The sequence below is a fragment of the Acinetobacter sp. YH12041 genome, assembly GCF_013419975.1.
GTDB lineage: Bacteria > Pseudomonadota > Gammaproteobacteria > Pseudomonadales > Moraxellaceae > Acinetobacter.
The window spans coordinates 1-57,671 of record NZ_VOZC01000003.1 but is presented as its reverse complement, the minus strand read 5'-3'; the positions used below and the strand labels follow the sequence as shown (position 1 = coordinate 57,671).

Here is a 57,671-nt window from a genome sequence, read left to right as displayed (position 1 = left end):
TTGCTCAACCGTATTTGGGGATGCGGTCTGTCGTGGTTGCCGCCGTTTTAATCATGAAGTGATTCACTGGAATAGTTATAACGCAGATCAACATACTGCAGTCTGGCAGCGGCTGGATGCACAGCTAGATCAGATTTTGGTCCCGATGCTGCCGATGGCGAATCTGGCCAAAGTGGAAACATTTGTCCTGTCTAAACGGGTGCGTCTACGTGAAGATGCGACTAAAGGTCGTAAGCTTTACCATGCCTTAAAACTCTGTGAAAAGAATCGTCATTTTACTGATGAAAGCGGTTTAGGCATTCATTACAAACAGGTGCGCCCGCTTTGGGATGAATTCGAACGTCGGGTACTGGCACTCGCCAAAGCCAGTTATGACCTGGCTTTTTTACGGGCAGATGGGATCAGCCAGCATCTGATTCATATGCAGGAAGAGGACTAAGTCCTCTTTTTTATTTAGTAAAATCATGATAGCTGAGGAAATGGCATGAATATCAGTGAATATATTCTCTATTGTCTGGCCGTCGTTATCATGATTGCCACACCTGGGCCTGTGATGTTGCTGGTCGCTAGTGCTGGACTGAAAGGTGGCTATAAGCATGCTTTGCAGACCATTTTCGGGACGAATTTTGCTTCTCTGGTATTGATCACCTTATCTATTTTTAGCTTAAAAGGCTTATTGGTCATTAATGAAAACTGGCTGAATGGCATCAAGCTGCTTGGCTGTTTATATATTGCCTGGCTGGGAATCCAGATTTTCCGGGAAGTCTGGCAAGGGCAGGGTTCAACCAGTTCACAAGGCTTGCAGCCAGTACAGGGAGGATTTCGAACCGGTTTTCTGGTGGGGATCTCCAACCCCAAAGATATTATTTTCTTTGCTGCATTTTTCCCGCAGTTTATCGGCATTACTCCAAACTTAGATTCCAGCTTAGTGATTCTGACGATCAGCTGGATTGTGCTGGATTTTTTGACCCTGTCATTAGTTTATTTAGGCTTTCAACGCTTTGCTAAATCCAGGCTGTATCCTTATTTGCTTGGTTTGTGCGGTTTGATTTTATTGGTAGTCGCAGTCTATGGAATATTATCTGTACTCATCTAAAAATATTTATATAAGATAAAAAATCCCGGTCTTAAGCCGGGATTTTTTATCTTTAAATCTTATACTTATACATTGTGCTGCTGGCGGTAACGCACCAGTTCATCAATGGTAATCACGGTCAGCTGATGCGTCTGTGCATAAGACAATACCTGAATGCCAGAAGCCATAGTGCCATCTGGGTTGGTCAGTTCACACAGAACACCGGCAGGTTTCAAGCCAGCTAGACGCGCAAGATCAATTGTACCTTCGGTATGACCACGACGGGTCAGCACACCGCCTTCACGGGCACGTAAAGGGAAGACATGCCCTGGGCGATTCAGGTCACTGGCGACAGCGCCGTCTTTAATGGCTGCTTTAATCGTGGTGGTACGGTCTTTGGCAGATACACCAGTGGTCACACCTTCCGCAGCTTCAATGGTGACAGTAAATGCAGTTTTAAACTGACTAGAGTTATCCTGCACCATAGGTGGCAGTTCTAAATGATTGGCCAGTTCATCAGTCAGACATAGGCACACAATACCGGAACCATCACGAATCATACGAGCCATGGTTTCTACAGTCAAAGTCTCTGCTGCAATGATGAGGTCGGCTTCATTCTCGCGGTCAAAGTCATCCATCACCAGAACAGGTCTGCCTTGGCGGATGTCTTCGAGTGCTTGTTGGATGCGCTGTTCAGCGGGAGCTAAAGCGGAAAAGAAAATTTCGGGTTGAATCAAACTTGACATTGAAACGCTCACGTAAAGTAAAAGTACGATTGAACATTTCAGGACATAGTGAAAATAGGCTTATAGCAAAACAGTTTCATGCCAGGCATAAAACAGGGTGTACTGCTTTCGTCTTCTTTCATCCGGACTATACCGTCGGCTCTGGATTTGCACCAGATCTGCAGATCAATCGAAATTGACCGCTCGTGGGCTGATTTAGGAATAGAGATTTACTACCCTGAAATTACCACCGGTGGGGAATCTCACCCCGCCCTGAAGCGATGTAGGGCCATTATAGTCCTGATTTTTAAAAGATGGGATAGTTTGGCCAGTCACGAATTTGCAGAATTTCAGATAAGCAAAACAGATTATCTGAATTACGACAGCCTTTAGCAAAAAACTGGAAACATGTTATGTTGCTATTAAGAATAGAAATTGATCAATCATTCTGACAATGAAGAAAACCGAGCTGATCCATAATAATCCATTTTCTCCCTTGCTGTTTTGTGATGCAAAGGTTTTGCGTTATCTCAATATTTTGGGCGTTGCGCTGATTGCAGTCAGTTTGCTGTATTTAATGGCTGCGAACTGGTGGATGCTACCGAATCAGGTACAGTTAGCAATTCCAATGCTGGTTTTACTCTGTAGTGCAATAGCCAGCATTTACTTTAATCAGCGGGAATGGATCAGACAGAGTCTGGATACTGTATCTGGCCTGATGCTGGGCTTAAGTCTGGTGGTGATTGGGCAGATCTATCAGACTGGTGCGGATAGTTATCAGTTATTTCTGCTCTGGGCCGTATTGCTGTTGCCGTGGCTATATCGACCAAATATCGGGGTTTTTGCCATGCTTTGTGTGGTCAGTCAGCTTGCATTGTATTTTTACTTTAAGCAAAGTTTCTGGATGATACGGGCAGAAGGGTTGTATTTATTGACTTTGAACCTACTGACAGCCATCAGCTTTGCCTTTGCCATACGTTATTATTCGTTACTGCGATATCTGTTTATTGCATTCATTATCATGATTTCGATCAGCAGTATGATGCAGTTTACCCATCATTTTCAGCTGATCTATCTGGCTTCTTCAGTTGTTCTACCAGCAGGGGCTGCATTTTATTTTTATCGTAAGCATCAGGCACTAGAAACCATTTTACTGATTGCAGGCTTGGCTGCCAGTTTGAGCCTATGGCTGTTTGAACTGGTGGACGATCAGCTTACCAATTCAGCAGCGGGCTTATTTATCTTGGCAATGCTGATCTTTGGCTGGTTTGCGATGATCAGTTTTGCACTAAAGAAAATTTTTCCACAAACCAAATTCTCCGTCATTCCTTTGGCACTTGGTGCCTGGATAGCTGGGATTATTCTGGCAGTCTTGTTGCTGACCTATTGGAAAGCGGTTTCAATTGTTTTAGGTCTCATTTTTATTGGCATCGCTTGGAAATTATTAAGTCAAAAGAATTCCATATTTCTACGTCAGTTTGCCTATTGTCTTTGGGTTTGCGGGCAAGCTGCAGTATTAATTCATACGGAACTGCTCACCGATAGTCTGTTTATAGTGTGGCTGTTGCAATTAATGATGCTGGCTCTGACTGTGATCAAACGGATGCACTGGTTTATTCTGACCTTACAGCTGCTGATTACACATGCTTTAGCAATAGTCGTTCTCGCCTTAGAAAATTCCTTTAAACATGATGATATCGTAATCACGCTTGCCCTAAGCTTGAACTATGTCATTTTTATCGGGCTAATTCTAACCGCTAGATATTGGCAGTCCTCAATTTATCAGAAAAGTATTCTGCTCTGGATCATTGCTATGCTGACAGGTTCAGCCGTGGTTCAATCTGTGACTGGATTAGAGCACTGGCAGGGCATCGGGCAGATCAGCCTTGATCACGTTCTGCTGTTTTATGTTCTTCCGAGCTTATTGTTGCTTGGTTTCATCTGGCAAAACTGGCAGCAATTTTCTGAAAAATTGCTCTGGCTGATTCCTGTATTTGGCATCTTACTCATTCTGTTGGGCTATTTTGAGATTTTTATTATTATGCTGCTTATGGCGTGGGCAGTGGTCTATCAGCAACGACTTATACAGGCACTTACTATTTTATTGCTGATCTTCTGGCTATGGATGCTGTATTACAATCTGGGCTTAAGCTTCCTATTAAAAAGCATCAGTATCTTTGCTTCAGGGATACTGGTCTTGTTGCTGGCCTATATTTTAAAGGGGTCAAAACTACAACATGAGCAAGGAGAGGCAAGATGAAAAAGCTTCTTCCTTTGCATCTGGCTATTTTCAGTATTGCCTTATTTTGTGGATTGATTGCGCAACATGAATGGCATCTTCGAGATAGCCAAAGTATTTATGTGGAGCTGGCACCAGTAGATCCGCGATCAATTCTGCAAGGCGATTATATGGCGCTGAATTATGATCTGCATTTTAGTGCACTAGCAGCGGAGAATAGATCAGAACAATCAGAACCTAAAATCAGTATTCAAGATTTTGAAAACCAGTCCCGTGTACTAAGCTATGTACAGCTTGATGAGCAAAGAAGAGTTGTCAAAACCAGTTTTAATCGAAGTGCGCTGGATCAGCCACGCTCAGCGCGACTAATCCTGAAAAATCCACGGAATACCTTTGAAGGCTTATATCCGGCTGCCAACAGTTTTATGTTCGCTGAGGGACTTGAGCCTTGTTATCGTAATGCTAAATTCGCCGAATTAAAGCTAAAAGAAAATGGAGAAACTTTGTTGGCTGACCTGGTAGATCAAAATCTTAAGTCCTTAAACTGTGAGAACCGAAAAAGCTGGTGGCAGGGGCGTTAGTTTTATTTTAATCAGCCCATAAAAAAGCCCGCGAGAAGCGAGCTTTTGAGAATCTTGTTGAACCAGCTTAGGCAACCTGTACCGGAATGCAATTTGCAGTGTGATTCACAGTGTTATCCGGGTTGGCATAAACCAGACGTGGTTTATGAGCATTGGCTTCGGCTTCAGTGAAATCACCAAATGTTGCGATAATCACAATATCACCAACATCAGCCTGGTGCGCAGCACCACCATTCACAGAAATAATCCCTGAATTATCTTCACCACGAATGGCATAAGTAGTAAAACGCTTACCATTGGTCACGTTCCAAACATGAATTTCTTCGTATTCACGAATGCCAGCTAGATCCATCAAAACGCCATCAATTGCACATGAACCTTCATAGTGTAATTCTGCATGTGTAACAAAAGCGCGATGAATTTTGCATTTTAATAAACGAGATAGCATGGCTAGCGTCCCCTTAGTTGACCTAAGACTTTGATCTTATGGTTGAATCAATTTCTACGACACTGGATAAGTGGGTAGGCTTGCGCATTTTGCGCCTAAATGGCCAGCAAGGCAAGCGGAATTGTCCAGCAATTTATGAATGTTTAGTTCGGTTTATAAGCATTGATTTGATTCATTGCCTGTTGTACTTCACCGTTCACCAGCATTTTGGCGCGAGCAAGTGCATGGGCAATTGCATCGTCCATTAACTCTTGTTCACTGCTTGGTGCTTTACTCAGGACATGACCAGAAACACGGTCTTTAGAACCTGGGTGACCAATACCAATGCGTAGACGATGAAAGTTCGGACCGATATGCGGCACGATATCGCGTAAACCGTTATGTCCACCATGACCACCGCCAGTTTTCAGGCGAATAATGCCTGGATTCATATCCAGTTCATCATGGGCAATCAGGATTGATTCGGGTGCGATATTGTAGAATTTGGCGAAAGGAACAACACTTTTACCGGAAAGGTTCATGAATGTTGTAGGTAGAAGGAGACGGACGTCTTGACCTTCGATATTGCCACGACCGCTGAATCCATTGAATTTAGGGTCTTTTTTAAGGTTAATGCCATATTGATCTGCAAGGCGTTCTACAAACCAGAAGCCTGCATTATGGCGGGTTTGAGCATACTCAGAACCTGGGTTGCCCAAACCAACAATCAGTGAAATATTTGACACTAATCTACACCATTAACACTTATGCGCGTTTAAAGTCAGCGTGCATTGGAGTGTTTTTAGCTGGGTGACGTTGTAACGCTTGGATTTTAACGCTTTCAACTTTACCGTTTACATCAATTTCGATCACTTCTTCGAAGAATGAGTTGCTTTCTAAGAATTTAACAAGCTGACGAAGTTCAAGAGAAACAGCTACAGGAGCAGCTTCGCCACCATAGATGATCGCTGGAACTTTAGCAGCATGACGAAGGCGGCGGCTCGAACCTTTCCCTTGTTGTGCTACTTCACGTGCTTCTGCGTTTAATACGAAGTTTGCCATGATAGACATCCTATTTAAGTTTTAAATGAACCGGACCTGCGACCGATCCGGTGATAGAAAGCCCCGCCAAATGGCAGGGCTTTGGAAATTCAGCGCACTATTATAGATAAGAATCGAACATTGCGCTAATAGATTCTTCGTTGTTGATACGACGAATTGTTTCAGCAACCATGCTTGCAACTGAAACCTGGCGAATCTTGCCAAGAGCTAAAGCTTCTTCTGAAAGAGGGATGGTGTCAGTAACTACCAACTCATCGATCACAGAATTTTTCAGATTTTCAAGTGCCTTACCAGATAATACTGGGTGAGTCGCGTAAGCAACTACTTTGCGGGCACCGAAAGTTTTCAACGCATCAGCAGCTTTACAAAGCGTACCAGCAGTATCCACCATGTCATCAACGATCACACAGTCACGATCTTTCACATCACCAATCAAATGCATCACTTGTGATTCATTCGCTTTTTGACGACGTTTATCGATGATCGCCAGGTCGATATCACCCATCTGTTTCGCAACAGCACGAGCACGAACTACACCACCTACGTCAGGAGAAACAACCATCAGGTTATGATGCTGTTGTTGGCGTAAGTCAGCAAGCAGGGCTGGCGTACCGTAGATGTTGTCTACAGGAATATCGAAGAAACCTTGGATCTGGTCAGCGTGAAGGTCAATCATCACCACACGGTCAATACCTACAGTGGTCAGCATATCTGCAACAACTTTTGCAGTAATCGGCACACGGCTTGAACGGGGACGACGGTCTTGACGGGCATAACCGAAGTAAGGAATCACGGCAGTAATACGACCAGCACTTGCACGGCGTAACGCGTCAGCCATAACCAGGATTTCCATCAGGTTATCGTTGGTCGGTGCACAAGTAGGTTGTACGATGAATACGTCTTTACCACGAACATTTTCAGTGATCTCAACAGCGATTTCGCCATCAGAGAACTGGCCTACAGAGGCAGCGCCTAGAGGAATATGTAAGTGACTTACGACTTTTTGAGCGAATTGTGGATGCGCGGTTCCACTAAAAACGACAAGATTGGGCATGAAGCACCCTTGGCGGTTGGTATGTATGGAAGTAGATGGCAGGGGTAGCTGGATTCGAACCAACGAATGCCGGGATCAAAACCCGGTGCCTTACCACTTGGCGATACCCCTAATGCGGCAGAACTTTAATATTTTTGCGGTATTGTGTCAAGGTAAATTAACAGTCTTACAGCAAATGATGTTCTGTCTTTTTTCGAGAAAATGGCAGGGGCGGCTGGATTCGAACCAACGGATGCCGAGATCAAAACCCGGTGCCTTACCACTTGGCGACGCCCCTAGATTTGATGAACTGTAAGATGGCAGGGGTAGCTGGATTCGAACCAACGGATGCCGGGATCAAAACCCGGTGCCTTACCACTTGGCGATACCCCTAATACAGTACATCTACAGGTGAATAATGGCAGGGGTAGCTGGATTCGAACCAACGGATGCCGAGATCAAAACCCGGTGCCTTACCACTTGGCGATACCCCTATTGAACCTTGAAATGATGTAATGGCGATTCTTGTAGACTGTTCACCAAGTAAGATTTACATGGTGCATTCTCAAGAATGTCGGTCACATTCATATCATCAGTTACTTCGATAAAAACACAAGCACCTGTACCTGTAAGCTTTGCAACACCGAATTGATCGAGATATTGCATTGCCTCATCGACTTCTGGATATAGGCTTCTTGCCACTGGCTCAAAGTTATTTCCGAAATCAGATGGCTTTATCTGATAGGCGCAAAATTTAGAGGGCTTCGTGTCTCTTGTCAACGTTTTTTGTGAAAAAAGCTGTTGAGTGCTGATAAAACAGTCAGGTTTTAACACAATGAACTGTTTTTGATCTAAGTCTATGAATGTTAAGTGTTCACCAATACCTTCAGCCCAAGCATTGCGACCATGAACAAAAATAGGCACATCCGCGCCCAGCTTGACGCCGAGCTCTGCCAGTTGCTCAGAATTTAAGCCACAATGCCATAACTGATTCAGCACAATCAAGGTCGTTGCTGCATTGGATGAGCCACCACCAAGACCTGCACCCATGGGAATATTCTTCTCTAGTCGAATGATCAGACCAGAAGGCGTTTTGGCATAAGGCTGCAAAATCTGCGCTGCACGATAGATGAGATTCTGTTCCAAATCGACTGAGGCTAGACCTTCAATCTGAATCTGCTGATCATCTGTTTGCTCAAACTCTAGCCAGTCACACAAATCTATCAACTGAAAGATACTTTGCAGCTCGTGATAACCATCCGGACGGCGACCGGTGATATGGAGAAACAAATTCAGTTTTGCAGGTGCGGGAACACGAATCATCATAAGCTTGCGTCAGACCAGTTAACGGTTTTGAATCACCATTGTAATACGGTTTTCACCCCCATTCTCAAGTGACTGCTTTAAAATCAAGCGGTTTGGAACAGTTGCCTGCTGGTTATAACTCAGATCTACCGTCCAGCCTTGTTCAATAATCTGGCTGATACGCTGTGAGCTGTCTTTCTGGATCTGGGCAGATTGAGTCGCGGGACGTGCCTGTACCCAATCAACTAAATGACTAATCGGGGCTTGCCAGCCGGTTGCACGTTGCAATAGTTCTTCTGCCGTTGCTGCCTTGATCAGGCCGGTTTTGGCACTATTCAAAGTCACTTGGCCAGGAGTACCTGAAATCTGGGTTTTTCCGGCACCTAAGATACCAGTTAGTTCAATATCAAATTCTTCTTGCTGCTGAACCCAGGTAAAAAAGGCACTGCCGCTTTGCTGAGGTGTACGTACCCCGATTTTACCTTGCAGCTGGAACTGGTTTTCAGCCTGTACCGATGGCGTGACAGGCGCTTTTTGCTGCACCATCTGCTGACAACCACTCATGAATAGGGCAGTAGAAGCAAGGAAACAGCAGCCTAAAGTACTTATGTTGCGCATAAAAGAATGGACTCGTTCAGGATTGTGGTGCTAACAATAGCGAATTAAGTTGGTTTAATTCTGGGTCATTTGGATGGTTTTGTTGTAATTGTTGTAACACTTGATGGAATTGTTGTAGATCACCTTTCATATAAAGCGAACGTGCATAACGGACGCCAATTTTCGCACTTGGATTCAGTTCATAGGCTTTAAGCAAGACTTGGGCAGCCGTAGCAAAGTCATTCTGCAAATAACAGATATAGCCATAGGTATCCAGAATAGAAGCCTGTTCTGGTGCGTATTCCAGTGCCTGTTCAGCATAGCGCCGTGCTTCATCCAGACGGCGATTTTGACGGGCCAGCGTATAGGCATAAGCATTCAGATAGGTTGGACTATTCGGTTCGATTTTAAGCAGGGTTTTTAACAACTGATCCAGTTGATCACGATCTTCATGCGGATCTAACAACAAGACTTGAGCATAGACCAGTTCCGGATCATCCGGCAGGTTTTTGCTGGCTTCTTCCAGAATTCGGATCGCTGCGTTCTTATTATTCATGCGTTTCAAAATATCTGCTTGAGCCAGATACAGGAAACTGGCATGTTGCGGATAATTGACCCGTTCCTGAGTCAGAAAGCGCAGCGCATCATGCAATTTATCCTGCTCGGCAAAGATCGCAATGATATTGCGTCGTGAGACCGTATACAGGCTGCCATCCACCAGGCGGTAATACGCCTTGGCGGTTTCATAATGCTGTTTGCGTTCTGCATTGACCGCCAGATAGTAATAGGCTTCATTCTGGTACTGAGTCGAATAACGGAGCTCAACCAGGTATTTTTCAGCTCGTTCATATTGCTCCAGGTCAATACTGGTCAGACCGGCAATAAACAGTGCTTCTTCGTGTTGTGGTGATTTTTTCAGGATCGCTTCTAGTTTCTGTAAGGCCTTTTCAGCTTCATTTAGCTTGATCAGGTATTTAACCTCAGCCAGACGTATATCCATGTTATTGCGATGTTTGCGACTGGCTTTCTCGTACCATTTCAGCGTTTCCGCATCATCACCCAATGCCGCCAACAGATTGGCTTTCATCAGGATATAACCAGTCGACTTTGGACGTTTTTTTAAGGCGCGATTAATAGTGTTGAGAGCCTGCTCTAACTGACCTTTTTGTGCCTCCAGACCGGCGACCAAAACCAGAATCGAAGGATTGTCTTTGGCTTTGCTAGTACTTAGAGCCTGAATTAAATATTCACGGTCATCCGGCTCATCCGGGGCAATCCCGGCCAGAATTTCTTCCAGATCGGCGTTATCATCAATTTTCAGGATCTTTTCCAGCGTTTCTGCCGCCAGTTCGTACTCATGCGCTTTTAAGGCAATATGCGCCAGATAGAATAATGCCGGCACATCCTGTGGTTCTTGAACGACCCAGTGGGTAGAAATATCCAGCGCTGCATTCAGGTCTTCATGTTCGAGGGCGATATTGAGTGCGCGCTGTTTAACCGCGGTGGAATTGCTTTTAATGGCCAGCACAGTATAGTTGTGTAAAGCGTTTGGAATATCGCGATAGGCGAGTGCGAACTCGGCTATCATACTTTGTTTTATCGCATCATAATTTTGATTTGCATGGTAAACTGCTTCTGCTGCATAAAGATGAGCAGTTGAAGCCATGCTAACCACCAGCAAGAATGTGGTAGAATATTGCTTAATGGTAGGGCCGTTTATACGGCTAGTTGTTAGACGCAATTTTTCTTTATCCAAGTAATGCTTTTTATGACACCGATGTTGCACAATAGCATAAATTTAGTGAAATGATGACCTGATATGTCTTTCTTTGCATTGGGTGTCAACCATCAAACTGCCTCTGTAGAGCTGCGCGAAAAGATTGCTTTTAACCCTGAAAAGTTAAGCATTTTACTTGCCGAGCAAAGCCAGCACCCTGTACTGAATGATATGGTGGTGGTGTCTACATGTAACCGGACCGAAGTTTACGCGATGTCGGACAATGTCGACATGGTGCTAAACTGGCTCGCCCAGACCAATGGTATTGATCCCAAGCAATTACAGAATCATGTTTATCGCTATGAGAATGCGCAAGCCGTCACTCATCTGATGCGTGTCGCCAGTGGTCTCGATTCCCTGATGCTTGGTGAACCGCAGATTCTGGGACAGGTCAAAACTGCACTCTCTCTTGCCAAAGAATCTAAAACCGTTTCGCAAAACCTGAATCGTATCTTTGAATATGCCTTTTATGCGGCCAAGCGTGTGCGCTCGGAAACAGCAGTCGGCAGTCATGCAGTATCGATGGGCTATGCAGTTGCACAATTAGCATTGCAAGTATTTAGCCGGCCTGAGCAGTTAACTGTAATGGTCGTGGCAGCCGGGGAAATGAACAGTCTGGTGGCCAAACATCTGGCAGAAATGGGCGTCAGAAAAATCATTATCTGTAACCGGACTCGTGCTCGTGCAGAGAATCTGGCGCAGGAAATTGCCCACCGTGCAGAAGTCGAGATTATTGATTTTGATCAGTTGGCAGCAAACTTGCATCGTGCAGATGTGATTTCCAGTTGTACCGGTAGTTTGCATCAAGTCATTCACTATCCGGATGTCAAAGCTGCTTTAAAGAAGCGCCGTTACCAGCAAATGCTGTTGGTCGATCTGGCTGTACCGCGTGATATTGATCCAAAAGTTGAAAAGCTGGATGGAGTTTATCTCTATGGCGTGGACGATCTGCAAAGCGTGATTGATGAAAACCTGGCGCAGCGTCGTCAGGCAGCGGTCGAAGCGGAAGTGATGGTCAATCAACTGGCGACTGAGTTGATCACCCAGCAGAAGGTGAGTGAGGCGGGTAGTACGATTCATGCTTACCGGGATTATGGGGAAAGCTTACGTCAGGAAGAACTGGCAACTGCTATGCAACGTATTGCCAAAGGTGAAAGTGCTGAAACAGTATTGGCCGAATTTTCGCATCGTTTGACCCAAAAACTTCTGCATCCGACCTCAATCATGCTGCGTGAAGCTGCCAAAGCTGAAGATCCAAGCTATTTTGAAATGCTACAGAACAGTTTGCAGGACGTGGTTCAGCATCGCCGTAAGGTTAAACATTAAGATGATGTCGGGATAACTTTCCGATATTTAAAAGGCGTTTAAAATAAACGCCTTTTTTATTTTCATGATTTTTAATCTTCGAGTAAGGTCATGGAACGTTTTTTATCAATTTCATAAATCCGCATCTTGAGATTTTTCATCTCCGCGATGCTACTAAACTTTTTCGATTTTAATTTGTGTTGTAGACACTGATATTGCAGCTTGATCGAGAAGTCTGCCGCCAGTTTGTCTGCCTGCTCAGGAGAAGAGGTGTAATCACTGACATTGGCATGTTGCAGGATATGCTGTAACTCATGATGATGTGCAGCACAGGCACCGAGTACATAATAGGTCGACAATTCCGGATCATCCGGCAATTCATCAAAAATCACATTAAATATATTCAGGATCTTGAATAGCAATTGATCTTCACTGACCAGTGCGCGTAATGGTTCAAAATGAATATACAGATATGGATGATTCAACAGAATCGCAATGACATACTCTTCGGCATCAATTTTGGTGCTAAAGCTTAGAGAGGCGTCATTATTGACTTTGGGTTGCCATTTGCGGCTAAAACCGAGTTTTTCCCGAAAGAACTGCTGTAGCAGATAACGGAATGAGCCAGCTTTGGGCAATAATTCGGTTAGCTGACGTAGCTCTCCCATCACCTGACTTTTACCTTCAGGCGTTGCAATGTCGTGATTCTGGGTGAGATGAGCAAAGACAAAGTCAGAGAGCAACGGTGCCTGATCCAGCAGACGGCGGAAATTTTCAATGCCTTCACGACGAATCAGGGAGTCTGGGTCATGGTCATTCGGCAGGACAAAGAATTTGAGCTCACGCCCATCGTTCAGTAAGGGTAGAGCAATTTCCAGAGTACGGCGTGCCGCTTTTTGTCCAGCCGCATCACCATCAAAGGCAATGGTAATCCGGTTATTCTGCTTGAACAGAATATTTAGGTGATCAGTATTACTGGCCGTTCCCAAAGTAGCTACTGCACCATGAATGCCATATTGCTGCAAGGCAATGACATCCATATAGCCTTCCACCATCAGCCAGTCTTGAGCTTTCTGCTTGCGACCTTCATACAGCCCATACAATAACTGGTTTTTATGGAAAACTTCTGAATCGGGCGAGTTGATGTATTTCGGTTTGATTTCGTCATTCAGTGCACGACCACCAAAACCGACCACACGGCCTTTACTATCACGAATCGGGAAAATGACACGGTCACGGAGCAGGTCAAAATCCCGACCACTATCGCTAGTACGAATCAGACCTAAAAGTTTGAGACCTTCAATATCCTGCGGGAAGGCTTTTTCCAGATGCTGCCAGTCTTCCGGTGCATAACCGAGTCGCCAGTAGGCAATCGTTTCTGCGGTCAGACCACGCTGTTTAAAATATTGCTGGGCACTTGGACTGTTGGGTAGTTGACGCTCATAAAACTGCGCGATATTTTCCAGCAAGTCGTATAAGTTGCCATCTGCTTGTGCTTCTGCTGCAGGCATCTGCTCAAAAGCAGCAAAAGGGTCATCTGTATAAAATTCAGCTTCAGGTGTCTGAATTTCAGCAAATGGATCAAAATAAGCAGACTGTTCAGGCGTCGGATTTGTAGATGTATCCGCAGTTTTTGCTGGTGATGCTGCAACCGGTTTTGGTTTAGCTTCGCGTTTGTATTTTAAGCGGTTGGAATCTTTATTGTCTTTAGGCAGTTCAATTCCGGTCTGGCTGGACAGATCTTTCATCACTTCAATGAAATTGCGGCTGCCAATATCCATTAAAAAGCGAATGGCATTACCATTAGCCTGACAGCCAAAGCAGTGGAAATACTGCTTGTCACGGTAGACGTGAAAAGAAGGCGATTTTTCCTGATGGAAAGGGCAACAGCCCGAATAAGTACGGCCAGTTTTTTTTAGTTTCACGTATTGACCAATCACATCGACAATATCGGTGCGATCGAGAATCTGATCAATCGTATGCTGAGGAATGGCCATGGTTTGCTAAGCTTCTCGTGCTGCGTTATTTAGGTGTTAAATCATTGAAAATTAAGAGTAGGATGATTCATCCAACGCTATAAATGAATTAATTGGTATAACCTGTTTGCACAATTTGTTCAAGCATTGCTCAGAAAATGCAAAAGGGCAAGTATGATAACTTGCCCTTGAGGAAATTGCACCTTCGAGAGTCGGCTTATTCAGCAATCGGTTCAGGTAGCTCAGTTTCATTAGTTTTAGGACGATCGAGTAAACCAAACGTCATGCGATTGGTCAGACTGCGTTTTTCTGACTGGTCTTCAGATGATTGGCTAGACGTATCGGTCACGGTTTTGGCTTCTTTACCGAAAATACCCAAAGTCGCACGGTTGAAGAAACTGCCTTCACTACGTGCTGCACGCAGGTTCACAGTACCATCAGCATTCACCAGACCTGGATAGTTCAGTTTCAGTACTTCGATATATTGCTGTGCTGTGGCTTTATCACCTAGTTTGTCATAGCCGTAAGCAACGGTTGCCAGCGCTTCTGGAATCTGTGGCGTTTGTGGATAGTGTTCAATTACCCATAAACCACGTTCAACAGCAGCCAGATATGCTTTACGCTTGATATTGAAACGGGCCGCATTCATTTCGCTTTCTGCCAGTTCCTGACCGATAAACTTCATACGTTGTGCAGCGTCTACTGCATAGGTGCTTGATGGATAGCGGCGAATGAAATCGACAAAATTCTGGTAAGCTACTTTCAGGTAGCTCACATCACGGTGTGACTGTTTTAGTGAGGTATAACGTAGCAGGCCATTATAGTTCTGCTCCATATTCGCTACGCCACGGACATAGTAAGCATAGTCGACATTTGGATGTTGCGGATTCAGACGGATAAAGCGTTCTGCCAGTGCAACAGCACCTTCATAATCTTTTTGCTGGAATTTGACATACAGCAGTTCCAGTTGCGCCTGCGGTGCATACTGGCTGGTTGGGTAATAGGTTTCCAGTGCTTCGAGCTGTTTTGCTGCATCAGTATATTGTTTGCGATCTAGCGCGTTCTGTGCTTTCTGGATATAAACCTGTTCGCTAGATTCTGGACCTTTGTCCACGACTTCTTTTTTTGGATTACTGCTACAGCCTACCATTGCCGATGCAATGCCTAACGTCATAGCAAGCATTGTCATTTTATAATGTGGTAGCGACATAAAAATTCCTCTGTTAATACGGGCAATGAGCTACAATTGCACTATTAAACCACTTTTGTCTGAATGAGCAAATGAGTCAAGCACAATCTTCCAATTCTAATATCCCTGATACTGATTTCAATTTACTTGAAGATTCTGAGGATGCAGATAACCATACTTCAGACGCAACTGCAACACGTTTATCGTTGCAATTTCAATTGGATGAAAGTTATATCGGGCAACGTATCGACCAGATTGCGGCCATGGTCTGGAGCGATTTTTCTCGAGAAAAGCTCAAACAATGGATCAAAGACGGCAATTTATTAGTGAATGGTCAACCAGTTAAGCCAAAATTTAAAAGTGACGGTTTTGAAACCCTGACTTTAAACGTTGAACTGGAGGCACAAACCCGTAGTCTGCCTGAAGATATTCCACTGGATATCGTCTATGAAGATGATGACATCATTGTCATTAACAAACCAGTGGGCATGGTGGTGCATCCGGGTGCAGGCAATATGACTGGTACACTGGTCAATGCTTTGCTGCATCACTATCCGAAATCTTCTGAACTGGCGCGTGCAGGTTTAGTACACCGGATTGATAAAGACACCAGTGGTCTATTGGTTGTTGCTAAAAATCTGGAAGCACAGTTTGCGCTTAGCAAGCAGCTTGAGAAAAAGACCGTCTACCGTGTGTATGACCTGATTGTGTATGGCAACATCATTGCCGGCGGTACCATTGATGAACCGATTAAACGCCATCCGGTTGATCGTGTGAAAATGGCAGTCCTGCCAGGCGGTAAGGAAGCGGTGACGCATTACAATGTGAAAGAGCGCTTCCAGCATTTCACCCGTATTCAGGCACGTCTGGAAACCGGCCGTACGCACCAGATTCGTGTGCATTTTAGTTACCTGGGCTATGGTCTGGTGGGTGATCAGGTCTATATGCCACGTGTGCGTATGCCAGCCGGTGCTTCGCAATTGCTAGATGACACCTTGCGTGGTTTTAAACGTCAGGCATTGCATGCAGCGACTCTAGGCCTGAAACATCCACGTACCAAAGAAGAAATGACCTTTAATGCGCCGTGGCCAGAAGACTTCGCCAATCTGGTTGAAGTGCTGCGTAGCGAAAACAAGGCCTATTAATTTTTCATTCTATTAGCAGTCATTAAAAAAAGGGAAGCGACATGCAATTTGTACAAGGTTTGCCTCAAGGTGTTTATGTAGGTCAGACCCGTGTTTATCATGAACAGGTACAGCCATCAGCCCAGCCAGAGCTAGCGGGCTTTAACCTGGCTTTGCATGTCAATGATGATGCTGCGCGTGTACAGAAGCATCGCATTCAGCTGTTGAAAGATTTCCAGCCTTTTGGCGTGGACAAAATTACCTGGATGACACAGACGCATAGCACCATTTGTCATACTATCAATGAGCAGATGCCTTTTAAGGCATTGGTCGGTGATGGTCTGGTGACACAGCGCAAAGCTCATGCCTTAATGATGATGACGGCAGACTGCTTGCCGGTAGTGCTGGGTAATGCTGAAGGTACTGAAGTGGCCAATCTGCATGCTGGCTGGCGTGGGCTGGCAGGCGGTATCGTTGAAAATACCATTGCCGCGATGCAGACCCAGCCAACCTGGGCGTGGCTTGGTGCAGCGATCAGCCAGCCGTGTTTTGAAATTGGCGCAGAAGTAAAAGAAGCTTTCTGTTCTAAATATCCTGAACTGGACAGTGCATTTCAGGCAGGGGAACAGGCCGGGAAATACTATGCGGATCTGTATGCAATTGCGCGTTACATCTTACAGCAGCAGGGTGTTGAGACTGTTTTAGGTGGCGATCAGTGTTCATATCGTCAGGCGGATGAATACTTTTCCTATCGCCGTGAAGCCAAAACCGGACGCATGGCAACATTCGTGTTTATGGCATGAAAATGTTAAACTTGATTGAAATTCTTGGTTTTTGATTGTTATGTCCCTATCTTCCCAATCTGTTGCGATTGTTTATCACAGTCCTTATGGACACACGGCTAAAGTGGCAAACTTCATTGCCGAAGGCGCACAAAAAACTGGTGTCCAGGTGCATATGATGAATGTGGAACAGGTGGATTGGGAGGTGCTGGACGCTGCCGATGCGATTGTATTTGGCTGTCCGACCTATATGGGTAGTCTAACCTCTGCCATGAAGTTGTTTATGGAGCAGTCGTCCAAGCGCTGGCTGGCACGTAGCTGGCAAGGCAAGCTGGCAGCAGCCTTTACCAATGGTGGTGGCTTAAGTGGGGACAAGCTGGCTGTCTTGCAGCAGATTAATCTGTTTGCGATGCAACATGGCATGTTGTGGTCAGGTCTACCGTTAATGCCGACAGGTCGTGCCACTACCGATCTGAATCGTATGTCGAGCTTTCTGGGTCTCATGACCCAATCTGATAATGCGCCTGTTGAAGTGACACCACCGGAAGGGGATTTACAAACCGCGATCTGGTTTGGTGAATATATTGCCTTGACACTGGCCCGTCTGAATCTGAAAGCCTAATTCGATCCATAAAAAAAACCTCCATCAATTGGAGGTTTTTTTATTGCTGGCATTATTTATGGAAAATACGCGCTTTATCACGTTGCCAGTCACGGTCTTTTTCAGATGCACGTTTATCATGTAACTGTTTACCTTTTACCAACGCAATTTCCAGCTTGGCATGTGGGCCTTTCCAGTAACAGGCCAGTGGTACACAGGAATAACCTTTCTGGTTGATCGCGCCCATGAGTTTTTCAATTTCACGGCGTTTCAGCAGCAGTTTACGGGTACGCGTCGCTTCAGGGACAACATGGGTAGATGCACTCAGTAAAGGCTGAATCTGTGCGCCGAACAGGAAGGCTTCACCATTTTTAAAGGTGATATAGCTCTCCACAATACTCATACGACCGGCACGCAGGGATTTTACTTCCCAGCCTTGCAAGGAAAGTCCAGCTTCAAATTTTTCTTCAATAAAATAATCGTGACGGGCACGTTTGTTCAGAGCAATCGTTCCGCCGTTATTTTTTTTAACTACAGTTGCTTTCGCCATAATCAGACACTTCCAAAGTTGTAGCTATTGTACCGTAACTTTTATTGAGTTGAAGTGTTTAAATTGATGGAGTTTCTTCACTAAAAAATGAAGATTTTGTTAAAATGGAAACTTACACAATAAACAGAGTACAAATGGATGACTAAAACTCGTGTAATTTATCCGGGAACTTTTGATCCGATCACCAATGGCCATATTGATTTGGTGACCCGCGCAGCAAAGATGTTTGATGAAGTTGTAGTTGCAATTGCCATCGGACATCACAAAAACCCGGTATTTAGTCTGGAAGAACGAGTTGAACTGGCCCAAACGTCATTAAGCCATTTGAACAATGTTGAATTTGTAGGATTTGATGGCCTGCTGGTGAACTTCTTCCGCGAGCAGGATGCCACAGCGGTATTGCGTGGTTTACGTGCAGTGTCCGATTTTGAGTATGAATTCCAGCTGGCCAACATGAACCGTCAACTGGATTCTCATTTTGAAGCGGTGTTTTTAACTCCTTCAGAGCAATATTCTTTTATTTCATCCACATTGGTGCGTGAAATTGCTCGTTTAAGAGGTGATGTGACCAAGTTTGTTCCGCCAAACGTGGTTGAAGCCTTCGAGCGTAAACTTCAGCAAGGTTGGTAGAGTGTCTTTATATATCACCGATGAATGTATCAATTGTGATGTCTGTGAACCTGTCTGTCCGAATGAGGCAATTTTCATGGGTGACGTCATCTATGAAATTAACCCGGACTTATGTACAGAGTGCGTCGGGCATCACGACAAACCACAATGCCAGTTATTTTGTCCTGTGGACTGTATCCCGCTTGATCCGAACCATGCCGAGACGCGTGAGGAGCTTCAGGCCAAGTATGAAAAACTGACTGCTCAAAAAACATCAAGCAATTAGTCGCCAGATTTGGTACTATGCGGCTCGAAGTGAGCCAGACGATCGCTGCTGTGGAGATCTCCGTGATTGAAGCAGGGGAGGAAAGTCCGGGCTTCATAGGGCAAGGTGCCAGGTAACGCCTGGGCGGCGTGAGCCGACGGAAAGTGCAGCAGAGAGTAGACCGCCTTCATTATGGTTCTGAGTAATCGGAATCGGAGGTAAGGGTGAAAGGGTGCGGTAAGAGCGCACCGCATGACTGGTAACAGTTCATGGCATGGTAAACCCCACCGGAAGCAAGACCAAATAGGGATCCTTTAGGCATGGCCCATGCTGGATCCGGGTAGGTCGCTTGAGCGTATGAGTGATTGTACGCCTAGAGGAATGATCGTTCTCGACAGAACCCGGCTTATCGGCTCACTTCACCAAATTTTGATCAATCAGCACAATATGGGCTTGACGTTCTAAACAGAAAAACCCATAATGCGCGCACAGTTTAAGGCTATGTAGCTCAGTTGGTTAGAGCACCGCACTCATAATGCGGGGGTCACAAGTTCAAGTCTCGTCATAGCCACCATATTCTGAAAAAACCCACTCCGATTGAGTGGGTTTTTTTATGGCTGATGTTTTGTGGCTTCATTGGTTAAAAATCTAAAAAGCCTTACAATAGTTAAAATAAAACAAATAACAAGAATATGTATGATGATTAAAAATTTAATGCTATCAACTCTGATTTTCTTTATTGCTTTACCTGTTTTTGCTGCAGATTCAATTAAGTCACTTCCTTTTAAAGAAAAAAGTATTTCCAAAGCAGAAATACGATCAATTTGTCAGAAAATAAAACTTAGTTGTGATGAGAGTGGTGCAAAACTTTGGGTAGTTAAAATTGCTGAAGCTGAAAAATATTATTTAATTAATGAAAATTTACAAATGATTCAGCTTTCAAAACATCTTGGAAAGTATCAAATCGTTGATTATTGGGATCTAACCAGGTATCAACAGGTTTATGCGCTTGAAGAGAATGAGATCAGTGAAGAGTTTATATATCCTGCCCTATATCCGTTGAATCGGAACAGTTATGCGGTTGCTTTAGTGTTTAGTTCATCTACAAGCTATGCAGGCGGAGGTCGAAGCGAGCAGATTGCACAATTTATTCAATTATTGCCTAAAGGAAAAGCACACCGGGTTCTTGAAGACATACCTTTTTATTCTTATGAGCGAATTAAAGCGTGCTTTGGTGAGCAGGACTATAAGAGATCCTCTTCACACTGTCATGATGAACACTACACCGTACTCTCAATTAATTATCAGGATATTGGGAAACCCTACTATCAATGGGATCTAACTTATACTAAAACCGATTGGCCTGCAGATAAGGCAAGGAAAAAGGTACGGAAGAGAACGGTGGTCGTTACCCCTTATCGCTAAGTGATTTGAAATAATTAATCAGTGATACCACATCATCCGTCTGCAAATGTTCACGCATTTTTAGAAACTGCTTTTCATCTAAGTCATAAAGCTTAAGTGACAGCAGTTTTTTTATATCTTCCTCAGGGAAACGATACTTAATAATTTTCGCAGGTACACCGCCAACGACTGCATAAGTTGGTACATCTTTCGTCACAACCGCACCTGTTGCCACCACAGCACCTTCGCCTAGCGTCACACCTTGCATAATCATGGCGCGCGAGCCAATCCAGCAACCATCGCCAATGACTGTGTCGCCAGCAGGTACAAAACTGCGTGTATCGAACGGAAATGCTGAAATCCAGTCAGTACGATGCAACTGATTGCCACCCATCATAATTACGCATTCTGCGCCAAAGCAGACGAAATTGCCGATATAAAGCTGGTCAATTGGTTTCTCTGGTGTGGCTGGTTTGTCATGCAGATAACGCACCACACAACGCTCGAAACCTTGATCCCAATAAGCTGAGTAATAGCTGTAATTGCCCTTGATATGAATATTTGGATTCTTCACGGTTTTGGAGATGAATTCGAACTCGCACCAATGGTTCACAGGGGAATTAATCAGTTTTTCAGCCATAACCAAAATACAAAAATAAGGAATACGCCATTATAGCGAATTGGTCTCTAAGCTGGAGAACAATCCCATTCAATAACTGGCCTGATCAGGGTTAAGTTTTACATGGCCTTAGCGGATTGAGGAATACGCGCAATGACTTTGATTTCGAAGTCAAAACCTGCCAGCCAGGTCACCCCCACAGCTGTCCAATTCGGATAGGGCCTTTGCGTAAAAATCTCGTTTTTAACTTTCATAATACTCTCAAATTGCTGTTCAGGATCGGTGTGAAAGGTGGTGACATCGACAATATCATTGAAAGTACAGCCAGCTGCTGCCAATGTAGCAGCCAAGTTTTCAAAGGCTTGTTCTACCTGTTTCTCAAAGTCAGGTTCAGGACTACCATCTTCACGACTACCAACCTGACCAGAAACAAATAATAAATCTTCTGATTTGATGGCAGCAGAATAACCATGCTGTTCATACAAAGCATGGCGATCTTGGGGAAATATTGCAGTTCTAGTCATGATAATCCTCGCTCAATATTTAATTTATACGTATTTTAGAAAGCAGTTCAAATTTTCACATACGCATCGTATGTAAACATAATTGACATACGATGCGTATGTCAATTAAAATTTTTCACAATGCTGATGGAAACAACATATGTCTGTACGTGAACAAAAAATGGCGGAAACCCGCAAAAAACTCATAGAAGTCGCACGTCGTACATTTGCTGAATACGGTTATGCGGACACTTCCATGGATAAGCTCACGGCAGAAGCGGGGCTGACCCGGGGTGCGCTATACCATCATTTTGGAGATAAGAAAGGCTTGTTTGCCGCCGTGGTCGATCAGATTGATTCAGAAATGGCTGAATATGCCGGGCAACATCTGGAGCAGCCTGATGATCTGTGGGAAGGATTAATGCTTGAAGGGCGTACCTATATCGAACATGCATTAAATGCTGAGTTTCAACGGATTGTGCTACGTGATGGTCCGGCAGTATTAGGGGACCCCGCACATTGGCCAAGTCAAAATAAATGCCTGCAGTCGACACGTGAATGTGTAGAACAGTTACTGGCTGAAGGTAGATTAAAACCAGTCGATGCACTTGCTGCGGCAGTCTTGCTCAATGGTGCAGCAATGAATGCAGCACTATGGGTCGCTTCTAGTGAGGATCCTGCACAGGTCTTACCTCAGGCTTTACAGGCCTTTGAAGCATTGGCATCTGGCTTCTTAAAATAAAATCGATGGAAATTTCTAGAATCAATAAAAAACCCCTCATCTGAGGGGTCTTACAGCCTAAAATATCTAGTTAAAAATTAGATATATTCAACGCTTACAATTTCGTATTCGACTTCACCTTGTGGTGTCACGATTTTCACATCGTCGCCTTCGTTTTTACCCAGCAGGCCACGCGCGATCGGAGAGTTCACAGAGATCTTGTTGATCTTAAAGTCTGCTTCATCATCACCTACGATTTTGTAAGTTTTGCGTTCTTCAGTGTCTAGATTCTCAATAGTCACAGTGACACCAAAAACTACACGACCGTTTTGCTCCAGTTCTTTAACATCAATCACCTGGCAAGCGCCCAGTTTACCTTCGATGTCCTGAATACGGCCTTCACAGAAACCTTGCTGCTCACGCGCAGCATGATATTCCGCGTTTTCTTTTAAATCCCCATGCTCACGTGCCTCTGCAATCGCTGCAGTAATACGTGGACGATCCACAGTTTTCAGTTGGTGTAATTCTTTCTCTAAGGCAAGTTTGCCTTCGGGAGTCATAGGATAACGTTGCATAGTTGTCCCTCAGTAATAAAAATGAAAGTCTATAAATGAAAAAAAGCCCGCCACCGAGAAGGTGACGGGACTTCTCAGTAACGAATTAACCTACTGTTAAATCTTGCAAACGATATACATCCATTGGCAATTTAATTGCTAAAGCTTGGCATACAGCATCAGCACCATTCAGGGTAGTGGTATGGTATACCTTACCTTGAAGCGCAGAGCGACGGATCGAGAATGAATCCTGCTGAGCTTGTTTACCTTCAGTGGTATTGATAATGAGGTGAATTTCACCATTTTTCAAGCGGTCTACAATGTTTGGACGGCCTTCGGTTACTTTATTTACACGTTCACATTCAATACCTGCAGCTTTAATTACATCGTATGTGCCGCCAGTCGCAAGAATCTTGAAGCCGAAGTCAGCAAGCTGCTTCGCAATACCTACCGCACGTGGTTTATCAGAATCACGTACAGAGATGAATGCATGTTTCACTTCGCCTTCAGTTGGCAGACCTGGTAAACGATCGTTAGAGCCTAGAACAGCTTTGTAGAACGCTTCACCAAATGTTTTACCAACGCCCATTACTTCGCCTGTTGATTTCATTTCAGGGCCAAGGATCGGGTCAACACCAGGGAATTTGTTGAATGGGAATACTGCTTCTTTCACAGAGAAGTGAGCAGGGATAATCTCTTTGGTAAAGCCTTGAGACTCAAGAGATTGGCCAGCCATACAACGTGCAGCTACTTTTGCTAAAGATTCACCGATACATTTAGAAACGAACGGAACCGTACGAGAAGCACGAGGGTTCACTTCCAGAATGTAAACATCATCACCTTTAACTGCAAACTGAACGTTCATCAAGCCTACAACGCCAAGCTCTTTAGCCATAGCGATGGTTTGACGACGCATTTCGTTTTGCACGTCTTCAGACAATGAATATGGAGGAATCGAACATGCAGAGTCACCAGAGTGAATACCGGCTTGTTCAATGTGCTGCATAATACCGCCGATCACCACGTCTTTACCGTCAGATACGCAGTCCACGTCAACTTCAATCGCATCATCAAGGAAGTGATCCAGAAGAACAGGCGCTTCATTCGATGCTTGTACAGCATCACGTAAGTAGCGTTTTAATTCTTCGTCGTTATACACGATTTCCATCGCGCGACCACCGAGTACGTATGAAGGACGTACAACCAGTGGATAACCCACTTTAGCTGCTTCTGCCATACCTTCTTCAGCAGATTTTACGATGCTGTTATTAGGTTGACGAAGTTGCAGACGTTGAATCATTTGTTGGAAACGTTCACGGTCTTCTGCACGGTCAATCGCATCTGGAGATGTACCGATAATTGGCGCACCAGCTTCTTCCAAAGCACGAGCCAGTTTCAGTGGAGTCTGACCGCCGTACTGCACGATAATACCTTTCGGCTTTTCAGTACGTACGATTTCAAGAACGTCTTCAAGTGTAATCGGTTCGAAGTACAGACGGTCTGAAGTGTCATAGTCGGTAGAAACTGTTTCAGGGTTACAGTTCACCATGATGGTTTCATAACCGTCATCACGCATTGCCAGGGCAGCGTGTACACAGCAGTAATCGAATTCGATACCTTGACCGATACGGTTAGGACCACCACCAATCACCATGATCTTGTCACGGTTAGACGGATTAGATTCACACTCTTCATCGTAAGTTGAGTACATGTACGCTGTATCAGATTCAAACTCTGCTGCACATGTATCCACACGTTTGTAGACTGGAGTTACGCCCAGATTCCAACGGTGCTTACGGAATTGTTTTTGTGAAATACCCATCAGGTTGGCAATACGGTGGTCAGATAAACCTTTACGTTTAAATGAACGGATATTGTCAGCGTTAAGATCACCAAAACCTAAAGATTTGATTTGTTCTTCAGTTTTAACGATGTCTTCGATCTGGATCAGGAACCAGCGGTCAATATTGGTTGCCGCAAATACTTCATCAAGCGTGAAACCGTGACGGAATGCATCAGCCACATACCAGATACGTTCTGGACCTGGAACTTTAAGTTCTTGAAGAATCTTCTCGCGCGCACCTTCAGTACCCACTTCGATTTTTTCATCAAAACCAGTTGCGCCAACTTCAAGACCGCGAAGTGCTTTGTTCACAGACTCCTGGAAGTTACGGCCGATCGCCATCACTTCACCTACAGATTTCATCTGTGTAGTCAGTGTTGCATCAGCTTGCGGGAATTTTTCGAAGTTGAAACGTGGAATCTTGGTAACAACGTAGTCAATTGCTGGTTCGAACGATGCTGGAGTTGTACCGCCAGTGATGTCGTTTTTCAGCTCATCAAGGGTATAACCAACAGCCAGTTTCGCTGCGATTTTCGCAATCGGGAAACCAGTCGCTTTAGATGCCAGTGCAGATGAACGCGATACACGCGGGTTCATCTCGATGATTACCATACGACCATCTTTCGGGTTAATACCGAACTGAACGTTAGAACCACCCGTTTCAACACCGATTTCACGAAGAACTGCTAAAGATGCATTACGCATCAACTGGTATTCTTTATCAGTCAGTGTTTGTGCAGGCGCAACAGTGATCGAGTCACCGGTGTGTACGCCCATTGGGTCAAAGTTTTCGATCGCACATACAATGATACAGTTGTCGTTTTTGTCACGAACAACTTCCATCTCGTACTCTTTCCAGCCAATCAATGATTCATCGATCAATAATTGGTGAGTAGGAGAGAGGTCGAAACCGCGTTCACAGATTTCCAGGAATTCTTCACGGTTGTAAGCAATACCACCGCCTGAACCACCCATCGTAAATGATGGACGGATAATCACAGGGAAACCGAAGCGCGCTTGAATCTCAAGTGCTTCTTCCATTGATTCAGCAATAGCCGCTTTTGGACATTCCAGACCAATTTTACGCATTGCTTCGTCAAACAACTTACGGTCTTCTGCTTTTTCGATCGCTTCTTTGGTCGCGCCGATCAGTTCAACGTTGTATTTTTCAAGAATACCGTTGGCATCCAGTGCAAGGGCACAGTTCAGTGCAGTCTGGCCACCCATCGTTGGAAGCACAGCATCTGGACGTTCTTTTTCAATAATTGCTGCAACAGTCTGCCAGGTAATCGGTTCGATATACGTCGCATCTGCCATTGCAGGGTCGGTCATAATGGTCGCTGGGTTAGAGTTCACCAGAATAACGCGGTAGCCTTCTTCACGAAGCGCTTTACATGCTTGAGCACCTGAGTAGTCAAACTCACATGCTTGACCGATGACGATCGGACCAGCACCAATGATCAAGATGCTTTTAATGTCAGTACGTTTAGCCATGATGCTTCCTTAATTACTTCTTAGATGCTTCGATAAGTTCGATGAAATGATCGAACAATGGTGCGCAGTCATGTGGACCAGGGCTTGCTTCAGGGTGACCCTGGAAGCTGAACGCAGGTTTATCTGTACGATGAATACCTTGGTTCGTACCATCAAACAGTGAGCGATGAGTCACACACAATACCGCAGGCAAGGTGCTTTCATCCACTGCGAAGCCGTGGTTTTGAGAAGTAATCATCACTGTACCAGTTTCGATGTTCTGTACAGGATGGTTAGCGCCATGGTGACCGTGCGGCATTTTTACCGTTTTAGCACCCGATGCAAGAGCAAGAATCTGGTGACCTAAGCAGATACCAAATACTGGAATTTCAGTTGTTTCAACAATTGTTTTTACAGCTTCAATTGCGTAGTCACATGCAGCTGGATCGCCAGGACCATTTGACAGGAATACGCCATCTGGATTTAACGCAAGTACTTTTTCAGCAGGAGTTTGTGCAGGCACCACAGTTAATTTACAGCCGCGGTCTGCGAGCATACGCAAGATGTTGGTTTTGACACCGTAGTCGTATGCAACTACATGGAATTTAAGTTCAGGTTGAGTAAAGCCTTTGCCAAGTGCCCATGAGCCTTCAGTCCATTCGAAACCGGTCGGATCACAGCATTCTTTCGCAAGGTCTAAACCACTTAAACCACCGAATGCACGTGCTTTTTCGACTGCTTCTTCTTCAGTGATGTTTTCACCCGCAAGGATACAACCGTTTTGTGCACCTTTATCACGCAAAATTCGAGTTAATCGTCGCGTGTCGATGTCAGCAATGGCAACTACATTGTGCTGTTTTAAATAATCACCGAGTGATTGATTCGCACGGAAGTTACTATGTAGTAAAGGAAGGTCACGGATAATTAAACCGTTTGCCCATACTTTATGAATACGACCTGATTCAGCGTCTTCTTCGTTGCAACCTGTGTTACCGATATGTGGGTAAGTTAGCGTTACAAGCTGCTGTGCATAACTAGGATCAGTCAAAATTTCTTGATAGCCAGTCATGGCAGTGTTGAAAACGACTTCACCAGTCGTACAACCCGATGCGCCAATTGAAGTACCTTTAAAGATAGTTCCGTCGGCAAGGGCTAAAATTGCTGGGGTGCTCAAACCAAAGCTCCTGAAATTTAGGCTGTAAAAAAGCGAGTAGACGAAAAAAAAGGAAGGTTAATTTTTAAACCTACCCTCCTATGTCTGCTCGCTTGAACTTAACACGGCATTATACGCAGAACCACCCCCCAAGTCCAATAGCTTTACAGCAAAAGTATGAGATAAATGGCTTGCTTTTTGCTTGAAAGTCTGTTTTACGAACAACGTAAAAAAATGTAAGCAATTAAGAATTGTCTAACAAATCAAATCTTAATTTTTATCAAAACTACTAATATGGATGAGTCGTAATATAACTATAGGAATAAGACACATGACTACAGCAGCGAAATCTTCCCAATCCAAGAAAAAGATCAATACCGTGGTTTCAGAAACGACTGAACAGCTTGAAAAAGTAGCAGCTGAAGCCAAAGAACAGGTGGTGGAAACCATCGAAGAAAGCAAAGAGAAACTTGAAGTCGAAGCGAAACAGCTGGGTGATACTGTGCAGGAGCAGTTACGTCAGTTGAAACAGGATCTGTTGCAACGGATCGATACTTTGAAAGAGCAGTTATTTGGTTCGCAAAAAGAACTGACTGAATTAACCAGCTTTATCAAAACCGAATTTACTGCAGTCATTGAAGACTTATCCAATATGGGTAAGGAACTGAAAGAAGATGTCAGCCAGATCTCGACCAAACATAAAGAGCATCTGACTGGTACATTCAAGCGATCAAAAGACAGTACCATTGAAGTTCTAAAAAAGGTCAAACCCATGGTAAAAGCTGAAAGTTCAGAAAAAAGCCCTGAGCTGAAGAGTTAAGGGAAGACGCTGACTTAAATTGCATGAAAGGAGAACTGGATACGTTCTCCTTTGTCTTTTTGAGGCAAAACGGACTCACAATAATAATGAAAGGGGGTCACGATGCAGCAGCATTATTTTGTAGGTGTACTTTGTTTACTGACGCTAATTATGATGCTTAATCTGGAAAGTTGGTTGATGCGTGCACTTTATCTCGGTGTGATGATGTTATGTCTGGGATTCTTTGGACTAACTTTTGGAACGATTATCCTGATCATCTTCACGTTAACTGTAATTTTTTATGCCGCGGTAAAATCAGTGCAGGACAATTACCGCTTACATCACTAAAATGTCGAAAACAATTAAAATGAACTCTTAGTCTATCAGCTTAAATATCGTTTAAATTATTATTAAAGTAGCCAGCCCTAAGTGTTGAGAGCAGGCTAATTATTTCAATTTAATATTGACCTGAATCTACGTAGAGAAAATACAGAAAAATATTTTCTTCAAGCTATAACAGCGAACTTTGAGCGGATGAGCCGGAAAAGCCCATAAAAAAACGTGAGACTTTAATGCTCACGTTTTTTAATATCTTTGTTATCCAGCAAATGCTTTTAATCTGCATTAAAAGACATGCAGCCAATCCCGTTTATTGTGGAAGTCTGCTTCTGGGCTGCTGTGCTGCATCGCAAAGTATTGATCACCTTGTGAGGTTTTTAATACTGCTGTCAGACCAATAAACAGGTCTGCCCATTTAAGTTTATGCTCAACCATAAACTCGGTCAGATCCAGACTGACATTCAGACCATAATGGGTACGTTTAAGCTGATTCAGTTCGATATCGTATGCAGCAGGTGGCGGCATATCTTCCGGATAGCGATATTCCTCAAACTGATAGGCTTGCCAGGCCTGAGAAGGAGAGAGATTGATTTCACGATAATAATCTTCACCCTGAACCCCGATAAAGATTTCAAAGCAGGTCTGTTCCCACAAAAAATTACGACGGGGATGTGCAGTAACCATTTCTGGCCACAGCACGTACTGGTTGGGATCGCGCAACCAAAATCCGACATTCAAGCTGCATGGATTTTGCTGTTCGATGGCACCGACCAATGAGATTGCCTGAAAACGGCGATCAAATGCGCTGAGTTCGTAACTGGCCATAAATCCTGTACTTAGTTAGAAAGATGGGCAAAACGGACAAGATTGGATAACTTCTGGTTTTGCTTTGGAGCTTTCTTGTAAAGCAGCGCAATTTTACCAATAGTTTGTACCACTTCAGCACCTGTAGTTTCTGAAAGTTCAGCAATGAGTGCTGCACGTGCTTCACGGTCTTCAGCCACAACTTTTACTTTAATGAGTTCGTGATCATTAAGGGCACGATTTAGCTCTTCAACTACAGATTCAGTTAAGCCTTTGTCACCAAGCATTACAACTGGGTTTAATGCATGTCCAATTTGACGTAAACGCTTACGTTCCTGAACAGATAAAGACGCCATGAGAGATAACCTGATTTTTAAAACGGCTTAGTATAGCAAAAGCGAAAAACAAACGCTGTAAATTCTCAGGAAATAATCACTTATAAATAATCGGAAATCACACCGGAATACTCAGATTTAGATACACATGTATACTGCAAAAAATGTGTTTTTCACGTACAATGAATCATTAGAAGTTTTTTTTATTTAGAGAGTTATGGCAACACGCATTACCAACCAAAAGTTATCTAAAAGTAGTCGTGCGTGGATGAGAGAGCATCTTGATGACTTTTATGTGAAAAAAGCACAAAAAGAAGGTTATCGTGCCCGTGCTGCGTACAAGTTGCTAGAAATTCAGGAAAAATACGGCATTATCAAACCCGGCATGACTGTAGTGGACTTGGGTGCTGCCCCAGGAAGCTGGTCCCAGATTGCCGGAAAACTGGTCGGTGATAAAGGTCTGGTGATTGCATCAGACATCTTGGAAATGGATGCGCTACCTGATGTGACTTTCTTGCAGGGCGATTTCCGTGAACAAGAAGTATTCGATAAATTGTTAAATATTTTAAACGGACGCACAGTAGACGTTGTAATTTCAGATATGGCCCCCAATACATCAGGTAATAGAGCTGTAGATCAACCTCGTCAGATTTATTTATGTGAACTTGCTCTGGATTTTGCCAACAAGGTACTCGGTCCCAAAGGACAGTTTGTAGTGAAAGTATTCCAGGGTTCAGGTTTTGATGAATTTCGTAAAGAAGTCGTCAACAGTTTTGATGTATTGAAGACGATTAAACCTGCTGCATCACGTGCCCGTTCGAAAGAAGTGTTTCTGGTCGGACAGGGACGCAAGAAGGCTTTGAAATAAAGTTTACTTGCCAACACGTTAAAAATTGTGCATTTTGTAGGTTTTTACATTATTGCAAATTGATTTGCAGCTTATTGATTAAGGTCACCCTTCGAGGGCATGATCAAATTAGATTGGAATGGGAAATAAAGCTTTGAGCGATCTTTTTAAGAATGCCGTATTGTGGCTCGTGATACTGGGTGTGCTGGTGTTAATCTTCAGCAACGTCAGTGACCGCAATCAACCGACTACAATGAACTATTCGGAGTTTGTTGCCGCGGTCAATGCTGGCCAAATTAAACAAGTTACAATTGATGGCGAAAGAATTCGCGGTGAAAAATCAAACGGTTCAGAGTTTGAAAGCATTCGCCCGGCAGTTCAAGACCCAGAACTGATGCCAAGCCTGATTAAAAATAATGTGGTCGTTGAAGGTGAAGCGCCTCAACGTCAAGGCTTGCTCATGCAATTGCTGATTGCAAGTTTCCCTGTGCTTCTAATCATTTTGTTATTCATGTTCTTTATGCGCAACATGGGTGGCGGTGCAGGCGGCAAGAATGGCCCAATGAGCTTTGGTAAATCTAAAGCGAAAATGCTATCTGAAGACCAGATCAAAGTAACATTTACTGATGTGGCGGGTTGTGATGAAGCAAAACAGGAAGTAGTCGAAATTGTTGACTTCCTGAAAGATCCTGCAAAATTCAAACGCTTGGGTGCGACTATTCCTAAAGGCGTCCTGATGGTGGGTCCTCCAGGTACAGGTAAAACCTTGCTCGCTAAAGCCATTGCAGGTGAAGCAAAAGTTCCATTCTTTAGTATCTCAGGTTCTGACTTCGTTGAAATGTTTGTCGGTGTCGGTGCATCTCGTGTACGTGACATGTTCGAACAGGCAAAACGACATGCACCATGTATCATCTTCATTGATGAGATTGATGCAGTCGGTCGTCATCGTGGTTCAGGTACAGGTGGCGGTCATGATGAACGTGAACAGACTTTGAACCAGATGCTGGTGGAGATGGACGGTTTCGAAGGCAATGAAGGCATTATCGTCATCGCAGCAACTAACCGTGCTGACGTACTGGATAAAGCCTTACTTCGTCCAGGTCGTTTCGACCGTCAGGTAATGGTAGGTCTGCCAGATATTAAAGGTCGTGAGCAAATCCTGAATGTACACTTGAAGAAACTTCCTTCTACTACAGGTGTAGATGTTAAAGTACTTGCACGTGGTACACCGGGCTTCTCAGGTGCACAGTTGGCGAATCTTGTAAACGAAGCGGCATTATTTGCTGCCCGTCGTAACAAGAACACAGTCGATATGCATGACTTTGAAGATGCGAAAGACAAACTGTACATGGGTCCTGAACGTAAATCGATGGTACTTCGTGAAGAAGAACGTCGTGCTACGGCTTACCATGAAGCAGGTCATGCGATTGTGGCAGAAATGCTTCCAGGTACAGACCCTGTGCATAAAGTTACCATCATGCCGCGTGGCTGGGCATTGGGTGTTACCTGGCAGTTGCCTGAATTTGACCAGACTAGCCATTATAAAGACAAAATGTTGAATGAACTTTCAATCCTGTTCGGTGGTCGTATCGCAGAGGAAGTCTTCATTAACCAGATGTCGACTGGTGCTTCGAATGACTTTGAACGTGCAACTAAAATGGCACGTGCAATGGTGACCAAATATGGTATGTCGGACAAGTTAGGCGTCATGGTCTATGAAGATGACTCTCAACAGTCATTTATGGGTAGCATTGGTACCCGTACGATTTCTGAGGCAACCCAACAACAGGTAGATGCGGAAGTTCGTCGCATCATTGATGAGCAATACAAGGTTGCACGCGATATCCTTGAAAATAACAAAGATATTGCCCATGCCATGGTGAAAGCGCTGCTTGAGTGGGAAACAATTGATCGTGAACAGATTCGTGACATTATGGAAGGTCGTGAGCCAAAACCACCTAAAGTTTATGTTTCAGACAATCCAGTGATTGATGTAACACCGACTGATGGTCCAATGACTCCTCCGCCATTACCAGCGAACTAAGTTAACAATTAAAACCACCTTCGGGTGGTTTTTTTATGGCTATTGTTTTGTCATATCTAGTTGAATGCTATAGTCAATTTATAAAAATCAATGAGTAAAAATAAGAATGAATTTACTTGTTCTGGAATCCAGTATTTATCAGCTACGTTTGGAGCCACTGAGCTGGGAACATTTTGCAGACTTAGAAAATGCATGTGCCGAAGGGGACTTGGGGGAAGTGTTATATAGTTCGGTACCTTACCTACATAAACTTAAACACTACTTTACCCAAGCTTTTGAACAGCAGTCCAAAGGTGAAAGAATGGCTTTTGCCGTGATTGATTTAACTTCAGACCGAGCAATCGGCACCACCAGCTTTCATGATATCAAGCCGGAAATTCCACGTGTTGAAATTGGCTTTACCTGGTATGCCAAACCTTATCAACGAACCTATGTAAACCGGGTCTGTAAATATCTTTTGCTGCAGCATGCATTTGAAGAGCTGAATGCTCAAGTGGTAGGCTTTCGGACTGATCATCTGAATCTTAAAAGTCAAAAAGCTATTGAAGCTCTGGGTGCCAAACAGGATGGCATCATTAGATGTCATATGCTGCGTAAAGATGGCGTGACACTCAGAGATAGTTATATCTATAGTATTTTAAAAAGCGAATGGGTTGATGTAAAAGCGTTACTGCAATCCAAGCTGATGCAATATTCCAATAAGAACTATTTTGAAATCTAGCTATTGAATAGATTGAGCTTTGCTTTATTGATCTTTCCATAAGACAATACCGGGGTTATTGTGAACTAGGATTGAACCATGCAGCTGAAGCCACTACGACCACAGATCTGGACTTTCGGTCATTTGAAACTGGATTTGTCTCAGCCGCATGTGATGGGAATTTTAAATGTGACTCCGGATTCCTTTAGCGATGGGGGGCTGCACAATCAGAAAGATCAGGCAGTAGTAAAAGCCCTGGAAATGATTGCTGATGGTGCCACCGTAATTGATGTGGGTGGTGAATCTACACGTCCAGGTGCATCAGTCGTGGAAGTTGAAGAAGAAATCCGTCGTGTTGTGCCTGTAGTTGAAGAACTGGCCAAGCATGATGTGATCATCTCGATTGATACTTCACAGCCAGAAGTGATTAAAGCAGCCGTGAAAGCGGGTGCACATATCTGGAATGATGTACGCGCGCTCACTCGTCCACAAGCGTTAGAGACGGCAGCAGAACTGAATATTCCGGTGATCATCATGCATATGCGTGGTGAGCCGACTACGATGAATAATCTGGATCAGTATGATGATGTGACTCAGGATGTGATTCGGGAACTGTCACAACGGGTTCAAGATGCTCTAGATGTGGGTGTTAAAGCTGAACATATCATGATTGATCCTGGTTTTGGATTTGCAAAAAATGCCCAGCAAAATTTAAAGCTGTTGCAAGAGTTTTATAAATTGACAGAAATGGGCTATCCGATTTTGTCTGCTTTATCCCGCAAACGTTTTATTGGTGCTGCTCTGAATGGTGCAGAACCACAAGCACGTGCAGTAGGTTCGGCTGCGGCGCATTTGCTGAGCATTCAGCAAGGTGCCTGTATGGTTCGAGCACATGATGTCAAGGTAACAGCAGACGCCATCAAAATCTGGAAAGCTATGCAAAATGCCTAAATCTGGGCTGAAAGACATATAGGAGCACAAGCTGTTTGGCTTTTAAACAGCAATGTGCTATACAGGCACGCTTAAGTTAGATTGTCATCTTTTAGAGTGCCTGTAATGTTTGCAGATTTACTTCTCCCCATGTTCGATGATGAATATTATCCCGATATTCTGGTTGCAGAAATCAAGCAACACATCGAACGTTTTGCTTCAAAAGTATCTAAATCCGGTTTATCAGATCAGGATGTATATCAGCTGGCCCATGAGACTGTGGCAGACATCAATGCCATGAAGCCACAGTTTGAAGATCTGGACTCTTCTCTGGATGATACTGCCGCAGACTATATTGCCGAGGCCATGATGATGGTCGTGCAAGAGCAGGGTCTGTTTGATATTGAAATGGAAGAACTGGTCGTTAATCGCGAATGGTAAAAAAAGCCCTGTTAAACAGGGCTTTTTTTTAATAATCTGAAAATACGTCTTTTAAATTTTTATAATGAATTTCATCCAGTAATTTCTGCTCTTCCAGCATGCAGCTATGATGCAAATCCAGATAATACTGTTTTAAATCTTTTTGATAAGGCACCGGTTCCGGCCCTTTGCTTTGCGATTGCTGATAAGACCAGTAAGCCAGCTGACGGATTTTCTGCAAACGTACCAATAGGGTGCTGCGAGTCGAAACTCTAAAGCAGGGCTCAACTAAAACCGGTACGAGGCTACTGAAAGCAAGCAGGGCCAAACAAGGCAAGGTAATAAATGCTGAGTGAAAATACTGATAATTTATAAATGACAGAATCGCAATCAGGGTTTGCATATACAGGCAGAGTTGCAAACGCTTGGCATAGCGAACAGAACTGTATTTCGCCTGAAACTGGGCGCGCCAGATATAAGGATAGAGCATGCCGATCATTACAATAGTACCTGCACTAAGCGCCTGATATTTTGAAGTCACAAAGTCAGGGTAAAACGGCAGCGAAAAGCACAGGCAACAAAATCCTGTGATCATGATCAGAATACCAATACGTAAATACAGATAGAGATCAGTGGTCTGGTTCAAATATTTATAACGGCCATAGCTGAGGCTGCAAAAGAATGCATCAGGATGGCGTAATTGCAATCTGGCTAGATCAAAAGAACGGGATGCAGACATGGGAAGGGCACATTCTATTGGTGATAATCACGCATAAAAAAAACCAGCTGAATGCTGGAGATTTTCATTGCACCATTCTAATCAGAATTAAAATGGTGCCCGAGGCCAGACTCGAACTGGCACGCTTTGTGGGCGGGGGATTTTAAATCCCCTGTGTCTACCGATTTCACCACTCGGGCATGTGCGCAATAATAGAGGACGAAATAAAGCTTGGCAAGTAAATTTCAATACGTTTGCTTTATTTTCAAGCAATTCAGTAGTTTAAATTAAAAAATTAAATCCATAGTGCTAGATGATAAGCGTGAGAAGTCATGTAATTTTCTATTTCAGGCCGTGATTCATAAAACATTTACAGGTGCTCGTCCAGATAAGTATCGATATCGATGTATTTAATCTTCTTGCACTGCTCATGTTCCAGTTTAAACAAGCGGGTATGTAAATCCGCATAGTGCTGAAGCTGATTTTTCAATTCTTCATTTGGGGAGGTCGGCTTGGAATGAAAAAATAATTTCAGACGTAGTTTCCAGGTTTGTTGATAAGCCCAGAAACAGATGCGACGTAACTGCTGCAGTTGATATTTTTCAGTGCTATTGGTAGCAGGGCGGAACATATTTTCTTTATAGAACCGTACAAAACCAAAACTGATCCCGAAAAAGAATAAAATCCACATGGTCATACTGCTTTGTAGAAAAACCAGATTCAGCGCTTCCAGCACAATGACTACAGTGAGTTTAATCGGTGTATGTCTTAAAAACTGATAGAGGGAATGAGAAGAGTGCCGGATCTGCTTGATCACTAGTGGAACCACCAGCATCAGAAATAACAGAATAGTCAGAATTGCATAAGCTTGCGCCTGAAAGTCTGGGGCAGTTGATAGCTTAGAGGAATAAACATCTTTGAGAACCAGGCTAATCGGTACAAAGATCATGGCAGCCAGCACCCAGGGAATCAGTTCCTTGAGATCACTTAAAATACCCTTGGTCTTGATCTGGCCATAAAACAGATAATTTCTTTTGAAGGCAGCGGGATAAAGCAGTTTAAGTTGCTGCAATAAAAGATCAATCTGTTTGGTTTGCATGATAAAAAGTAAATAAGAAACTTGCCGCCTACTATAGCCAATTTACGCCAGAATGATAGAGATGATCCGGATTTTGCAATTATTAGAGTTGAAGCTAAAGATTTTAATTTTTTAGTGAGGATTTATGCGAAAATAGCCCATTGCATATTTATTTTTTAGGGACAGTTTATGACTGATCAATCTCCTGCGACGCTAAGCGACATCGAAATTTTAGACATCCTTCAAACCATGAAGAATGATGAGCTAGATACGGAAGCAAAAGAAGTTATTCGTCAGGGTGGTAAAGCGGGTCGTCAGGAAGCGCATAAACAGGCGCTGGTCGTATTGAATCAGTCATTTGAAGAAAAATTTGTTGAAGCAGTTTCTCTGGCCCTGAATCTGAATGAAGCCCAAATCAAAAAAATCCGCTATAAGAAAGACCGTATCCGTATTTTAAAAGCGCGTGGTGTTGATTACCTGGCAATTGATGGTGCGGAAACTGCCTTTGTACTGGCACAGATTGCACAGGCGATTCTACGTGAAGATGCGGTCGTCACTCATGACTTACATAATATTTTCCCATTCTGGAAAGAAGGCTGGCCAATGGTGCAATTTGATAATACCTACAAAATTTTGCAGGAAGATATCCAGATCCATTATCAGGCAGTCCTTGAAGCACTTTTATCAAAAATCTAAATTGAATTGAATGTAAAGAAGCACCTTCGGGTGCTTTTTTAATGAGAATAAAATAGGGAAAGCAGCCAACGCACAGGAAAGATAAACAGCCGCCACCAGGTGATGAGTGGATAATAAAAATATTCGCCTATTCTTAAAGTCGAATCAAATCCTTGCCGGCGCCGTTCATAAGGATAGGGAGTCAGCCAGATTGAAAGTAAAATGAGCACAATTGCTATAATCAGAAATACAGGCTGTTGATCTTGCATAAAGAAGAAATAGATTAAATATAAGGCCGAATAAAAACTCAGACAGGCGAGTAGCGCAGCAATATTCATAAAAGTCTCATTATTATTGTTTTTGGAGTTTTAAAAAAATTGAAGAAGAACCAGATTATTCTGATTCTTCTGTCGGTGGCTTTTTCACTTCCAGCATACGTGTAACCAGTAACTGGTCAATCTTGAAATGATCAACATCGACAACTTCAAACTTGTAACCCGCATGTAGCACAATATCTGCAGGACGTGGAATCTTGCGCAGCTTGAACATCATAAAACCAGCTAGGGTTTCATAGTTCTCTTCATCTGGCATTTCATCAATTTCCAGCGCATGTTTGATGTCTTCAATGGGCGTACTACCATCAATCAGCCATGAATTGCTATCACGCTTAATGATCTGCTGGTCTTCTTCCAGGGGAGTAACCCAGTCGCCCATCACGGTAATCATAATGTCGGAAAGGGTAATCACACCTACGACCAAGGCATATTCATTAATAACGACGGCGAACTTTTCCTTGGTTGAACGGAAGCGATCCAGTAATTCAGATAGAGTCAGTGTATCTGGAATGGTTAGAACCGTACGGATGGTATTTTCATTTAACTGAAGTAAAGACTGATTATTCAGAATACGAACCAGAATATCTTTGGAGTCGACATATCCAATCACATCGTCGATATTTTCATTACAGACCAAAAACTTGGAATAAGGAAATTCAGCCAGTTTCTGGCGAATACTGGCTTCCGATTCTTTCAAGGTAAAGAACACCACATTTTCACGTGTGGTCATACTAGAAGGAACATTACGTTCTTCAAGCTCAAACACGTTCTCAATAAAGTGATGTTCCTGTTTCTGTAACACACCTGCCTGAGCACCCGCATCCATTACCGCAGAAATATCCGCAAAGGTAATATTATCATCTCGGATGGTATTCACTTTAAATAAGCGGAACAACAGGTTCGCAATGGCATTGATGAACCAGGCCAATGGTTTACAGATTTTGATAAATACCTGAATCGGATTAATCACCGAGACAGAAATTTTTTCTGGAGCGATCATGGCCAGACGTTTCGGCATCAAGTCCGCAAACAGAATAAATAATGAAGTAACTGCGGTGAAGGACAGACTGAATGCAATCGTTTCAGTCCAGGGACCTTGATAAAATCTGGAAAGTAAATTGATGATATAAGGGCGGAAGGCGCCTTCACCTAAAATACCGCCTAAAATGGCAACGGCGTTTAAACCGATTTGGGAAGCTGCAAAAAAGTCAGCAGAGTTTTCTTGTAAATCTAAAACTTTTTGAGCGCGAATATCTCCCGATTCAGCCAAAATTTTTAATTTGACCTTACGGGCACCTGCAAGCGCGATTTCTGTTAATGATAAAAAACCGGCCCCCGCGATGAGTAATAAGATAATCACGATGTTTTGAAAGAGGCTCACGAATCCACCTGTGGATTAATATGATCTAGCTAAAAATATTTTTAACACAAAAAAAGACTTGAGGTACAAATAAAGCAACTCAAGTCTCTAGAGTATAAGCTTAAAAATGAGCAATTTAGCTAATATTCAATTCAATAATGCGAAAATTGCGAATTATTCATTAAAAATTCACGATTTTCTTCTTCGATCATCTGACGGGCTACATATAGAATCAGCTGACGTAACCAGCGATGGGCGGGATGATGATGCAATAAAGGACACCACGCCATCTTCAATTCAAACTCAGGAATATAGAATGGTGGATCTTTAATGAGTAAGTTCTGGTTTTTGGCTTGCAGACGTGCAATACGGGTCGGTAATGTTGCTACAAGATCGACATTGGCAGCCAGAAGACCAGGCATCTGATAATGACGGGTAAATACCGAAATCTTACGTTTTTGGCCAATACGTTCAAGAGCCTGATCAATCCAGCCGAGACCCGCCTGTTTCTCAGGGTTTACCCCAAAGCCAACGCCCATACCGGTTTTCGATACCCAGATATGCTGTGCATCCAGATAGCTTTTCAGATTCAGGTTGCCCGCAGCCGGATGCTTGTTATTTAACAGGCAAGAAAAGCTGTCACGCCAAACCAGTACCTGATGGAAGCTTTGCGGAATTTCATTAAAACGGTTAATCGCCAGATCAACTTTACCTTGTTCCATGTCACGATAGGACACATCACTTGGGGTTAAGAAGTCGAGCACCACATTCGGTGCTTCTGAACGTAATGCTTTCACCAGGCGTGGTACCAGTGTAGCTTCAGCATAATCTGAAGTCATGATGCGGAAAACACGGTTTGAAGTATAAGGGCGGAACTCGGTACGCGGTTCCAGAATCATGGAAAGATCCGCTAAGGCGTCACGGATACGAGGTTGGAGTTCTAGCGCACGTTCTGTTGGGGTCATACCTTCAGAAGAGCGAATCAGGAGAGGATCATTAAATAAATTTCGTAAGCGACGTAAAATGTTACTCATCGCAGGCTGGGTTACCCCAAGTTGTTCTGCTGCACGCGTGACATTTTTTTCACGTAAAAGTACGTCAAGATAAATGAGGAGATTAAGATCGACCCGCTCCAGATTCATAAAAAAAATACCGAAAATAAAATTATGAAATTATATGGATTATGCCATAACTACTATAGCTTGTGTACGCAACTGATGAAAAAAAGCCCAGCTGATTGTACTGAAATACCTTTTTAGAGTCTCTTTCACCGCAGATTTTGCCAGTCTGAATCCTTCTCTATTTTTAAGAGCAGAAAGGAAATCTGGCTGCCTCTAAAACGAAAGAAAGGTATTTCTGAAAAACAGAGGGAATTAGCAAATAATGTGCCAGGTTTGATAAAAAATATTTCAACAAATAAATGAAAAATAATTCTTTTGAAATAAGTATTCTAGGTTTTAAGGCTTAGAAAATAGACAAAATTTGCTGAAATTAAGCGCTGCTAAAGTCTTGCAAGACTTAAGTCTAATGAATATTTTTTACTCATGTTGCTGATGTTTTAGGCAAAATACAAATTTAAAAATTCAAAAATAAAATATAAAATACAATAACTTATAAAAAATTGATCAATATATAATTAGACTTTCATCTACATATTTTTTAAATAAATAATGATAATTCTTGCAGAATATTGGATTAATTTTTCGAAGCCCACTAATCTTTAGCTATCCCAACGGATCGTCGAAAATCTGAACAAGTCATTGAGGGTGTGATTTGAGCGGTTCGTTGCAGAAAAATCCTAATATTAATACAGGAATATATCATGACTACATACCAAACAGCGATTGATGCAATCCGCGAATTAAAAGCGAAATTCGGTAACACTTGGGCAGACATCAGTCCTGAAGATGCTGCGCGTATGCAACTTCAAAACCGTTTCAAAACTGGTTTAGACATTGCTAAATATACAGCGGCGATTATGCGTCGTGATATGGCTGCTTATGATGCCGACTCTAGCAAATACACTCAATCACTAGGCTGCTGGCACGGTTTCATCGCTCAGCAAAAAATGATTGCGAACAAAAAATACTTCGGTACAACTGAACGTCGCTATATCTACCTTTCTGGCTGGATGGTTGCTGCACTTCGTTCAGAATTCGGTCCTCTTCCTGACCAATCTATGCACGAAAAAACTTCTGTTCCTGCATTGATCGAAGAAATCTACACATTCTTACGTCAAGCTGATGCGAAAGAACTGAACGACCTGTTCCGCGCACTTAAAAAAGCTCAAGACGCTGGTGATACAGCTAAAGCTGCTGAAATCACTTCACAAATCGACAACTTCCAAACTCACGTTGTGCCAATCATTGCGGACATCGACGCTGGTTTCGGTAACGAAGAAGCGACTTACTTACTAGCTAAGAAAATGATCGAAGCGGGTGCTTGTGCACTTCAAATCGAAAACCAGGTTTCTGACGCGAAACAATGTGGTCACCAAGCTGGTAAAGTAACAGTTCCACACGAAGACTTCATCGCGAAAATCCACGCTCTTCGCTATGCATTCCTTGAAATGGGTCTTGACGACGGTATCATCGTTGCACGTACTGACTCTGAAGGCGCTGACTTGACTCAAAAAATCCCAGTGGTTAAAGAGCCAGGCGACATCGCTTCTCAATACATCAGCTACTTAGACACTCAAGAAATTGACATCTCTGAAGCGCAAGAAGACGAAATCCTGATCAAACGTGATGGTAAACTTCACCGTCCTAAACGTCTTGCTTCTGGCTTGTACCAGTTCCGTGAAGGCACTCAGATCGACCGCGTTGTACTTGACTGTATCACTAGCTTACAAAACGGTGCTGACCTTCTTTGGATCGAAACTGCGACTCCAAACGTAGCTGAAATCGCTCACATGGTTAACCGTGTACGTGAAGTTGTGCCAAATGCGAAACTTGTTTACAACAACTCTCCATCATTCAACTGGACACTGAACTTCCGTCAACAAGCGTATGACCGTTGGGTTGCTGAAGGTAAAGACGTATCTGCATACGACCGTGCTAAACTGATGAGCGCTGAGTACGACGATTCTGAATTGGCTGCTGAAGCTGACGAAAAAGTACGTACATTCCAAGCAGATGCTTCTCGTGAAGCAGGCGTGTTCCACCACTTGATCACTCTGCCTACTTACCACACAGCTGCTCTTTCTACTCACGAGCTTGCTCAAGGTTACTTCGGTTCTGAAGGTATGTTGGCGTATGTTGCTGGCGTACAACGTAAAGAAATCCGTGGCGGTATCGCTTGTGTGAAACACCAAGCAATGGCTGGTTCTGACATCGGTGATGACCACAAAGAAATCTTCGCTGGTGACAACGCGCTTAAAGCGGGTGACGATGCGAAAAACACAATGAACCAATTCTCTGCTTAATCAGCTCTGAATCGATTCTAAAAAAACCCTGCGCAAGCAGGGTTTTTTTATGCCTAAAATAAAAATAATAACCTTATAAATTGTTGAAATAGCTAGATGAAAGGCAAAATCTTCATATTTTCTTCATGATTCAATTTTATACATATTTTTCTGTGATCAAGCCTTGCATTCTCTAGGCCACTGCCTGAATATCCTTAAGCTGACTCAATAATGCAACGCTTTCCATAATTCATTAAATTCAAAGTGATTCAGACTTATGCTGTCTAAGTTTTTCATTCATCGTCCTATTTTTGCAGGTGTGCTGGCCATTGTAGTCATGGCCATTGGACTTTTTGCGGTGATGAATTTACCTGTTGAACGTTATCCGGATATTGCACCGCCTCGTATTACTGTGGCAACAACCTATACCGGTGCATCTGCAGAAACAGTAGAAGAAAGCGTGACCCAGGTGCTGGAACAGCAAATTAAAGGTATCGACCGCTTGCTGTATTTCAGCTCAAGCAGTGATTCCTCAGGTCGAAGCCGGATCAGCATCAGTTTTGAAAATGGTACCGATCCAGATACAGCACAAGTACAGGTTCAAAATGCGATTAACGGGGTTCTCAATCGTTTGCCAGATGATGTCCAGCGACAGGGCGTGAATGTCTTCAAATCTCTTGGCGATACCCATATGGTCATCGGTTTGTATGATGAGTCACGGCGTAGCAGCAATATTGAACTGTCTGATTATTTGACCACGCATCTGGAACAGGATATTTCCCGAATTGATGGCATTGGGGAAGTGGATGTTTTTGGTTCACAGTTCGCGATGCGCATCTGGCTGAATCCAGCAAAATTGAAACAATATAACCTGATGCCAAGTGATGTGCGGGCAGCGATTGAATCACAAAATACTCAAGTGGCAGCCGGCGCAATTGGTGACTTGCCAACAGTCGATGATCAGTATCTGAATGCCAAAGTCACATCAGGCAGCCGTTTAAAAACAGTCGAAGAATTTGAAAATATTATTGTGAAGTCTGCCCGGGATGGTAGCTTTATCTACTTAAAAGATGTTGCACGGGTTGAATTGGGTGCGGAAAATTATCAGTCATATAGCACCACCAACGGCTATCCTTCTGCCGGTCTGGGCATTTCACTGGCCTCCGGTGCCAATGCAATTGCGACGTCGAGTCTGATCAAGGCTGAAATCGAGCGACTCTCCCAGCAGTTGCCGGAAGGCTATAAAATTGCCTATCCGCGTGACAATACACCGTTTGTTAAAGAATCGATTAAAGAAGTCGTTAAAACTTTATTCGAGGCGGTCATTCTGGTCGTCATCGTGATGTTTATCTTCCTGCAAAACTGGCGTGCCACCTTAATTCCGACTGTAACTGTGCCTGTAGTTTTACTCGGAACCATGGCAGTACTTTATGTTTTGGGACTGAGTATTAATACGCTGACTTTGTTTGCCTTAGTACTGGCCATTGGCTTGCTGGTCGATGATGCCATTGTGGTGGTAGAGAACGTTGAACGTCTGATGCATGAGCAGCAGCTTACAGCCAAAGAAGCAGCGCTGGAATCCATGCAGGAAATCAGCGGCGCACTGATCGGGATTACCCTGGTTTTAACCGCGGTCTTTATTCCCATGGCATTTTTTGGTGGCTCAACCGGGGTGATCTATCGTCAGTTCTCGATTACGCTCGTGGCAGCGATGTCTCTGTCGCTGATGGTCGCACTGATTCTGACACCTGCACTTTGTGCGCTGATTCTAAAACCAAATCCAAAACCTGCCAAGTGGGCGAGTTGGTTTAACCAGAAACTGGATGGTTTGAAGCATCGTTATCTGAAAGTTTCTAATGTCACTCTACAACATAAGGCCATTAGTCTGGTGCTGTTTGCCGGATTGCTCTGCGTATTTGCTTTATTTTATCGCGCCTTACCCACCAGCTTTTTGCCGAGTGAAGACCAGGGTATTCTGAATCTGCAAATCCGGCTGCAGGAAGGCGCGCCAATGAAAAACACCATTCAGGTCGGTGAGCAGATTCGTCAGTATTTTCTGGAAGAAGAAAAGGACAATATCGACTTGGTCATGCTACGTTATGGCCGTAACTTCTCAGGTACAGGTCAGAACCTGGCGACCGGTTTTGTTGCCTTGAAGCATTGGGATGACCGTGCTGGAGAAGAAAATACCGCGCAGGCGATTCGTGAACGTGCTATGAAGCATTTTCGCAGTAACCGCGATGCTCAAGTCAATATCAGCATGCCGGCTTCAGTGAATGGTTTAGGGCAAACCGACGGCCTGGATTTCTGGATTCGTGATATTAACGGTAATGGCCGTCAGTATCTGGAAGAGCAGTTCCAGAATATGCAGGCTGGAGCAGCTCAATATAGTAGCTTTGAAAATCTGGATAAGCGTTCCAATCCGGAAAAAGCCGAACTGAAAGTCAATATTGACCAGAAACAGGCGATGGCCAATGGTCTGAGTCAATCCGCAATCAACAGTACGCTTTCAGCGGCCTGGGGGGGTAATTATATTAATGACTTTATTGATCGTGGCCGGATTAAACGGGTGATTATGCAGGGCGATGCAGAATTCCGTTCCAAACCTGAAGATCTGGCGCAATGGCATGTACGTAATGACCTGAACGAGATGGTGCCTTTCAGTAATTTCGCTCAGGTGGACTGGAGTGGTGGTCCTGAGGTGGTCAACCGTTTTATGGGCTATACTTCGCTGCAAATGCAAGCGGATATGGTCAAAGGTTCCAGTTCTGGTGAAGCGATGCAAGATGTTGAAAATCTGGTGGCAGAACAGGATGGCATTGACGTGGTCTGGAGCGGTTTATCCTTTGAGGAAAAACAATCCAGTAATCAGGCAATCTGGTTATATCTGGTGTCGATTGGTTTCATTTTCCTGTGCCTGGCCGCTTTATATGAAAGCTGGACGATTCCGACTGCGGTCATGTCCGCTATTCCTCTAGGGATTGGTGGGAATATCATTTTTAGTTTTCTGGCAGATTTTCCGAATGATATTTACTTCCAGATTGCTTTGCTGACCACGATTGGTCTGTCCTGTAAGAATGCAATTTTAATCGTAGAGTTTGCGGCATTGGCTCAGGAAAAAGGTAAATCGGTAGTTGAAGCTGCACTTGAAGGTGCTTCACTGCGCTTGCGCCCAATCCTGATGACATCTCTGGCCTTTGGTGCTGGGATTCTGCCACTGGTCTTTGCTTTTGGTGCTGGTGCAGCCAGTCGTCGTGAGATTGGAATCAGTGTTTTTGGTGGAGTGATCTTTGGAACGATACTGGTGCTAATTTTTATTCCATTTATGTACGTTTTAATTCGCCAAATGACGATGAAGAAATCACATACATAATATCAATTGAGAATATAGCATTCTAAAATCCCCGTTATAACGGGGATTTTTTTATCGGAATTAAAGAGTTAAAGATTGGCTTAAATTTAAGCATGGTGTGAAAATTGCTATAGAAATCATCTATTCATGGCGTGTGCATCCTAAAGATGCATTTGATGGGGATTTCTGATTTATGTTGTCGCGCTTTTTTATTTATCGTCCCAAGTTTGCAGCGGTCATTGCAATTTTAATGATGGCCCTTGGGGTATTTGCACTTCAAAAAATTCCCATTGAACATATGCCAAATATGGATACGCCAGCTTTAGGCGTTTCCGCAGGTTATCGTGGTGCATCGGCTGAAACAGTTGAGCAATCGGTGACCCAGATTCTGGAACAGGCGGTAAAAGGCATTGAAGGTCTGGAAACTTTTCACTCCAGCAGTTCGGTGGGACGGGCCCAACTTACGCTGCAATTTGAGCCAGGAGTCGATCTTGATCAAGCCCAGTTACAGGTTCAAAACGCCGTGAATGGTGTATTGAGCCGCTTACCTGAAGAAACGCAGCAGGGCGGAGTCAATGTTTATAAATCAGGGTATGACCAGTTTGCACTGTTAAGTTTATATGATGAGAGTGGACAGAGTAGTGTTACCGAACTTTCCGATTATTTGATGGTACATGTGGAACCGCGTTTATCACGTATTGAAGGGGTAGGGGAAATAGACCTGTACGGTGCAGGTTATGCCATGCGGATCTGGCTAAATCCGCATAAGTTGCATCAGTTTAACCTGATGCCAAGCGATATCCGCAATGCCATTGAAACTCAAAACGCACCGCTGGCTTCAGGCGCAATTGGTGGTTTGCCAACCATGCAGGATCAATATCTCAATGCCAAGGTCAGTGCGGGTTCACGTTTAAGCAGTGTGAAAGAATTTGAGAATATTATTGTTAAAACCACGGATTCCGGTTCATTGCTGTACTTAAAAGATGTGGCACGGGTAGAACTAGGTGCAGAAAGTTATAACCACATTAACTATACCAACGGACAGCTCTCTTCAGCTTTATCGATTACTTTGGCGCCGCGGAGTAATGCCATTGCCGTGTCCAAACAGAATCAAAACGTATTAAAAAACGCTCAGGCCAATTTGCCACCGCACTATCAGTTGCAAATGACCATGGATAAAACTCCATTTATCACCAGCTCAATTGAACAGGTAGCTAAAACTCTGGTTGAAGCCATTATTCTGGTCATTGTGGTGATGTTTATCTTCCTGCAAAACTGGCGTGCCACGATTATTCCGGCCGTTACGATTCCGATTGTGGTTTTGGCGACCTTTGCAGTGCTGTATGTCTTGGATATGACTCTGAATAGTTTTACCTTATTTGCCCTGATTTTAGCCATTGGTCTGCTAGTCGATGATGCCATTGTAGTGGTGGAAAATATTGAACGCCTGATGCAGGACGAACATCTGGATGCCAAAGCGGCTGCCTTAAAATCCATGCAGGAAATGAGTGGAGCACTGGTCGGTATTACGCTGGTACTTACTGCAGTATTTATCCCGATGGCTTTCTTTGGCAGTATTACTGGGGTGATTTATCGTCAATTTTCCCTCACTTTGGTAGTGGCGATGTTGCTGTCTTTATTCGTGGCCTTGGTCATTACCCCAACATTTGCGGCACAGTTATTGAAACGCAAACATCATCAGGCTCGCTGGGCACAGCGCTTTAACCATGGCATGGATCAGCTCAATGCCGGTTATCAAAAAGTTTCAGCTCGGAGCATGCGATTGAAATTCACGATGTTGGCACTGTTTGGTGTGTGCATAATGAGCTTCGGCTGGGTATATAAGCATTTGCCGGAAGGCTTGATGCCCACGGAAGACATGGGCTTTGTCATGGGGCAGATCGTCATGCCGGGCAATGCACCGCGTACAGAAGTCGAAAAAGTCGGGCGTGAAGTACAAGATTATTTGATGAAACACGAATCGGAACGCATTCAGAGTGTAGGTGTCTGGTATAGCGGCAACAACGTCGGTGTAGGCTCGTATCGTGGGCAGCTCTTTGTGGTATTAAAAGACTGGGCTGAGCGCAAAAATCCTGAAGATTCAGTCTTTGCTATTGTCGATCGAGCACAGAAACACTTTGCCAATCATGCCAATGCCCAAATTTTCTTTATGGCGCCGCGCCTTCCATGTCGAGTAATGGTCGTGTAGTCGATTTCTGGTTGCAAGACCTGGATTATAAAGGAGCTGAATTTTTACAGGAGGCATTTGGCCAGATTGAAGCGCGTGCCCAAGGCAAATCATCGATTGAATTTTTACAGCTGGACCAACCCAAAGAAAGTGCTGAGCTGAATATCAAACTTGATGCAGAACGCGTGTTAAAGCATTCCATTCCTCAGCAAAATGTAAACAGTACTTTGGCTGCAGCGTGGGGTGGAACTTACATCAATGACTTTATTGATCGCGGGCAGATTAAACGTGTGATTATGCAGGGTGAAGCAGAATACCGTTCCAAACCTGAAGATCTGGCCTTCTGGCATGTACGCAATCAAAAAGGTGAAATGCTGTCGTTTAACCAGTTTAGCAGTCTGAATTGGCAGGGCGGGCCAAACAGTATTAACCGCTATATGGGCTATAACGCTGTTCCAGTCTATGCCGGGATTCCAAAGGACAAGTTTTCCAGTCAGACCATGCAGGATGTTGAAGCATTGGTAGATGCCCAGGAAGGTGTGAATCTGGCTTGGAGCGGAGCCGCATTGGAAGAAAAGCGCAGCAGCGGTCAGGCGATTTTCCTGTATGTGATTTCGATTGCCTTTATTTTCCTGTGTTTAACCGCTTTATATGAAAGTTGGACCATTCCTGTGGCCGTGATCAGTGCCATTCCATTGGGCGTAGGTGGCAGTATCTTATTTTGCTGGATCTTTGGTTTCGCCAATGACATCTTTTTTCATATTGCCTTGCTGACGACGATTGGTCTGTCCTGTAAAAATGCCATTCTGATTGTGGAGTTTGCTGCACAGGCAGAGAAAGCAGGAAAAACAGCTATAGCTGCAGCCTTAGAAGGAGCAAGTTTGCGCTTACGGCCGATTCTCATGACCTCTATTGCTTTTGCTGCGGGAGTGATTCCTTTGATTTTTGCTTCTGGGGTCAGTGCGATCAGCCGTCAGGAAATTGGTGCCAGCGTTTTGGGCGGGGTCATTTTTGCAACTATTTTGGTATTATTCTTTATCCCGTTTATGTATGTGTTAATCCGAAACCTGTTTCGTGTCAAAGCAACAAATAAAGTTATACAAATCAATCAGGAAAATGAGGAATACTCACTCTAGGGCGGGTATGTTTCATACCTGCATGGAATGATGGTAGGGAAATGCAGTACCAAGAAAAAATACAGCAACTTCATGAGACTCTGCTGACAGGGGAAAATAATATTCATCAGCTTCTACAAAAGCTAAATATTGCCGATCAGGCCAGAATTTTGTCTGAGCTTGGACCAGCAGAACGCTGTCACCATTTCAAGCAGCTGGAACGTCAGGCAGAAGTACTGGAGTACTTACCACTGGCCATGCAAATCCAGCTGGCCTATCAATTTCCTCTGGAGCAACTGGCCAGTCTGATGGATGCCATGCATTCCGATGACTTCATTGATTTATACAAGCAGATGCCCTGTGAAGTACAGCAGCAGTTACTTGGCAAATTATCTACCCAGTCGCTACAAACCCTGCGAGAGCTGCATGCTTATCCGGAAGAAACAGCCGGTGCATTAATGAGTTCAGACTTCGTCACGCTTGCTCCCGAACTGAGCATGACGGAGGCGATTGAAACGCTACGTGATATTGCGGGGAATCATGACACTTTATATCTGATCTATATCGTGGATGAGAAACAGCATCTGCTCGGTGTGATTTCCTTGCGACAAATTATTCAAGCACGGCCGGATGCCACCATTAATGAGGTCATGACCACAGATGTGGTCTATGCCACAGTGGATGAGGATCAGGAGCAGGTCGCCCGTACCTTGGCCTATTATGATTTTATTGCCTTGCCAGTGGTCGACGCGACCCAGAAGCTGGTCGGGATTATTACCTATGATGATGCCATGGATATTGCAGAGGCAGAAAGTACTGAAGATATTTTAAAATCCGGTGCAGTGACGCCTTTGAATGAACTGAGTCTGAAAACCGCACCGATTCTCAGATTGTATCAAAAACGGGTATTCTGGCTGGTCATTCTGGTGTTTGGCAGTCTGCTCTCCGGAATCGGAATTGCCCATTTTGAAGATATTATTTCCACCCATATTGTGCTGGTATTTTTCTTGCCATTGTTGGTGGGAAGCGGCGGGAATGCTGGTTCGCAATCTGCCACCTTGATGGTGCGTGCCTTGGCAACAGGCAATGTGCAGTTTAAGGACTGGTTTAGCCTGCTGGGTCGTGAATCCCTGGTTGCGTTATGTCTGGGTGGAACGATGGCCATTGCTGTATCAATCTTGGGTTATATTCGAGGTGACTGGATGGTCGCCATCGTACTTGCTTTAAGTATGTTAGGTATTGTGCTGATGGGCTGTCTGATTGGCATGAGTTTACCCTTTATTCTCAACAAGCTGAAAATGGACCCAGCCAGTGCATCAGCACCGCTGGTAACGTCGATTTGTGATGCCACTGGGGTGATTATTTACTTGTTTATTGCCTCTCAATTATTGTTTTAAATACCTAGCAATTACAGCTTAAATAGAAAAAATACTTTATGCTCAATTACATCAGCTTCATTTCTGGAAGAACCTATGCCTGATCCCGGACAAAAAAATAAATTGAGCCAACAGGATGTCATTCGTCTGGAGCGGGATCTGGCCAAGTTTGCCAATATGATGGATTCGGTGGTACGGATTCCATTTACCAAGCAGGGCGTCGGGGCAGATGCTGCTTTGAGTACCATTCCGGTAGCTGGAGATATCGCAGGTTTTGTATTGACCAGTTATGCGATTTATAAAGCCCGTCAGATCGGGGTGCCAAGTGAAAAATTAAAGCCAGTCCTGAAAATGGCCGTCATGGATGCTGTGGTCGGCTTTATTCCTGTAGCAGGAACAATATTTGATATTTTTATTCGTCCTAGCCGTAAGGCACTGGATATTGTGCATCAGCATATCCGGGACGAATACCAGATCCGTACCGATCATCATGTGGTACATCCATTTCTGCATGAAAGTTTGGAACGCAGACAACAGCAATCTGCTTTCTGGCGTAATCCTGTGGTGGCCTGGATCTGGATTCATCTACCAGATATCTTAGGAACTTTCTTTTTGATTCTGTTAATTATGGCCATTGGCTGGGGCACAATGCAGCTCTTTCAATGGTTTAAAGCCTGAAGGTTTATAAACCTAAACTTAATAAAAAAGCCTGCAAATGCAGGCTTTTTTCTATCAAGCAATCAATGCGTTGCTTAAGGGCAATCGAGTTGTTGCAAAGCAGCAACACGTTGTTCAATCGTTGGGTGAGTCTGGAACAGTGCCGCCAGACTAAAACCTTGTTCCTGACCAGCAGAAATTGCAAAGGCTTTCATTTCTTTCGGCATAGTATCCGGCATTTCTGATTCCGCCTGTAAACGTAATAACGCTGAAATCATCGCCTGTTTACCTGCCAAACGTGCACCTGCTTCATCAGCACGATACTCACGGTAGCGTGAGAACCACAGCACGATCGCTGAAGCCATAATACCAAATACGATATCCAGCACAATGGTAATCACAAAATAGCCAATACCCGGTGCCTCACCTTCTTCACGACCGAAGATCGTACGGTCTACAAAGTCGCCAACTACACGGGCAAAGAACATGACAAATGCGTTGACTACACCTTGGATCAAGGCCAGTGTCACCATATCGCCATTGGCAACGTGACCAATCTCGTGTGCCAGTACCGCACGAAGTTCGTCTTTATTCATGCGTTCAAGCAGACCCGTGGACACAGACACGAGCGCATCGTTCTTGTTCCAGCCTGTTGCAAAGGCATTTGACTGATAAGATGGGAAAATACCCACTTCCGGCATTTTAATGCCAGCGCGCTGAGAAAGTTGCGCAACTTCTTGTAATAACCATGCTTCTGCCTGGTTACGAGGGGCATTTGGGTCAATCAGTTCAGTACCGGTTGTTTTTTTCGCCATCCATTTAGACATGAACAGGGAAATCAGTGATCCCACCATACCGAACACAAAACAGATCACCAACAGGTTGCCTAGATTCAAGCCACCCGCGCCATGGTAACTACCGACACCGAAGAGTGACAGGATAATGCCAGCTACAACCAGTACCGCGAGGTTGGTTAGCAAGAACAAACCAATCCGCATCATTGAGAAATCCTCTTATTATAAAAAAATAATCTGATTAGCAAATGAAAATCATTGAAATCAATATGGGGTGAAATGACTAAAAATTCAAGAAAAAAATGGCCCTAGATCACAAAACACAGCTTTATTTTTTGCTGCATTTTCGCTAAGGCTATTTAGAATCAAATGATTTTGATTTATTTATTCACTCAAATAAATTTTAGCTGCTGCTGTTGCATTTGCCGTTGCATAAGAACCCATCGGTGCATCGGTATAACTGCCATCAGCATTCATAATAATCTGACGCTGATACTTGGCTGCCTGGATATGCGAAGTGCTGCTGCTATCATTGGAGTAATTTGCTGAACTGGCAATGATGCGGCCTTCACTGGGTGAAGTGCTAGACGGGGTTGTGCTTGCACTCAGGCCATGAGTATACAGATTTTGATAACGGCTGGTCACACGGCGCACATAATCTTGAGTCTCCCGGAAAGGCGGGATTCCACCATATTTGCTGACATTGCCTTCACCGGCATTATAGCCCGCCAGTGCCAGGCTGATATTGCCATTAAAACGCTTTAATAACCAGGCCAGATATTTAGCACCCGCCATAATGTTCTGATGAGGATCATAGGCATTGCTGACATTAAAGCGACGTGCTGTGGCCGGCATCAGCTGCATCAAACCTTGTGCACCCACAGGGGAGCGGGCATGGGTATTAAAGCCGGATTCAGTATGCATGACTGCTTTAATTAAACCTTCAGACACACCATAAGTCTGGGCGGCCTGACGAATGATCGAATCAAAAGCATTCTTATTCTTGCTATAGCTAGGCAAAACCGACGACTCGCTGCTGCCCCAGTTACTATAGCTATGAATATTGCTATCCGGATAATAAGTCTTCTTTTCCACCTGAAGATGATTATAACGGCTCTTCTTATTGGTCAATAAGGTACTGCCGTTTTTATCACGCAACTGATAGATGGTTTCACCGGCATACACCAAATGACTGCAGCCCAGCATAAGCAAGCTACCGATCAGTTGACACCCCAAGAAATACGTCTTTATTTTCATTGTTTATATTTGATAAATAATAAGCTAGAAAAATTCATGGATGAGTTTAACAAAAAATTACGTAATGCACAGCCTTATACGCTGCATTTATAAACGAGTATGTAAACGGGAACAGCTGTCAATATTTTGAACATTAAAATATTTTTTTTATTTAATTTAAAACCTTAGGGTTGACAGCTTTAAGTTATTGATTTTAATAATAAAATAAATTGATCAAAAAATGATCAATTTAAAGAAAAGCCTTAAATTTTGAGGTGAACAAGTTGTCAAGTCCATTTCAATCCACAAAGTTATCCACAGCTTTTGTGGACAACTGTGGAAAAGTCCAAAAGATAAGCATCTCGCTTAAAAATTGAACTAAATCGTTCAATATATCAATCTAAATAAAACATGAAAATGAAACTAATATGGCATTTGTATGAAAATAAATTCTTTTGATGCGATACGGAACCGAATCAGCTAAAATTGCGCGGTATTTCTATTTATGGGTTATTCTCGTCTATGTACTCGCCAGTTGAATCCGAGCAAGGATTTAATTTCAAACCTGAACTGCCAACAAGCTCTGCCTACTACCGTTTGTTGAAGAAGCTTCGCCGCCAGGTCGGACATGCCATTCGCGACTTCAAGATGATTGAAGACGGCGACAAGGTCATGGTGTGTATTTCTGGTGGTAAAGACAGTTATACCTTGCTTGATATCCTGCTTCAGTTTAAACGCATTGCACCGATCAACTTTGATGTAGTGGCGGTTAACTTGGATCAAAAACAGCCCGGTTTCCCGGAAGATGTATTACCGCGTTATTTAGAAGAAAATAACATTCCGTATTACATCTTGGAAAAAGATACCTACAGCATTACCAAAAAACTGACACCGGAAGGCAAGACTTACTGTGCAGTATGTTCACGTCTGCGCCGTGGTTCTTTGTACGGTTTTGCTCAGGAAATTGGGGCGACTAAAGTGGCGCTGGGTCATCACCGTGATGATATTCTGGCAACATTCTTCCTGAACCTGTTCCATGGTGGCAGCCTGAAAGCCATGCCGCCAAAACTGCTGTCTTCTGACAAAAAGAACATTCTGATTCGTCCATTGGCCTATGTGGAAGAAAAAGACATCATCAAATATGCACAGATGCGTCAATTTCCAATTATTCCATGTAATTTATGTGGCTCTCAGGAAAATCTTCAACGTGCCATTATCAATGACATGTTACGTGAATGGGACAATGCGCATCCAAAACGTCTGCACAGCATCTTTGGTGCCTTGCAAAATGTTTCACCATCTCAGTTAGTTGACCGTGAATTATTCGACTTTGAAATTCTGGATAGCCAGCGCGAATTCGATTTCAAAGGCAGCAGCTGTTCAACTGAAGAGGCGGTAGAAGGTGAGAACCGCCGCATCAATATGGTCAATCTGGGCTTTGCAGCAGACTAATCGACCTATATGAAGTTAAGCCGATACAGGTATGGGCTACGGCCGATGCCTGAATCAAAAATAACGTAAGATAAGAACTACAAAAATTGAACGGTGCGTACAAAATTCGTTAGCCTTTGCCATAATGATCATGTTATAACAAGTCACAAGCATAATAGCTTCAACCTGATGTCGTCTGGATAGTCGACACAAATGAATAAATAAATTGAGGAAAGATCATGCCTGCTTTTTTAACTGATGATTGGTTTTCGACTGTAGACACGCTCACTGCACAAGCTGGTGATTTGGATTTGCCACCTGCTTTGGCAAATCTGGCAATTAATTTGGTCGTTGCAGACACTACAGGTAATACAGAATTATCTTTGGAAGGTGGCGCGATTAAAAAAGGTTTGTCTCCAAATGCAAAAACAACATTGAACATGGACGGCGAAACCTTACGTAAAGTTTTCCTTGAGTTTGATATGGCGGCTGCAATGCAAGCCTTCATGACAGGTAAAATCAAGGTGCAAGGCGACATGTCTCAATTAATGGCATTGCAAACAGCGAAGCCAAGCCAAGCACAAAAAGACCTATTCAAGAAAGTTCTTGAAAATACCACAGCTTAATAGTTTTGATCTAAGAAGCTGAAGTAATAAAAAAAGCTTACCCTGAGGTAAGCTTTTTTTATGGCTGAATATCTAGGTTCGAATTGATCAAGCTTAAATATTCACTAGCTGTGGGGTGGTCTTGATGTGTTCTAGATAGGCACGGATACGGGTCACGTATTGCAGGGCCTGACGGTAACGACCATTATTAGCTTTATTCCGTTCCAGATAAGCATACAGGTTTACCCAGTTATTCGGATTCTTGCCTTGGGCCTGAATACGTTTTTGCAGCTGATTTACAGCACCTGGGCCCATGTTATAGGCAACCAAAGCAAACCAGTTACGATCCGGATAAGGGATATGTTCATAACGGCTCAGCATCTGGTCATAGTATTTGGCACCCCCATTAATACTTTCGCCTGGATCTGTCCGGTTACTAACCCCCATCGCTTTTGCGGTAGAGCTTGTGAGCATCATCAGACCGCGGACACCGGTGGGAGATACGGAGTTTGGCTTTAGATAGGATTCCTGGTAACCGATCGCGGCGAGCAGGTGCCAATCCAGATCGTACTGCTGAGCAGATTTCTGGAAGCTCGCCTTGTATGTGGGGAGGCGCTGGTTCAGGTCCTGTTGAATTTCATCCCAAGAATGTTCTTCTACCACATTCTGATTGTAGAAGGATGCAAGCTGCTTGATCGCACCGCTTTGTTTGCCTTGACAGACAAAAGCACTAGCGGTTTGACTTAAAGGGTCGCTGGCTGATTTAAATACCAGATTCAGATTGGCATTCAGTCCATTACTGGCCAGTGAAGACTCATCACCACAAGTGGCAGAAAAAGCCGTTAAACGCTGTTGTTCAATCGTACCCAGATCAGTGGTGGTCATGGCCAGGTTGGCTTTGCCCTGCGCTACCCATTTCAGGGCCGTGGCATTATCCGGAACAGTTTTAAAATCCAGCTTAACATTCAGGCTGTTGGCATAGTTACGAACCAGGTCATAACCAAAGCCATGCTGATGTTGTCCATCCTGAAACACTGTCGTTGGACTTTGAACTGCGACGACGGTGAGTTTGTTGCTATTGACCACATGATCATATTGAAGTGTGGTTTTAGTGGCATTGATACTATGAAAGGGGATAAGTGCCGTACTCAGTACCAGTGCTTTTACAGGGAGAGAAGAGATAAAAGAGCTAAGGCAAAGCCTCGACCCAGTGGTTGAACTACTGTGCATGTTGTCTCCGCTACAAGTAATTTATGCCCTAAAAATCACAGCCAATACTAGCCAGAAACTTTTAAAAGTTTGATAAATTCAATAAGGGTTGGGCAGTCATGACGTCATTCAAAAATGACTAAATTGATCGGGAAATATGTAGAAAAACTACATAGATTAAAAAATAAGCGATTCCAAAAGTAGGGTGCATATTAAAGATCAAAAAATGAATTGTCAAATTTTGTACATAATTTATTTTTTAAATGTAATTTAAGTTATTAAATTTATTGAAGAAAAAAATTGCATATTCTGGCTTGTCCTAAAACTCCAAATAAAATAAGCTCTTAATGTCTAAAAACTGGTTCAAAATTGGCAATTAAAACACATGAAATCTAACCTGATTACCCGTGGTGGACACGACAAATTGGTGGCAGAACTTAAAAATCTCTGGCATGAAGAACGTCCTGAAATTACCATAAAAGTGAACTGGGCAGCCAGTCTCGGCGACCGTTCGGAAAACGCAGATTACCAGTATAACAAACAGCTTTTACGTAAAATTGATCGTCGGGTTCGTTATCTAGGCAAGCGTTTGGAAGAGCTGCGAATTGTCGATTTTTCTCCTGAACAGGAAGGCAAAGTTTATTTTGGTGCCTGGGTCGAAATTGAAAATGAACAGGGTGAGCAGAAGAGTCTTCGGATTGTGGGTGTCGATGAAATTTATGATCATCATCCGCAGCATATTTCGATTGATTCACCCATGGCACGTGCCCTGTTAGGCAAGTCAGTGGATGATGAAGCTGAGGTGATGACACCATCCGGCAAGAAACTCTGGTTTATCAATTCAATTCGCTATGAAAAGCCAGAAAATTCAGAAGATTAATGAAATTGATTTTATTTTGTGCAGTTGATGCAGAGAAATTGGAAAAATATTTGCCAAGCGCAATTTTTATTTATATGATGGCGGCCATGGAAGCGTGGCAGAGCGGTTTAATGCACCGGTCTTGAAAACCGACGAGGGCTTATACCCCTCCGTGAGTTCGAATCTCACCGCTTCCGCCAGATACGAAAAACCCCGATCATTGATCGGGGTTTTTATTTTTAACTCATTAAAATGATTTTAAATTTTCATTGTTCAAAATGATGTAAATATAGGGATTAAATTTCATCCTTAAAATAAAAATATCAGCACCAAGATTCTGTGTATAAAATTTTATCTACTCTAAAATTTTCGTCTGATTTTTAACTGAATGAACTGATTTTTACAGAAGTTTTGCGAAAATTTATTGCCAAGAAACAGAAATATTTATATGATGGCGGCCATGGAAGCGTGGCAGAGCGGTTTAATGCACCGGTCTTGAAAACCGACGAGGGCTTATACCCCTCCGTGAGTTCGAATCTCACCGCTTCCGCCAGATACGAAAAACCCCGA

Annotated in this window: 53 protein-coding genes, 8 tRNA genes, 1 other RNA gene, 1 pseudogene and 1 riboswitch (1 of these 64 running past the window's edge); of the genes and pseudogenes, 32 read left to right on the top strand and 31 right to left on the bottom strand. The window is 43.6% G+C overall.

What is annotated here, in order from left to right; genetic code table 11:
- On the top strand, positions 1-439 hold the 3' portion of the coding sequence (locus tag FTU00_RS03665) for a DUF1289 domain-containing protein (protein ID WP_179992824.1). It extends 47 nt beyond the left edge of the window; only the last 439 of its 486 coding nucleotides appear in the window; its start codon lies beyond the left edge, outside the window; its stop codon occupies positions 437-439.
- 45 nt (positions 440-484) lie between these two features.
- Positions 485-1,096, top strand: coding sequence for a LysE family translocator (locus FTU00_RS03660; RefSeq protein ID WP_166137851.1), 612 nt, complete (start codon positions 485-487; stop codon positions 1,094-1,096).
- A gap of 65 nt (positions 1,097-1,161) precedes the next feature.
- On the opposite strand, the gene ribB is transcribed toward FTU00_RS03660, so the two are convergent.
- On the bottom strand, positions 1,162-1,821 hold the full coding sequence (gene ribB / locus FTU00_RS03655; RefSeq protein ID WP_180010586.1) for a 3,4-dihydroxy-2-butanone-4-phosphate synthase: 660 nt from the start codon (positions 1,819-1,821) through the stop codon (positions 1,162-1,164).
- Between the two features lie 106 nt (positions 1,822-1,927).
- Positions 1,928-2,084: riboswitch (FMN riboswitch) on the bottom strand.
- 170 nt (positions 2,085-2,254) lie between these two features.
- Between ribB and FTU00_RS03650 the strand changes: the two genes are divergently transcribed.
- Together FTU00_RS03650 and FTU00_RS03645 are read left to right on the top strand one after the other, a co-directional pair.
- The gene (locus FTU00_RS03650) at positions 2,255-4,060 is read left to right on the top strand and encodes a DUF2157 domain-containing protein (protein WP_180179107.1); all 1,806 of its coding nucleotides are present in this window, start codon (positions 2,255-2,257) and stop codon (positions 4,058-4,060) included.
- On the top strand, positions 4,057-4,620 hold the full coding sequence (locus FTU00_RS03645) for a GDYXXLXY domain-containing protein (protein ID WP_180179106.1): 564 nt from the start codon (positions 4,057-4,059) through the stop codon (positions 4,618-4,620). The genes FTU00_RS03650 and FTU00_RS03645 overlap by 4 nt, the downstream gene beginning before the upstream one ends.
- A 67-nt stretch (positions 4,621-4,687) precedes the next feature.
- On the opposite strand, the gene panD is transcribed toward FTU00_RS03645, so the two are convergent.
- The 11 genes from panD to FTU00_RS03590 all read right to left on the bottom strand — a co-directional run bounded on the left by panD (position 4,688) and on the right by FTU00_RS03590 (position 10,785).
- Positions 4,688-5,068, bottom strand: coding sequence for an aspartate 1-decarboxylase (gene panD, locus FTU00_RS03640; RefSeq protein WP_004784844.1), 381 nt, complete (start codon positions 5,066-5,068; stop codon positions 4,688-4,690).
- 143 nt (positions 5,069-5,211) lie between these two features.
- Positions 5,212-5,793 carry an aminoacyl-tRNA hydrolase gene (pth, locus tag FTU00_RS03635; RefSeq protein WP_180129867.1) on the bottom strand — a complete coding sequence of 194 codons (582 nt, stop codon included), beginning with the start codon at positions 5,791-5,793 and terminating at the stop codon, positions 5,212-5,214.
- Positions 5,794-5,812: 19 nt separating this feature from the next.
- Positions 5,813-6,109: a 50S ribosomal protein L25 gene (rplY, locus tag FTU00_RS03630; protein ID WP_004784841.1), complete on the bottom strand. Its 297-nt coding sequence runs from the start codon at positions 6,107-6,109 to the stop codon at positions 5,813-5,815.
- A gap of 100 nt (positions 6,110-6,209) precedes the next feature.
- On the bottom strand, positions 6,210-7,163 hold the full coding sequence (locus FTU00_RS03625; protein ID WP_004784839.1) for a ribose-phosphate pyrophosphokinase: 954 nt from the start codon (positions 7,161-7,163) through the stop codon (positions 6,210-6,212).
- A 36-nt stretch (positions 7,164-7,199) separates the two neighbouring features.
- Positions 7,200-7,274, bottom strand: a tRNA-Gln gene (locus FTU00_RS03620).
- 91 nt (positions 7,275-7,365) lie between these two features.
- Positions 7,366-7,440: transfer RNA gene (locus FTU00_RS03615), tRNA-Gln, on the bottom strand.
- Between the two features lie 20 nt (positions 7,441-7,460).
- Positions 7,461-7,535, bottom strand: a tRNA-Gln gene (locus FTU00_RS03610).
- 26 nt (positions 7,536-7,561) lie between these two features.
- Positions 7,562-7,636 (bottom strand) — tRNA-Gln (locus FTU00_RS03605).
- Positions 7,635-8,465 (bottom strand): 4-(cytidine 5'-diphospho)-2-C-methyl-D-erythritol kinase, encoded by an 831-nt coding sequence (ispE, locus tag FTU00_RS03600; protein ID WP_159123460.1) that lies wholly within the window; start codon positions 8,463-8,465, stop codon positions 7,635-7,637. Before ispE ends, FTU00_RS03605 begins: the two co-directional genes overlap by 2 nt.
- Positions 8,466-8,486: 21 nt before the next feature.
- Positions 8,487-9,065, bottom strand: a complete 579-nt coding sequence (gene lolB / locus FTU00_RS03595; RefSeq protein ID WP_159123461.1) for a lipoprotein insertase outer membrane protein LolB — start codon at positions 9,063-9,065, stop codon at positions 8,487-8,489.
- 16 nt (positions 9,066-9,081) lie between these two features.
- Positions 9,082-10,785, bottom strand: a complete 1,704-nt coding sequence (locus FTU00_RS03590; protein ID WP_180179105.1) for a tetratricopeptide repeat protein — start codon at positions 10,783-10,785, stop codon at positions 9,082-9,084.
- A gap of 78 nt (positions 10,786-10,863) precedes the next feature.
- Here FTU00_RS03590 and hemA point away from each other — a divergent pair, with 78 nt between their 5' ends.
- The gene (gene hemA, locus FTU00_RS03585) at positions 10,864-12,147 is read left to right on the top strand and encodes a glutamyl-tRNA reductase (protein WP_159123463.1); all 1,284 of its coding nucleotides are present in this window, start codon (positions 10,864-10,866) and stop codon (positions 12,145-12,147) included.
- A gap of 71 nt (positions 12,148-12,218) precedes the next feature.
- On the opposite strand, the gene FTU00_RS03580 is transcribed toward hemA, so the two are convergent.
- Both FTU00_RS03580 and FTU00_RS03575 read right to left on the bottom strand, forming a co-directional pair.
- Complete coding sequence (locus FTU00_RS03580) at positions 12,219-14,123, bottom strand: DNA primase (protein WP_180179104.1); 1,905 nt, start codon at positions 14,121-14,123, stop codon at positions 12,219-12,221.
- 196 nt (positions 14,124-14,319) lie between these two features.
- Complete coding sequence (locus FTU00_RS03575; RefSeq protein ID WP_180016906.1) at positions 14,320-15,312, bottom strand: outer membrane protein assembly factor BamD; 993 nt, start codon at positions 15,310-15,312, stop codon at positions 14,320-14,322.
- A gap of 71 nt (positions 15,313-15,383) precedes the next feature.
- Here FTU00_RS03575 and rluD point away from each other — a divergent pair, with 71 nt between their 5' ends.
- Genes rluD through FTU00_RS03560 form a run of 3 tightly spaced genes read left to right on the top strand, consistent with a single transcriptional unit; the run spans position 15,384 to position 17,819 of the window.
- Complete coding sequence (gene rluD / locus FTU00_RS03570; RefSeq protein WP_004784827.1) at positions 15,384-16,436, top strand: 23S rRNA pseudouridine(1911/1915/1917) synthase RluD; 1,053 nt, start codon at positions 15,384-15,386, stop codon at positions 16,434-16,436.
- Positions 16,437-16,477: 41 nt separating this feature from the next.
- Positions 16,478-17,218, top strand: a complete 741-nt coding sequence (pgeF, locus tag FTU00_RS03565) for a peptidoglycan editing factor PgeF (protein ID WP_180012739.1) — start codon at positions 16,478-16,480, stop codon at positions 17,216-17,218.
- Positions 17,219-17,258: 40 nt separating this feature from the next.
- A complete protein-coding gene (locus tag FTU00_RS03560; RefSeq protein WP_159123468.1) occupies positions 17,259-17,819 on the top strand; it encodes a flavodoxin family protein in 561 nt (186 codons plus the stop codon).
- Positions 17,820-17,871: 52 nt separating this feature from the next.
- On the opposite strand, the gene smpB is transcribed toward FTU00_RS03560, so the two are convergent.
- The gene (smpB, locus tag FTU00_RS03555) at positions 17,872-18,348 is read right to left on the bottom strand and encodes an SsrA-binding protein SmpB (protein WP_004784822.1); all 477 of its coding nucleotides are present in this window, start codon (positions 18,346-18,348) and stop codon (positions 17,872-17,874) included.
- 138 nt (positions 18,349-18,486) lie between these two features.
- Between smpB and coaD the strand changes: the two genes are divergently transcribed.
- From coaD to FTU00_RS03530, 5 genes are all read left to right on the top strand, one after another.
- Positions 18,487-18,978, top strand: a complete 492-nt coding sequence (coaD, locus tag FTU00_RS03550) for a pantetheine-phosphate adenylyltransferase (RefSeq protein ID WP_180179103.1) — start codon at positions 18,487-18,489, stop codon at positions 18,976-18,978.
- 1 nt (position 18,979) lies between these two features.
- A complete protein-coding gene (locus FTU00_RS03545; protein WP_034581081.1) occupies positions 18,980-19,243 on the top strand; it encodes a YfhL family 4Fe-4S dicluster ferredoxin in 264 nt (87 codons plus the stop codon).
- A 26-nt stretch (positions 19,244-19,269) separates the two neighbouring features.
- An RNA gene (rnpB, locus tag FTU00_RS03540) (RNase P RNA component class A) lies at positions 19,270-19,647 on the top strand.
- Between the two features lie 72 nt (positions 19,648-19,719).
- Positions 19,720-19,796: transfer RNA gene (locus FTU00_RS03535), tRNA-Met, on the top strand.
- A gap of 53 nt (positions 19,797-19,849) precedes the next feature.
- Positions 19,850-20,647 carry a hypothetical protein gene (locus FTU00_RS03530; protein ID WP_373686156.1) on the top strand — a complete coding sequence of 266 codons (798 nt, stop codon included), beginning with the start codon at positions 19,850-19,852 and terminating at the stop codon, positions 20,645-20,647.
- On the opposite strand, the gene FTU00_RS03525 is transcribed toward FTU00_RS03530, so the two are convergent.
- Both FTU00_RS03525 and FTU00_RS03520 read right to left on the bottom strand, forming a co-directional pair.
- The gene (locus tag FTU00_RS03525) at positions 20,631-21,266 is read right to left on the bottom strand and encodes a CatB-related O-acetyltransferase (protein WP_180179102.1); all 636 of its coding nucleotides are present in this window, start codon (positions 21,264-21,266) and stop codon (positions 20,631-20,633) included. The genes FTU00_RS03530 and FTU00_RS03525 overlap by 17 nt on opposite strands.
- Positions 21,267-21,364: 98 nt before the next feature.
- Positions 21,365-21,769, bottom strand: coding sequence for a RidA family protein (locus FTU00_RS03520; RefSeq protein WP_180179101.1), 405 nt, complete (start codon positions 21,767-21,769; stop codon positions 21,365-21,367).
- 139 nt (positions 21,770-21,908) lie between these two features.
- On the opposite strand from FTU00_RS03520, the gene FTU00_RS03515 reads away from it, so the two are divergent.
- Positions 21,909-22,490: a TetR/AcrR family transcriptional regulator gene (locus FTU00_RS03515; RefSeq protein WP_180129881.1), complete on the top strand. Its 582-nt coding sequence runs from the start codon at positions 21,909-21,911 to the stop codon at positions 22,488-22,490.
- A gap of 77 nt (positions 22,491-22,567) precedes the next feature.
- On the opposite strand, the gene greA is transcribed toward FTU00_RS03515, so the two are convergent.
- The 3 genes from greA to carA all read right to left on the bottom strand — a co-directional run bounded on the left by greA (position 22,568) and on the right by carA (position 27,513).
- Positions 22,568-23,044, bottom strand: coding sequence for a transcription elongation factor GreA (greA, locus tag FTU00_RS03510; RefSeq protein ID WP_005236827.1), 477 nt, complete (start codon positions 23,042-23,044; stop codon positions 22,568-22,570).
- Positions 23,045-23,129: 85 nt separating this feature from the next.
- Entirely contained in the window at positions 23,130-26,360 is a 3,231-nt protein-coding gene (gene carB, locus FTU00_RS03505; protein WP_159123473.1) for a carbamoyl-phosphate synthase large subunit, read from the bottom strand.
- 13 nt (positions 26,361-26,373) lie between these two features.
- Positions 26,374-27,513 carry a glutamine-hydrolyzing carbamoyl-phosphate synthase small subunit gene (gene carA, locus FTU00_RS03500; protein WP_179992811.1) on the bottom strand — a complete coding sequence of 380 codons (1,140 nt, stop codon included), beginning with the start codon at positions 27,511-27,513 and terminating at the stop codon, positions 26,374-26,376.
- 310 nt (positions 27,514-27,823) lie between these two features.
- On the opposite strand from carA, the gene FTU00_RS03495 reads away from it, so the two are divergent.
- Both FTU00_RS03495 and FTU00_RS03490 read left to right on the top strand, forming a co-directional pair.
- The gene (locus FTU00_RS03495; protein WP_004784804.1) at positions 27,824-28,312 is read left to right on the top strand and encodes a hypothetical protein; all 489 of its coding nucleotides are present in this window, start codon (positions 27,824-27,826) and stop codon (positions 28,310-28,312) included.
- Between the two features lie 102 nt (positions 28,313-28,414).
- Positions 28,415-28,639 (top strand): hypothetical protein, encoded by a 225-nt coding sequence (locus tag FTU00_RS03490; protein ID WP_159123475.1) that lies wholly within the window; start codon positions 28,415-28,417, stop codon positions 28,637-28,639.
- A 276-nt stretch (positions 28,640-28,915) separates the two neighbouring features.
- Here the strand turns inward: FTU00_RS03490 and FTU00_RS03485 are convergent, their stop codons facing one another.
- Both FTU00_RS03485 and yhbY read right to left on the bottom strand, forming a co-directional pair.
- A complete protein-coding gene (locus FTU00_RS03485; protein ID WP_179992809.1) occupies positions 28,916-29,455 on the bottom strand; it encodes a DOMON-like domain-containing protein in 540 nt (179 codons plus the stop codon).
- An 11-nt stretch (positions 29,456-29,466) separates the two neighbouring features.
- Positions 29,467-29,790: a ribosome assembly RNA-binding protein YhbY gene (gene yhbY, locus FTU00_RS03480; protein ID WP_180179100.1), complete on the bottom strand. Its 324-nt coding sequence runs from the start codon at positions 29,788-29,790 to the stop codon at positions 29,467-29,469.
- Positions 29,791-29,986: 196 nt separating this feature from the next.
- Between yhbY and rlmE the strand changes: the two genes are divergently transcribed.
- The 5 genes from rlmE to FTU00_RS03455 all read left to right on the top strand — a co-directional run bounded on the left by rlmE (position 29,987) and on the right by FTU00_RS03455 (position 34,731).
- Entirely contained in the window at positions 29,987-30,637 is a 651-nt protein-coding gene (rlmE, locus tag FTU00_RS03475) for a 23S rRNA (uridine(2552)-2'-O)-methyltransferase RlmE (protein ID WP_004784794.1), read from the top strand.
- A 133-nt stretch (positions 30,638-30,770) separates the two neighbouring features.
- On the top strand, positions 30,771-32,660 hold the full coding sequence (ftsH, locus tag FTU00_RS03470) for an ATP-dependent zinc metalloprotease FtsH (RefSeq protein WP_034170205.1): 1,890 nt from the start codon (positions 30,771-30,773) through the stop codon (positions 32,658-32,660).
- 106 nt (positions 32,661-32,766) lie between these two features.
- On the top strand, positions 32,767-33,381 hold the full coding sequence (locus FTU00_RS03465) for a GNAT family N-acetyltransferase (RefSeq protein ID WP_180179099.1): 615 nt from the start codon (positions 32,767-32,769) through the stop codon (positions 33,379-33,381).
- Between the two features lie 78 nt (positions 33,382-33,459).
- Positions 33,460-34,311, top strand: coding sequence for a dihydropteroate synthase (folP, locus tag FTU00_RS03460; RefSeq protein ID WP_005236811.1), 852 nt, complete (start codon positions 33,460-33,462; stop codon positions 34,309-34,311).
- Between the two features lie 105 nt (positions 34,312-34,416).
- Positions 34,417-34,731: a DUF5713 family protein gene (locus FTU00_RS03455; protein WP_125278212.1), complete on the top strand. Its 315-nt coding sequence runs from the start codon at positions 34,417-34,419 to the stop codon at positions 34,729-34,731.
- Between the two features lie 28 nt (positions 34,732-34,759).
- On the opposite strand, the gene FTU00_RS03450 is transcribed toward FTU00_RS03455, so the two are convergent.
- The 3 genes from FTU00_RS03450 to FTU00_RS03440 all read right to left on the bottom strand — a co-directional run bounded on the left by FTU00_RS03450 (position 34,760) and on the right by FTU00_RS03440 (position 36,527).
- The gene (locus tag FTU00_RS03450) at positions 34,760-35,449 is read right to left on the bottom strand and encodes a hypothetical protein (protein WP_180179098.1); all 690 of its coding nucleotides are present in this window, start codon (positions 35,447-35,449) and stop codon (positions 34,760-34,762) included.
- A gap of 93 nt (positions 35,450-35,542) precedes the next feature.
- A tRNA-Leu gene (locus FTU00_RS03445) sits at positions 35,543-35,628 on the bottom strand.
- Between the two features lie 170 nt (positions 35,629-35,798).
- On the bottom strand, positions 35,799-36,527 hold the full coding sequence (locus tag FTU00_RS03440; protein WP_180179097.1) for a hypothetical protein: 729 nt from the start codon (positions 36,525-36,527) through the stop codon (positions 35,799-35,801).
- A gap of 168 nt (positions 36,528-36,695) precedes the next feature.
- Here FTU00_RS03440 and FTU00_RS03435 point away from each other — a divergent pair, with 168 nt between their 5' ends.
- A complete protein-coding gene (locus FTU00_RS03435; protein ID WP_159123480.1) occupies positions 36,696-37,202 on the top strand; it encodes a hypothetical protein in 507 nt (168 codons plus the stop codon).
- Positions 37,203-37,240: 38 nt separating this feature from the next.
- Here FTU00_RS03435 and FTU00_RS03430 read toward each other — a convergent pair whose 3' ends face one another.
- From FTU00_RS03430 to FTU00_RS03420, 3 genes are all read right to left on the bottom strand, one after another.
- A complete protein-coding gene (locus FTU00_RS03430) occupies positions 37,241-37,519 on the bottom strand; it encodes a hypothetical protein (protein ID WP_180179096.1) in 279 nt (92 codons plus the stop codon).
- 55 nt (positions 37,520-37,574) lie between these two features.
- Positions 37,575-38,897 carry a hemolysin family protein gene (locus FTU00_RS03425; protein ID WP_004784777.1) on the bottom strand — a complete coding sequence of 441 codons (1,323 nt, stop codon included), beginning with the start codon at positions 38,895-38,897 and terminating at the stop codon, positions 37,575-37,577.
- Between the two features lie 131 nt (positions 38,898-39,028).
- Positions 39,029-40,018, bottom strand: coding sequence for a LysR family transcriptional regulator (locus FTU00_RS03420; protein WP_004784775.1), 990 nt, complete (start codon positions 40,016-40,018; stop codon positions 39,029-39,031).
- 680 nt (positions 40,019-40,698) lie between these two features.
- Between FTU00_RS03420 and FTU00_RS03415 the strand changes: the two genes are divergently transcribed.
- The 5 genes and pseudogenes from FTU00_RS03415 to FTU00_RS03395 all read left to right on the top strand — a co-directional run bounded on the left by FTU00_RS03415 (position 40,699) and on the right by FTU00_RS03395 (position 50,988).
- The gene (locus FTU00_RS03415; RefSeq protein WP_159123482.1) at positions 40,699-42,300 is read left to right on the top strand and encodes an isocitrate lyase; all 1,602 of its coding nucleotides are present in this window, start codon (positions 40,699-40,701) and stop codon (positions 42,298-42,300) included.
- 256 nt (positions 42,301-42,556) lie between these two features.
- Entirely contained in the window at positions 42,557-45,652 is a 3,096-nt protein-coding gene (locus FTU00_RS03410) for a multidrug efflux RND transporter permease subunit (protein WP_180179095.1), read from the top strand.
- Between the two features lie 172 nt (positions 45,653-45,824).
- Positions 45,825-48,955, top strand: a pseudogene (locus FTU00_RS03405) (efflux RND transporter permease subunit).
- A 41-nt stretch (positions 48,956-48,996) separates the two neighbouring features.
- Complete coding sequence (gene mgtE, locus FTU00_RS03400) at positions 48,997-50,331, top strand: magnesium transporter (protein WP_159123485.1); 1,335 nt, start codon at positions 48,997-48,999, stop codon at positions 50,329-50,331.
- Positions 50,332-50,406: 75 nt separating this feature from the next.
- A complete protein-coding gene (locus FTU00_RS03395; RefSeq protein WP_005236796.1) occupies positions 50,407-50,988 on the top strand; it encodes a DUF4112 domain-containing protein in 582 nt (193 codons plus the stop codon).
- Between the two features lie 74 nt (positions 50,989-51,062).
- Here the strand turns inward: FTU00_RS03395 and htpX are convergent, their stop codons facing one another.
- Positions 51,063-51,968 carry a protease HtpX gene (htpX, locus tag FTU00_RS03390; RefSeq protein ID WP_166137792.1) on the bottom strand — a complete coding sequence of 302 codons (906 nt, stop codon included), beginning with the start codon at positions 51,966-51,968 and terminating at the stop codon, positions 51,063-51,065.
- Between the two features lie 177 nt (positions 51,969-52,145).
- Positions 52,146-53,018: a lytic transglycosylase domain-containing protein gene (locus tag FTU00_RS03385; RefSeq protein ID WP_218951755.1), complete on the bottom strand. Its 873-nt coding sequence runs from the start codon at positions 53,016-53,018 to the stop codon at positions 52,146-52,148.
- A 501-nt stretch (positions 53,019-53,519) separates the two neighbouring features.
- Between FTU00_RS03385 and ttcA the strand changes: the two genes are divergently transcribed.
- A complete protein-coding gene (ttcA, locus tag FTU00_RS03380; protein WP_004784760.1) occupies positions 53,520-54,449 on the top strand; it encodes a tRNA 2-thiocytidine(32) synthetase TtcA in 930 nt (309 codons plus the stop codon).
- 218 nt (positions 54,450-54,667) lie between these two features.
- The gene (locus FTU00_RS03375) at positions 54,668-55,054 is read left to right on the top strand and encodes an SCP2 sterol-binding domain-containing protein (RefSeq protein ID WP_004784757.1); all 387 of its coding nucleotides are present in this window, start codon (positions 54,668-54,670) and stop codon (positions 55,052-55,054) included.
- Positions 55,055-55,147: 93 nt separating this feature from the next.
- Here the strand turns inward: FTU00_RS03375 and FTU00_RS03370 are convergent, their stop codons facing one another.
- Positions 55,148-56,263 carry a transglycosylase SLT domain-containing protein gene (locus tag FTU00_RS03370; RefSeq protein ID WP_180179094.1) on the bottom strand — a complete coding sequence of 372 codons (1,116 nt, stop codon included), beginning with the start codon at positions 56,261-56,263 and terminating at the stop codon, positions 55,148-55,150.
- A gap of 364 nt (positions 56,264-56,627) precedes the next feature.
- Here FTU00_RS03370 and greB point away from each other — a divergent pair, with 364 nt between their 5' ends.
- The 3 genes from greB to FTU00_RS03355 all read left to right on the top strand — a co-directional run bounded on the left by greB (position 56,628) and on the right by FTU00_RS03355 (position 57,654).
- The gene (gene greB / locus FTU00_RS03365; RefSeq protein ID WP_180179093.1) at positions 56,628-57,122 is read left to right on the top strand and encodes a transcription elongation factor GreB; all 495 of its coding nucleotides are present in this window, start codon (positions 56,628-56,630) and stop codon (positions 57,120-57,122) included.
- An 88-nt stretch (positions 57,123-57,210) separates the two neighbouring features.
- A tRNA-Ser gene (locus FTU00_RS03360) sits at positions 57,211-57,301 on the top strand.
- A 262-nt stretch (positions 57,302-57,563) separates the two neighbouring features.
- Positions 57,564-57,654 (top strand) — tRNA-Ser (locus FTU00_RS03355).
- Positions 57,655-57,671: the final 17 nt, after the last annotated feature.

Coding starts and splice junctions, on each gene's coding strand:
- FTU00_RS03435 (WP_159123480.1), top strand. CDS start 36,696: ATGACTGATCAATCTCCTGCGACGCTAAGCGACATCGAAATTTTAGAC.
- FTU00_RS03485 (WP_179992809.1), bottom strand. CDS start 29,455: ATGGCCAGTTACGAACTCAGCGCATTTGATCGCCGTTTTCAGGCAATC.
- FTU00_RS03440 (WP_180179097.1), bottom strand. CDS start 36,527: ATGCAAACCAAACAGATTGATCTTTTATTGCAGCAACTTAAACTGCTT.
- mgtE (WP_159123485.1), top strand. CDS start 48,997: ATGCAGTACCAAGAAAAAATACAGCAACTTCATGAGACTCTGCTGACA.
- ispE (WP_159123460.1), bottom strand. CDS start 8,465: ATGATTCGTGTTCCCGCACCTGCAAAACTGAATTTGTTTCTCCATATC.
- folP (WP_005236811.1), top strand. CDS start 33,460: ATGCAGCTGAAGCCACTACGACCACAGATCTGGACTTTCGGTCATTTG.
- coaD (WP_180179103.1), top strand. CDS start 18,487: ATGACTAAAACTCGTGTAATTTATCCGGGAACTTTTGATCCGATCACC.
- FTU00_RS03420 (WP_004784775.1), bottom strand. CDS start 40,018: ATGAATCTGGAGCGGGTCGATCTTAATCTCCTCATTTATCTTGACGTA.
- FTU00_RS03455 (WP_125278212.1), top strand. CDS start 34,417: ATGTTTGCAGATTTACTTCTCCCCATGTTCGATGATGAATATTATCCC.
- rluD (WP_004784827.1), top strand. CDS start 15,384: ATGAGTCAAGCACAATCTTCCAATTCTAATATCCCTGATACTGATTTC.
- greA (WP_005236827.1), bottom strand. CDS start 23,044: ATGCAACGTTATCCTATGACTCCCGAAGGCAAACTTGCCTTAGAGAAA.
- FTU00_RS03650 (WP_180179107.1), top strand. CDS start 2,255: ATGAAGAAAACCGAGCTGATCCATAATAATCCATTTTCTCCCTTGCTG.
- FTU00_RS03645 (WP_180179106.1), top strand. CDS start 4,057: ATGAAAAAGCTTCTTCCTTTGCATCTGGCTATTTTCAGTATTGCCTTA.
- FTU00_RS03395 (WP_005236796.1), top strand. CDS start 50,407: ATGCCTGATCCCGGACAAAAAAATAAATTGAGCCAACAGGATGTCATT.
- FTU00_RS03465 (WP_180179099.1), top strand. CDS start 32,767: ATGAATTTACTTGTTCTGGAATCCAGTATTTATCAGCTACGTTTGGAG.
- htpX (WP_166137792.1), bottom strand. CDS start 51,968: ATGATGCGGATTGGTTTGTTCTTGCTAACCAACCTCGCGGTACTGGTT.
- greB (WP_180179093.1), top strand. CDS start 56,628: ATGAAATCTAACCTGATTACCCGTGGTGGACACGACAAATTGGTGGCA.
- lolB (WP_159123461.1), bottom strand. CDS start 9,065: ATGCGCAACATAAGTACTTTAGGCTGCTGTTTCCTTGCTTCTACTGCC.
- FTU00_RS03560 (WP_159123468.1), top strand. CDS start 17,259: ATGTCCCTATCTTCCCAATCTGTTGCGATTGTTTATCACAGTCCTTAT.
- hemA (WP_159123463.1), top strand. CDS start 10,864: ATGTCTTTCTTTGCATTGGGTGTCAACCATCAAACTGCCTCTGTAGAG.
- rplY (WP_004784841.1), bottom strand. CDS start 6,109: ATGGCAAACTTCGTATTAAACGCAGAAGCACGTGAAGTAGCACAACAA.
- FTU00_RS03515 (WP_180129881.1), top strand. CDS start 21,909: ATGTCTGTACGTGAACAAAAAATGGCGGAAACCCGCAAAAAACTCATA.
- FTU00_RS03495 (WP_004784804.1), top strand. CDS start 27,824: ATGACTACAGCAGCGAAATCTTCCCAATCCAAGAAAAAGATCAATACC.
- ttcA (WP_004784760.1), top strand. CDS start 53,520: ATGTACTCGCCAGTTGAATCCGAGCAAGGATTTAATTTCAAACCTGAA.
- rlmE (WP_004784794.1), top strand. CDS start 29,987: ATGGCAACACGCATTACCAACCAAAAGTTATCTAAAAGTAGTCGTGCG.
- panD (WP_004784844.1), bottom strand. CDS start 5,068: ATGCTATCTCGTTTATTAAAATGCAAAATTCATCGCGCTTTTGTTACA.
- FTU00_RS03660 (WP_166137851.1), top strand. CDS start 485: ATGAATATCAGTGAATATATTCTCTATTGTCTGGCCGTCGTTATCATG.
- ribB (WP_180010586.1), bottom strand. CDS start 1,821: ATGTCAAGTTTGATTCAACCCGAAATTTTCTTTTCCGCTTTAGCTCCC.
- FTU00_RS03415 (WP_159123482.1), top strand. CDS start 40,699: ATGACTACATACCAAACAGCGATTGATGCAATCCGCGAATTAAAAGCG.
- FTU00_RS03490 (WP_159123475.1), top strand. CDS start 28,415: ATGCAGCAGCATTATTTTGTAGGTGTACTTTGTTTACTGACGCTAATT.
- smpB (WP_004784822.1), bottom strand. CDS start 18,348: ATGGCGAAAGCAACTGTAGTTAAAAAAAATAACGGCGGAACGATTGCT.
- FTU00_RS03410 (WP_180179095.1), top strand. CDS start 42,557: ATGCTGTCTAAGTTTTTCATTCATCGTCCTATTTTTGCAGGTGTGCTG.
- FTU00_RS03520 (WP_180179101.1), bottom strand. CDS start 21,769: ATGACTAGAACTGCAATATTTCCCCAAGATCGCCATGCTTTGTATGAA.
- FTU00_RS03375 (WP_004784757.1), top strand. CDS start 54,668: ATGCCTGCTTTTTTAACTGATGATTGGTTTTCGACTGTAGACACGCTC.
- pgeF (WP_180012739.1), top strand. CDS start 16,478: ATGCAATTTGTACAAGGTTTGCCTCAAGGTGTTTATGTAGGTCAGACC.
- FTU00_RS03430 (WP_180179096.1), bottom strand. CDS start 37,519: ATGAATATTGCTGCGCTACTCGCCTGTCTGAGTTTTTATTCGGCCTTA.
- FTU00_RS03450 (WP_180179098.1), bottom strand. CDS start 35,449: ATGTCTGCATCCCGTTCTTTTGATCTAGCCAGATTGCAATTACGCCAT.
- FTU00_RS03385 (WP_218951755.1), bottom strand. CDS start 53,018: ATGAAAATAAAGACGTATTTCTTGGGGTGTCAACTGATCGGTAGCTTG.
- FTU00_RS03625 (WP_004784839.1), bottom strand. CDS start 7,163: ATGCCCAATCTTGTCGTTTTTAGTGGAACCGCGCATCCACAATTCGCT.
- FTU00_RS03370 (WP_180179094.1), bottom strand. CDS start 56,263: ATGCACAGTAGTTCAACCACTGGGTCGAGGCTTTGCCTTAGCTCTTTT.
- FTU00_RS03580 (WP_180179104.1), bottom strand. CDS start 14,123: ATGGCCATTCCTCAGCATACGATTGATCAGATTCTCGATCGCACCGAT.
- FTU00_RS03575 (WP_180016906.1), bottom strand. CDS start 15,312: ATGTCGCTACCACATTATAAAATGACAATGCTTGCTATGACGTTAGGC.
- yhbY (WP_180179100.1), bottom strand. CDS start 29,790: ATGGCGTCTTTATCTGTTCAGGAACGTAAGCGTTTACGTCAAATTGGA.
- carB (WP_159123473.1), bottom strand. CDS start 26,360: ATGGCTAAACGTACTGACATTAAAAGCATCTTGATCATTGGTGCTGGT.
- FTU00_RS03525 (WP_180179102.1), bottom strand. CDS start 21,266: ATGGCTGAAAAACTGATTAATTCCCCTGTGAACCATTGGTGCGAGTTC.